Below are 57,671 nucleotides of genomic sequence, written 5' to 3'. Positions count from 1 at the left end.
GCCCGACCAGGCGACCGGTCCCAGCGGTGTGCACCCGAAGAATTGGCTGACCACCGGGGTCTGCACGATGCCGACCAGCACCCCCGCGCTGCCCAGCGCGGTCGCCACGACGAGCGGGCTGTGCTGGCGCGTCAGCAGTGTCTGGGCCAGCTGCGTGGTCACCAGCGCAGTCAAACCCATTGTCGCCGTGCGACGTTCACTTCCCGGAGTCCAGCGCCCAATCGTCCAGGCGGCGGTCGCACCCGCAGCCGTGACGACGCCGCGGGTGACGATCTGGCGCATCAGTGGGGCGTCGAGCGACGGCGTGGGCCCGGTGAGCACCGCGAGTCGGTGTGCGGCGCGGGCCCTTTCGGCCTGTTCTTCGGTTTCGTACTCGGCCTCGTCGGGTTCGACGTACTGCGACGTGACGGCAACCGCGAGGGCGGGGAACATGTCGGTGAGCAGGTTCACCAGTAACAGCTGACGGGTTCCCACCGGTGCGCGGCCCTGGCCGAACGCCGTCCCGATGATGGTGAACAGCACCTCGCCGACGTTGCCACCGACCAGGATCGTGACGGCGTCGCGAACACCGGCCCACATGCTGCGGCCCTCCACCAGCGCGTCGAGCAGCACGGACAGATCGCGATCGGTCAGGACGATGTCGGCGGCGCTACGAGCGGCCGACGAACCGCGGCCGCTCACGCCGATGCCCACGTCGGCCATCCGGATGGCGGCGGCATCGTTGGCGCCGTCGCCGACCATCGCCGTCACCCGACCGCAGCGCTGCAGCGCGGCCACGATCTGCACCTTCTGCTCCGGGCTGACGCGGGCGAACACCTGGACGTTGGAAACGACCTTGGCGGCGGCGTCCTCGTCGAGACCGGCCAACTCGGCGCCGGTGATCACGCGGGCATCCGCCGGCAGTCCCAGTTGACGGGCGATCGCCCGAGCCGTGATCGGGTGGTCTCCGGTGATCAGCACCACCTCGCGACCGGCGGCCTCCAGCGCCTCGATCAGCGGGCGCGACGATGCCCGTGCGGTGTCGGCCAGACCGACGTAGCCCAGCAGCTCGAGCTCCTGCGCGTGGGTGTCGACGGCGTCGACATCGGTGTCCTCGTCGTGAGTGGTCCCGTTGGGCCACGGGCGCCGGGCCACCGCCAGCACCCGCAAGCCCCGCTCTGCGAGGCTGTGTACCACCGATTCCGCGTGCGCGCGGTCGGCTTCCGGGTCGGCGAACCGGCAGCGGGGCAGCACCACCTCGGGAGCGCCCTTGACCATCAGCATCGGCTTGCCGGCGTCGGCGCTCAGGGTGCCGATCGCGGCGGCATAGCCACGACTGGACTCGAATGGCACCTCGGCAAGCAGCTGCCACCCCGAATTGTTCTTGGTGAGAAGGAAACTCGCCGCCGTGATGATGGCCTCGTCGGTGGCGTGCGCGTGGCCCTGACCGTCCTGGGGCTGGGGGGACGCCCAGGCCGCCGCCCGCAGGACCGCGGCCGAGCGCGGATCCTCGGCCTCGGGGAAGGGATCGCCCGGGCGAGCATCGTGCGGCATCGCGCACAGGACGCGCAGCCGGTTCTCGGTGAGCGTGCCGGTCTTGTCGAAACACACGGTGTCGACCCGGCCCAGCGCCTCGATCGTGCGCGGCGAGCGGACCAGCACCCCATGCGACGTCAGCCGCTGAGCGGCGGCGAGCTGGGACAACGTGGCCACCAGCGGCAGCCCCTCCGGTACGGCGGCCACCGCGATCGCGACACCGTCCGCGACGGCCTGGCGCAGCGACGCGCGGCGCAGCAACGCCAGCGCGGTCACCGCGGCACCGCCGGTCAGGGTCAACGGCAGCACCTTGGAAGTGAGCTCGCGCAGCCGGGCCTGGACCCCGGCCGCCGTTTCGACGTCGGCGACCGCCGAAATCGCCCGGTGCGCAGCGGTATTGACGCCGGTGGCCACTACGATCGCGCGAGCGCGGCCCGCGACTATCGTGCTGCCCTCGAACAGCATGCTCGCTCGCTCGGGGTCGTTGACGGCGACGGGATCCACCTGCTTGTCCACCGGCAGCGACTCCCCGGTGAGCAGCGACTCGTCGACCTCGAGGTCCTCGGCCACCAGCAGGCGCGCGTCGGCCGGCACCACCTCCGGGGCGGCCAGGTCGATGACGTCGCCGGGCCGCAGCGACTTGGCGGAGACGGTGACCGTGCGGGTGGCGTTCTGGGCCGCCTCCAGGCGGCGCCGGGTGGTGGCCACGGCGGGGACCGCGACGCGGCGCACCAGCTGGTCCTGCTCGGCGAACAGCTCGGCGGCCGCCGCCTCGGCCCGCAACCGTTGTGCCCCACCGGTTATCGCGTTGGCGGTCATGACACCGCCCACCAGCAGGGCGTCGATGTTGCTGCCGACGATGGCCGATGCGGCGGCTCCCACCGCCAGAATCGGGGTCAGCGGATCGGAGAGCTCGACCCGCGTCGCCGCGGCCAGGCGCGCCAGGTTGTGCAGCGGCGCGCGCAGGCCCGCGAAGGGTGGGCTGTAAGACAGGTCGTCGAGGCGGCGACGCCAGGATGGGGTCAGCGTTTCGACGGCCAACGGCCGCGAGCCGCCGGCCAGCCGCGAGTACACGATCTCCGGGTCCAGCGCGTGCCAGGCGGTGAGCGGTTGCGGGGTCGGGTCGGGCAGGCGCAAAACCCTGCTGGCCGAGAAGGTTCCGGCCACCAGCGCGGTGACCGCGGCGGCGTTGACCGGGTTGAGCCAGCGGCGGAAGCTCGCCGGGTTTTTGGGCCGCTCCTGCTCACTGCCGGTGACCAGCAGCAGCCCGGCCAGCGTGGTACCGCCCTGGGCAAGGTGAATCGCCGACTCGCTGGCCGCGCGGGCCACCGGAATCGCGGACAGGATCCGCACCGCGTCGGCGAGGTCGGTGCCGGTGATGATGTCCGCGGTCCACGGTGTGGCGGCGCGTGGATCATCAAGTGCCACACCAACATCGGCAATCGCCAAGGCGGCCAGCGTGTCGGTCGACGCGAAGTCGCGGTGCACCGCGGTGATCAGCAGCACCGGGCCGCGATCGGCCCGCAGGTCACGCACCACGGTCAGCAGCGGGGTGCCGGGCGGATGCGTCGCGGCGACGCTGGCGGTCAGATCCTCGGTGCCGGCCACGTGCCGCAAGACCACTCGGGCGCCGGTCCGATTCGCGGTCTGTAGCAATGGGATCGCGTACGGGTCGACTTCCCAACCGACCTCGACCCTGCCGACGCATTCGCCGTCCACCATCAGGTCGGCGCTTTCGAGGCCCTGTGCCGGGGTGGCCGACGGGCCTTGCACCGGAACCCATCTCAGATGCGCACCGGTGGCGGGCAACTCGTCGGGATCGGGTTCGGGCGCCTCTTCGCCGTGCAGCAGCGCGTCGGCGACCTCGTAGACTCGGTCGTCGTCCCAGCCGGGTGCCTCTCCGATCGATTTCAGTACGGCACGGTGGTCACCGCGCAGCGCCGCACCGTCGATGACGACCACCTTCACCCGGTCCAAGCGGCGCAGTGCGCCCGGGTCGAGGACCAGTTGTCCGCCGTTGGCGAGTCCGCGACCCAGCGTCGAGGCGAACGCCTGGCGGCCCATGTGCGCGGCCCGGGGCACCCCGGCCTCGATCGCGGCGGCCGCGTCTTCGGTGCCACCGCCGGCCACCAATGCGCTGGCCGCGGCGATCAGCGAGCCGTTGGCCGCCGATTCGACATAGGCCTCCACCGGCCCGGCCATCGAGCCCTTCTCGGTGTCCATCGCGGCGTCGATGGCCCCGCCGACCACGACGTGCGACGCTTCGCCCGCCGCCGCGGCGGCCCAGCTGTGCCGTGGAACGTGCGACTTGGCTCCGGCCGAGGAGATGACCGGAACCACCGGAGCCTGCGGCCGCTCGGGGGAGGCCAGATGCGGCTCCCGCTCTCGCCACACCCGACGGTGCGCCGCCGCCTCGGTGATCTGCAGGGTCCGCTGCGTCATATCGAGCAGCGGGGTGCCGAACGACTGGGTGAGCCCGTGCGCCGCTGCGGTGGTGGCGGCCAGCACGATATCGGTGCCCACCCGCCCGAGCCGCGACTCCAGCACCGCCACCATGCGCGGTTGATGGTTGATCAGGGCGGCGGCCGCCCGGGTGGTTTGCGGTGCCGCGGGCAGCCGGGTCACCCAGCCGGTGACGGCGGCGGTCATCGCGACCATGTCCATGGCCGCCGAGGTGAGCGGCACCAGAATCGCCAGCGGGTTACCCGGGTCGGCGAACGGCGCGGAAATCGGTACGTCCGACTTCGTGGAAGCCAGGTCGGCGGCAATGGCCGCAACCGTCGACCGCACCTCGTCGAGGACCGCGTCGTAGTCTTCGGCGTCCTCGGAGAGTTCGAAAACCAGCCGGCCCAGCGAGCCCTCGACATGGGCTTCGGCCACGCCCGGAATCCGGCGAACCGGTTCCTCGACGACCGCCGAGTACTCGTACCAGCGTGAGAAGGGCAGCAACGGATCCAGGTCCAGGTGCACTCGCCGGCCGCTCTGCCAGCGCACCGGAGGCGTGATGGGGGCAGGAGATCCGTTCGACGAGGGATTGATCCCGAGTGCCCGGCTGGTGGAGTCGGCCATCGACTGCACCACGGGTCCGGCAAGTTCGACTACCGGGCTTGCCAAGAGCTGCACCGCGCCCGCAGCGCCGGCGGCAGTGGACACGCCGGCTTTCACCAGCTGGGCTGCTCCGTCGGTGAGACCAGCGACAACGCTGGTTACACCCGGAATCTTCATTCGGTCATCCTTAAAATGCGTCCGTCGCGCTAATAATCCTGGGGTGCTGGGGGCCTGTCCACATCTGCGCGCGAAGGCAGGCCGTGCGACGACACCAACGGCTCTGGTGGGTGGGTATTCGCTGGGTTAACAGCGGGTGTAATCGCGTCCCTAGGGAAGTTTACCGGCTGGATGGCAAATCAAACGTCGCGAACAACGCCGGGTCGAGGAAAACGGTAATCGCGGCGATTCCACCGGATCCCGGGGTGATGACGTGTATCGAATGGGCCCGCATCACGCCGTCGTCGGCGCGGCGGTACTCGGCCACGGCGGGTTGGGCATTTGCGGCAGTCCGGACCATCACAATGTCGCCGGCCGTTGTAAATGCCCGTGCGGCAAGGAATTCCATCACGGTTTCGCGGCCGGTGAACCACACCGGCATCGGCGGCATTTCGAGTTTGACGTCGGCTTGCAGCAGCTCGGTCAGCGCGGCCATGTCGGCGTTTTCGAACGCCGCACAGTAACGGTCGAGCAATTCGCGGCGATCGGCATCCTCGGGCTCGGCCGCGTCGTCTTCGGTGGGGGAGACCTCGGCGAGGCGGGTCCGCGCCCGCTGCAGCGCGCTGTTGACCGAGGCCGGGGTGGTTTCCAGCAGTTCGGCAACTTCGGCGGCGCTGAACTGCACCACATCACGCAGTATCAGGACGGCCCGCTGCCGCGCGGGGAGTTCCTGCAGCGCCGTCATCACGGCCAGCCGCACACTGTGCCGTGCCGTCACGGTGTCTTCCGGTGTCGCGAACGCACGGGTGTCCGGGATCGGCTCCAGCCACTGATGGGCGCCGGCGCCGGCGTCGAGATCGGCGTCCGGGTCGACCGAGCTGTCGCCCAGACCGGCCGGCAGTACGCGCCGGGCGCGGTTCTCCAGCGCGCGCAGGCATGCGGTGGTGGCGATCCGGTACAGCCAGGTGCGCAGCGCGGCGCGCTCCTCGAACGCTTGATAACCACGCCAGCCGCGCAGGTAGGTCTCCTGGACGAGGTCTTCTGCGTCGTGCACCGAGCCGAGCATCCGGTAACAGTGCGCGATCAACTCGCCGCGATACGGGGCCGCCTGCTCGATGAAATCTTGCTGAGCCGGCACGGTCGCTCTCCTATGTCTCGCCGGGTGGGCCGAAACGCTACTCCTTCTATAGAGACATCGAGGCGCCGAAATTCATCGGTGTTGTGGCGATCAATTCGGTCGATGCGCCGTATCTGAACTAGTGGATGTCAAACCAGGCCGGCGTTGCACCGGCAGAGTTCGGTAGGAAGCGAGTACGGACATGAATCGGTCCAACCACACCCACGCCGGCGAGCTTGCCGGCAGCACCGCGATCGTGACCGGGGCGAGCCGGGGATTCGGTCGCGCCATCGCGACCGCGCTGACCGAAGCCGGCGCCGAGGTGGTCGGCGTCGCACGCACGGCCGCGCTGCTCGACGCGGTTCGCGGGCAGCTCGGCGACGCCTTCATCCCGATGGTCGCCGACGCCGCCGATCCGGCCACGGCGAGTGCGCTCATCGACAAGTACACCCCGCGCACCCTGGTGTTGTGCGCCGGGTCTGCCCCGCAGATGAGACCGTTGCAGGAGCACAGCTGGGAAACCTTCAGCGCCAACTGGAATGTGGATGTCGCACAAGCGTTTCACTGGACCCGTTACGCGCTGCAGCGACCACTGGCGCCGGGCAGCTCGGTCATCCTGATGTCCAGCGGTGCCGCGGTCAACGGGTCGCCACTGTCGGGCGGATACGCGGGCGCGAAGTCGACGGTGAAGTTCATCGGCAGCTATGCGGCCGGGGAGTCGGACCGGGCCGGGCTGGGGATCACCTTCGTCTCGGTGCTGCCGCGCCTGACGGCGGCCACCGAGCTGGGCGCCGCAGCCGCGGCCGCCTATGCCGAGCGGCAAGGCGTCGATCTCGACACCTTCGTCGCATCGCCCGGACCCGCACTGACCGCCGAACTGGTCGGCACGTCGGTGTCGGCGATCGCCGGTGCCGAGCCCGCGCAGCACGGCGCCTATCTGCTCACCGCGTCGGGCCTGTCGTCGCTGTCCTGACACCAAATCGAAAGGCGGGCAACACAATGGACACACCACCGATCGTGTCGGCCCAGGAGTGGGAGGCCGAGCATCAGCGTCTGCTGGTCAAGGAGAAGGAGGTGATGCGGGCCCACGATGCGCTGGCGGCCATGCGGCGGCGCATGCCCTGGCTGGCCGTGGATCAGCAGTACGAATTCGAGGGGCCCGACGGCACGGTGAACTTGCCGGGGCTCTTCGAAGGCCGGCGTCAGCTGATCGTCTATCGCGCCTTCTTCGGACCCGACGTCCACGGTTGGCCCGACCATGCCTGCCGCGGCTGCTCGATGATCGCCGACCATATCGGGAACCTTGCTCATCTCAACGCCCGCGACACCACCCTGGTCTTCGTGTCGCGTGCGCCGCAGCCCGAAATCGAGCGCCTCAAGGCGCGGATGGGCTGGCAGATGCCGTGGTACACGATCACCGACAGCTTCGGTGCTCGTTTCGATGTCGACTTCGGCGTGCACGAGTGGCACGGCACGAACGCATTCATCCATGACGGCGACCGGGTCTTTCGCACCTACTTCATCAACAACCGGGGCGACGAGGTGCTGGGCAACACGTGGAGCTTCTTGGACCTGACGGCGCTCGGGCGCCAGGAGGCCTGGGAGGATTCGCCGTCGGGATACCCGCAGTCGGCACCGTATGAGTGGTGGGATTGGCACGACGCGTACGGCCAGCACGAGCCGTCGCGATGGTTCGGCGAGCCCGACCCCGACGATCCCGACGACCAGCGGCCGCCGCGCGCCGACTAAACGGGTCGCCTAATTGCCCGGAATTAGGTGCGAATAACACGAATGCGCGGTAGCCGTCCAACGGCTACTCGCGCATTATTTTCCGACGCGTGAATTCGTTCTACAAAATTCGGTGGTGCGCCCGGTCGACCTGGTATCCGGCCGGGAAAGACTTCTCGATGACCTGCAGCTGGTGGTCCACCCGGGACTCCAGTTCGAGAACGACGCAGCTATCGCCGAGGGATTTTGATTCGAGAACAATGTACCGCTGGCCACAATCGGTGATCGGGTCGCCCGAGTGCAATTTCTCGACCGCAACCGACTCCGGAGTTGCATCTGCCTCCATCCATGCCACGTTAGGTCAATTCGGCGAATGAGGGAATAGACCACCGCTAGGTGCTGTCGGCGTGGCGCTGCTTGAAAAAGACGCTGACCCGAGAGATCAGGCCGTCGTCGTCTTGCTCGAAGAGGATGCACTCGGGCCACGTCGTCGCAACGTCATCGATCTCGAACGTCTCCGACAGCTCGGCGTACGACACCCGGGAGTCGACGTGCGAGACCCGCTGCACGTGTAACCGATGGCCCTGGAGACTGGTGCATACCTTGCGCAGGTAGGCGACGTAGTGCGCCTTGCCCTCGACGACATCGCAAAACGGACCCTCCCGGGTTAGTCCTTCGTCGGCGATGGTGTCGGCCAGTCCCTCCCAGTCGTGAGCGGCCAGGCATTCCAGGTAGCGCTCGACCACTCGACCTTGCGTGCTCATGTCACCTCCGCTCGCTTCTGGGTCCACGGTAAGCGCGCCGCCGCGGCGGGGCTAGATTCGATCGCCATGAGCTGGTGGACCGTCCACGCCGACCGGACGCTGTCTGAGTTGGTGCCCGCGCCGCCCGACGCGGTGCGCGACTACTACGTGGACCTGAACAACATCAAGCTCGTCCACCCGCTGATCGTTTCGGTGGAAACGGTGTCGCGCAGCGAAACCCAGGACGGCTACCAGCAGACCTACCGAGTGGTCGATCAAATCCCATTGGGGCCGTTGACCTTAAGGACCACCTATCAGGCCCGGTTGCGCGTGCCCGTGCGCGGCGATGTGCTAACCGAGGCCGATCAGTCACCCGGGGTGCGGCTGCGCGCCACGGTGAGCTTCGATCCGGTCGACGGCGGGACCCGCATCACCGAGCGGATAGGGTTCACGGCACCGCGGCTATTGGCCGGGGTGACCGTCCGCGAGGGGGTCAAAGCACACATCAAGATGCTGGCCGGCATTCGGCGTCACTTCGAGGCCGGTTGACCGATCCTCGTCTGCGCCGGCGATCAAGCGTCGGCGAAATCGATCACGCCCCGAATGTTGCGGCCCTCGCGCAGATCCGTCATCGCCTCGTTGACCTCGTCGAGCCGATAGTGGCGGGTGACCAACTCGTCGAGCTTCAACGCGCCCGCCTGATATAGCGACAACAACATCGGCACACTCGTGCGCGGATTCATCCCGCCGTAGAGGGCTCCCTTGAGTTGTTTGGCCGACAGCACCATCTCCTGCAGGACCAGCGGAACCATCCCCTCGGTATACGGGGTGATGCCGGTGACCACGCAGGTCCCACCCTTGCGAAGCAGCCTCATGGCCATGGGGATCAGATCCACATGCAGAATACCGGGGGTCAAGACGACGCGGTCGGCCATCACGCCGGCGGTGATGTCCCCCACCAGGGGTGTCGCCTCCTCGGCGGAGGCGGCGGCATGCGTGGCACCGAAGATCTTGGCCGAATCCCGCTTGTATTCAACCGGATCCACCGCGACGACATATTTCGCGCCGGCGGCGCGCGCTCCTTGCAGGGCGTTCATCCCGACGCCGCCGGTGCCGATGACTACCACCGTGTCACCGGGTTCGGTGCCGGCCGTCACCGTCGCGGAGCCCCAGCCGGTGCTGACGCCGCACGATACGAGCGAGGCGGCATGGAAGGGTACCGTGTCGCCGATCTTGATGACGGACCTTTCCGTCAGGACGGCGTACTCGGCGAATGTGCCGAGTTGACCATAGGCCATGAGGTTTTCGTCGCCGAGATGCCGGCGGCACGTTCCGTCGGTCGGCATCTCTCGGGAGAACAGACTTGCGCCGGCATCGCAGATGTAGCTCTGCCCGTTCACGCAAAACCGGCAATCGCCGCATGCGGGAATGAACGACATCGCCACGCGATCACCCGGTCGCACCGTCGTCACGCCCGGCCCGACTTCTTCGACGACACCAGCGCCCTCGTGACCGCCGATCAGCGGGTACCAGTCCGGCTCAGGGATACCCGTCGCGGCCCGCACCTCGGCAGTCGGCAACACGTCGCCGGTGAACAGATGGTCGTCGGAGTGGCAGATTCCGGCGACGACCATCCGCACCAGGACTTCACCGGCGCGGGGCGGATCAAGCTCAACCTCGCAGACCTCCCAGTCCTGACCGACTCCGCGAATCACAGCGGCACGACACTTCATTGCGACCTCCTTGATTTCTCCTGGCACTCGCGGCGCGGTTCAGTGCGCCAGGCTGGCGCGCAGTTCCCGCTTGAGTACCTTGCCGTAGCTGTTTTTCGGTAGCTCGTCCACGAATTCGTAACGCTTGGGCCGTTTGAAGCGGGCGATGCGCCGCAGCAGATGTGCGTCCAAAGCCGCGGGATCGACGGCGCCCACGATGAACGCGACCACCACCTCGCCCCACTCGGCGTCGGGTGTGCCGACCACGCACGCCTCCGCGACGCCGGGGTGCTCGAGCAGCACCTCCTCCACCTCGCGGGGGTAGATGTTGCTGCCGCCGCTGATGACAACGTCTTTCGACCGATCACGCAGCGTCAGAAAACCGCGCGCGTCGAACGAACCCATGTCGCCGGTGTAGAGCCAGCCGTTTTTGAGCGTCGCGTCGGTCGCGTCGGGATTGCGCCAGTATCCGGACATGACCGCGTCGCCGCGGCATACGATTTCGCCGATCTCGCCGGCGGGCGCCGGGAGGCCGTCGGCACGCAGCACCGCGACCTCCATTCCCGACCGCGCATAACCGACCGAACCCAGAATCGCATCGTCGTTCGATTCGTGATCGACACCGCGCAACCCGGTGATCGTCATCGGGGACTCGCCCTGGCCGTAGATTTGGGCGAAGATCGACCCAAACGCCGTGATCGCCTTGCGTAGGCTTTCGACGTACATGGGCCCGCCGCCGTAGACGATCTTCTCGAGATTGGCCGGACGGCCGCGGCCCGTGTCGACCAGTCGTTGCACCATCGTCGGAGCCAGAAATGCACTGACGGCCGGGTGGTGTTCACAGAGATCGAGGAACTCGTCGGGATCGAACGCACCGGATTCGGGCACCACCTGGCGGGCAGCGCGCAGCACGTACGGCAGGACGTAGAGGCCGGAGCCGTGCGACATCGGCGCCGCGTGCACGAGGCTGCAGTGCTGGTCGACAGCGTCGATGTCGGCGAGGTGGGCGACGGTCATCGCCGTGAGGTTGCGGTGCGACAGCATCGCGCCCTTGGATCGGCCGGTGGTGCCGCTGGTGTAGAACAGCCACGCCAAAGCGGCCGGATCGGTGTGCGGTGGCGGCGCCGACGGGGCGGCACCAAACCGGCGTGAATAGTCCTCGCAATCAATGATTTCCGTGCGTGTGGTGGTGATCGGCGCGAGCTCGGCGCCGATCTTGGTCGAGGCGAACACTTGCGTGGCGCCCGCATCCTCGAGGATCTGCACCATCTCAAGTGGATGCAGCTTGAAGTTGATCGGGACGACGACACATTCGGCGGCCCAGATCGCGAACATCAATTCGATGATCTCGGGGCAGTTGTGGCTCGCGATCGCGATACGCGCCCCCGCACCGTGCTGCTGCCGGACCGACGCCGCCAGCCGTAACGCACGATCGCGCAACTCAATCCACGTGCAAACTTCACGGTGCCCGTGATACACGGCGCCGCGATCGGGGAACCGGCTCGCGGCCTGCTCGAGCAGCGCGAAGAGGTTCATTGCTCGATCCACCGCGATTCCAACGCGAAGTCCGACAGATACTTCGTCGAACTCCATCCGCCGTCCACGACGATCGTTTGGCCGTTGATGAAACTTCCGCCCGGCGAGCACAGGAAGGCCACGGTGCTGGCTATGTCGTCGATGCGGCCCAACCGCTGATGCGGGGTCATCTCGGTGTTGATTTTGCGGAATCGCTCGTCCTCCAAGCGCCTCTCGACCATCGGCGTCACCGTCACCCCGGGTGCGACGGCGTTACAGCGGATGCCGGACGCGCCGTACTGGCAGGCGATGTGGGTGGTCAGGGCGGTCAGCCCGCCCTTGGCGGCGGAGTAGGCGCCGCCGCGCAGACCGCCGACGACGGCGAATGTCGATGTCACGTTGATGATCGCCGACCCGGGGGGCATGTGTGGCAGCACGTCGCGCGCGAGCCGAAAGGGCGCCCGCAACATCAAACCCAAGAAGTAGTCCAGGGTTTCGTCGTCGGTCTCGTGCAGCGGTTTGGGGCTGCCCACTCCGGCATTGTTGATCAGGAAGTCAATGTGACCCCAGCGCCGCACCGCGAGATCCACGATGCGCCGCGGCGCGTCATCGTCGGTCAAGTCGACCGCGAGCGTGGCGACGCGATCCGGATCGTTGATCGCCCTCTCGAGTTCGGCGAGCCGATCTGGGTCGCGGCCCGTCCCCAGGATCGACATGCCCATCTCGGCGAGTCTGGTCGCGCAGCCCAAGCCGATACCGCTGCTGGCTCCCGTGACGATTGCGACCTGCATGTCACCCGTCCCTAGTTCTTGCGTCGATCAAAGACGCTCGGATCTGATGCTTGAGAACCTTGCCCGCGTCGTTTTTCGGCAGGGCATCGGTGATCACGACCTGCTCTGGTGCCTTGAATTTGGCGACGCCCTTGCTCACCAGCAGCCCAAGCAGGCTCGCGACGTCCGGGGTGGCCGTCCCCCTGGGAACGATCACCGCACACGTGCGCTCGCCGGTGCGCTCGTCGGGCAGCCCGACGACGGCAATCTCGGCGATGCCGGGGTGGTCGGCAAGCAGGTCCTCGACCTCCTTGGCCGAGATGTTCTCGCCGCTGCGGATGATGACGTCCTTGGCTCGCCCGGTCACGACGAGGTACCGGTCGTCAACCCAGCGCCCAAGGTCCCCGGTGCGGAAAAAGCCTGCGGCATCGAAGGAGTCGTCTTGCGCGTGGTGGTAACCCACCAGCATCTGCGGGCCGCGCACGCAGATTTCCCCGTCACCGGCGGGTGCGGACTCGTGCGCGACGAGCTTGATCTCCGCGATCCCGGGTCTGCCGTCGGTGTCCGCCGCGCAATCGGCTTCGTCGGACCCCGGAGCGCCGACTGTCGCGACGGGCACTTCCGTGCACCCATACACCCGGGTGACCACGGCACGGGTGAAATACGCTGCGGCACGGCGAATCAGCGTCGGCGATACGGATGCGCCGCCGCAGATGAACACCTTCAAGTCGGGCAGCCGGGTGCCGGCTTGCTCGGCGGCAGACAACAGCTGCTGCAGGAATGGCGTGGCCCCGGCCATGTGGGTACATCCCTCGGCGTCCATCAGCGCGACCGCCTCCGACGGATCCCATCGGTCCATCAGCACCGCGGTCGTCCCCAGCAGGAGCGGGCATTCGAAGGCATATATAGAGCCACCGATATGGGCGATCGGCGACGGGACCAGGAACGTATCGACCGGCTCGATCATCCAGTGGTCGCGAATCTGACAGATCAAGGCATGGATCGAATTATGGGTGTGGAGGACGCCTTTCGGGCGGCTCGTGGTGCCGGAGGTGTAAAGGATCATCCGCACCGAATCGGGATCCAGCTCGGGAAGCACCGCATCCCGTGCCGGCCGCTCCGCCAGCAAGGCCCCGTACGGTGTGTGCGAATCGGCAGCGCCGCGGACCACCACCACTGCCGGTGCCGGGCTCATCGCTGCCGTCACCCGGTCGAGCATCGCCGCGTAGTCATGCCCACCGTATGCGCCAGGGACGAAAATCATTGCGGTATCGGAGTCTTCGAGGATGAAACGCAGATCGTGGTCGCGCAGCGACGGCAGGATCGGGTTCACCACCATTCCGGCCAGCGTCGCGGCCAGATAGATGACGGCGGCCTCGTGCCAATTCGGCAGCATGAACGACACCACGCTGCCTGTCGGCATGCGCGACACCAGAGCGGTTGCCAACGCGCAGGCCTGCGTGTAGAGCGCGACACAATCTAGCCGAATATCCTTGTCCACCAATACTACTCGCTGTGGCGATATTTCGGCGGCGGTGCGCAGCGAATCGGCCAGCGTGGTGTGCACAAAGAGCTTGAGGCGGTATGCCTCGGCTGTGTCCTGCGGGGCCCGGGCGATCACCACGACCTCATCTGGGGGTGGCCTGACCAGTGACGCGACGCATGGTCATCGCGTACCGAAACCTCGACGACAGGTGGGTGTTGATCGTTACCTGAGCCACCTCGCCGTCGGAGGTCGTGTAGGTGCGCCGCATCTGCAGGGCAGCCGTTCCCGCTTCGACGCCCAGGCCGTCGGCCAGGTCCGGCGACAGCAAGACGGCGGCGATCTCCTGATGCAACGCAGCGACGCTGACGCCGAACAGATCCTCGATCAGCGGAAAAATGGGGCCGGCATGCCGTTGCAGCAACCTGCCGACCGCGGCGAAACTGCGGCTGATGTAGTACTCGGTTCGGCACATCGGCACCGACGCGCCGTCGGCCTGCCGGTAGCCGCGTACCGAGAGCCACTGGGTGCCGACCTCGAGTCCGGTCGCAGCGGCCAGCTCCTCGTCGATCGTCACCATCGCGTTGGATTCGATGGTCAGTTGCGCGCCGGCCGCGAACGCGAGGAGGTCGTCGATTGACATCGCATCCTGGGCATAGGAACTCGATGCCGGCCTGGGCACCACCCGGGTGCCCGCCCGCGGTCGAGACGCGACCAGGTTGTCCTCGCGCAGTCGGCGCAGCGCCTCGCGGACGGTATAGCGACTCACCGCGAAGCGCTCGCACAGTTGGTGTTCGGTCGGCAGCTGCGAGCCCACCGGGTAGACGCCGTCGACGATCTCCTTGCGCAGCGTGCGTGCGATCTGTAGGTAGCCTTGGTCACCCGCGATGGTCTGGGGCATCAGCCGCCGTCCTTGCGCAGTGCCAGCACGCTGCCGTCGCCGTCGGCCGAGATGAAGATCGTCCCGTCGGCCGCGGCGGTGATCCCGGCGAACGGGCCCTGCGGTCCGGAAAACGGCGGCATGCCCTGCAGCGGCTTGGGCGTGACGCCGGGCGGCGGACCGACCGGCAGCCCGGACGCGATCGTGCGCCGAGCGCTCCTGGTCAGGTCGAACGCGACCAACTCCTTGGCGCCGGCATCGACGACGTAGAGCACTCCGTCTTGCACCAGAATGCCTTGCGGGCGTTCCAGATTCGCGACAACGGTATCGATCTTCGACCCGTTCACCCTGACCACCCGGCCCGCCCCGGCCTCGGCGACCAGGCAGGCTCCGTCGGGATCGATCGCGACGCCGACCGGCTCACACAGGCCGGTGGCCAGCACCTCGGTGCCGCCGGACTGCAGCGACAACACCCGCCCGGTGCCCAGCTCCGCGAACACCACACCGCCGCGACTCAGCGTGACACCGTAGAGCTGGTCGAAACCGTCTGCCAGCACCTCGGTTTCGTTCGCCTCGGGCCGGTAGCGACTGACCTGACCGCCGGACGTCGTGACGACGAACTCGCCGGGCCCGCCGGCGACTAGGCCGCGCAGGAATCCGGGATAGCCGAAGCTGAACAGCATGCCCGCGGTGTGCAAGGTCCCGTCGGGCAGGGCGACGTAAAAGTAGGTGCCGTCGGCGATGTAGAGCCGTCCGTCGTGGCCCACCGCGAGGTCCAGCGGCCAGTTGAGCCCGCCGGGCAACACGGATCGCGTTGTGCCATCCGGAGATATCTCGGTGATCTCGCCGGTGAAGTTGGAGACGAACAGCTGCTCACCGACGAAGGCGCAGTTGTCCAGGCCCGGATTCAGCTGGGCGAGCAGTTGCCGTTCGCCGCTGCGGGGATCGATGCGCAGCACCTGTCCGCTCGCCACCTGCGTCGAAACGATATGGCCGTGCGCGTCGAACTTGACCGAATCAGGCACGCCGAGATCACTAGCGACGCACTGTGGTTCGCCCCCATCGGGGTCGATACGCCAGATTTCGTTGGCGCCCATCACCGGGAAATAGAGCAGGCCGTCCGGGCCGACCTCCATCGCATTCGGTGAGGGCACGTTCTCCAAGAGCACCCGTGGCGGCCCGCCGGCCAGGTCGAACTCCAGCAACCGTCCGCCCGCACGGCATTCACCGATGAACAGCCGGCCCTGATGAAAGGTGATGCCGTTGGCCGACGGCACGTCGTCACGCAACACCCGCGTCCGGCCGCCGGTGTCGCGCACGCTGACGCGGCCGTCCATCACCTCGGTCGCATACAGGTTGCCGTGATCGTCGAACGCGACGTCGTCGGGCGCCACGATGTCGCCGCCCTTGGGGCTCGCGGTCATGAGTTCCCCGGTGCGGTGATCCAGCGCGCTGATCTGACTGCCGGTGACCTGGGCGATGTAGATGCGACCGTCCGGCCCGGTACGCAACCCGTTGGCACCGAACAGCCGACTGGGCGCCGTGACTCGTTCGAGCTCCCAACCCTCGGCGACGTCGACGGGGTGCGTCGCCGGGTACCGCGAGGGCTGCGTAGAGATCGCCATGACTCGCCGAGGTCCTTCCGTCAGCCGTTTGGGCTGGACGCTATCAAGTCGTGTTAGTCCAGACAATAGCCGGGAAAGCGCGGCGTCACGACCTTGACAGCCAAGTCTATAGATCGGAATAGTGTTCTCCAAGGGACAGAATGCGATATTTTGTCCGGACAAAACGGGTGATAGTTGCGGCGGCGGACGATGACGACAAGCCAAGTCCAAGGCCGGCGAAAGTAGGTCATGGACGAGCGCGCGGATCCTCTACGGCTCGACGGCCGCGTCGTGGTGGTTTCCGGCGCCGGCGGCGGCGGCATCGGCACCACCGTCACGGCCATGACCGCCGGCGCCGGCGCCACGGTGATCGCGGTCAGCCGGTCGAAGGAAAACCTGGACGAGCACATCGATCCGCTGGCCGCCCACGGGCTGGCCGTGGTGCCCGTTGTCGCCGACGCGTCCACCGACGAGGGCATCGCCACGGTGATCGAGCACGCGCGCCGCGCCGAGGGCAACTTGTACGGGCTGGTCAATGTGGCCGGCGGAGCGCAACCGTCGACGTGGATGCCGTCGACCCGGGTGACGCGCAGCGACTGGCGCAAGATCTTCACCGACAATCTCGAAACGGCGTTCTTTATGAGCCAGGCCGTGGCGAGCGAACTCGTCGCGCAGCGACAGCCGGGATCGATCGTGTCGATCTCCTCGATCAGCGGTATGAACACCGCCCCGTTTCACATCGCCTACGGGACGGCCAAGGCCGCGATCGTCGCGATGACCCGCACGATGGCCGTCGAGTTGGCGGAATCGGGAGTCCGGGTGAACGCGGTGGCGCCCGGCGTCACCGAGACGGCGGCGTCGCGCACCTACGTCGACGAGGACCCCGAACGGGACCGACAGGCAATCGCGATGGGCCGGCGCGGGCGGCCCGAGGAGCAGGCCGGCGCGATCCTGTTCCTGCTGTCTGAGATGTCGAGCTACATCACCGGTCAGACCCTGCTTGTCGACGGCGGGCTGGACCTCAAATGGACCCATCTCGGCGCCGACAACACATCGCTCTTCCTCAAGGACGAATCCTTCCGCGCCGAGATTAGGAGGATGTGATGACAGACGTGGCCAAAGGCGTGAATTCCGAAGCGGCCGAAGAACTATCGAGGCCGACGACCATCGGCGTGGAGGCCTACATCTCCGGGGACTATGCCCGCGCCGAGCGTGACAAGCTGTGGCGCCGGGTCTGGCAGCAGGTCGGGCGCGTCGAAGAGTTGCCCGAGGTGGGCAGCTACCTCACCTACGACATCCTCGACGACTCGATCATCGTGGTGCGTACCGGCAGCAACGGATTTCACGCTCACCACAACGTCTGCATGCACCGTGGCCGGCGGCTGATCGACACACCCGAAGGTGCCAAGAATGCTTGTGCCCGAGCGCGTAAGTCGTTCGTCTGCGGCTTCCACGGCTGGACCTATGGTCTCGACGGCGCGTGCACTCACATCCGCGAGCAGCAGGACTGGCAGGAAGCGCTGACGCCGGACAACACCCATCTGCGGCCGGTCCGGGTCGACACCTGGGGCGGGTGGCTGTGGATCAACATGGACCCCGACTGTGAGCCGCTGGCGGACTACCTGTTCCCCGCCGCGAAGATTCTGGATCCGTTCGGCTTAGAGAACATGCGCTACAAATGGCGCAAGTGGCTGTCCTTCGACTGCAACTGGAAAGTCGCGCTGGAGGCGTTCAACGAGACCTACCACGTCTACACCACCCATCCGGAGTTCAATAAATTCGGCGAATTCAAGGGCTGGGCGAAAGTGCAAGGCAAGCACAGCCACATCGGCTATGACGCACCCGAGGACATGGAAGCCACCAAGTCCAAGATCCGCCTCGGCACCGGCGCCGACCCGCGTGTGTCTACCGCCCAGATGCAGGTGTACACGATGGAGGAAACCAACGCCACCACCACGCAGACGCTGGTGAATGCCGCCAAGCGGCTGGTCGACGAGTTGCCGGAGGGGACACCGGCCGACAAGGTTCTCGAGCACTGGCTGGCGTCCGCCCGTCGCGACGACGAGGCGCGCGGGGTGATCTGGCCGACGATTCCCACAGACATCCTGGGGCAGGCCGGCACCGCGTGGCAGATTTTTCCAAACTTCCAGATCGGGCAGGGTCTGACCAGCGCGCTGTGCTACGGCGCGCGGCCGCACCCCAGCTATAACCCCGACAAGTGCATCTTCGAGGTGTCGGTCTTCGAGCTCTACCCCAAAGGCGAAGAACCGCAGACGGAGTGGGAATACACGCCGGTCGGTGACCCGAGGTGGCGGTCGGTACTTCCGCAAGACTTCTCCAATATGGCCGCCGTGCAGCAGGGCATGAAATCGCTGGGCTTTGCGGGCACCAAGCCCAACCCATACCGGGAACGCAGCACGGTCAACTTGCACTACCAATTATCCAGGTACATGGGTGTCGGTGAGCCCCAAGAGCTTTCAGGTAAGGAGTAACCACCGGCATGACTCCCGACCTGGAAAAGCACCAAGACGGTTGCGGGCCGACTCAGACGCCCGACGACTTCGACATCGCCGCGCTGCGCGAGAAATACCGCCAGGAGCGCGAAAAGCGGCTGCGCAAGGAGGGCGGCGCGCAGTACCTCGAACTCGACGGTGACCTGGCCGATCTCTACGAGGTGGACCCGTACACACCGGTGGCCGACCGCGCCCCGATCGACGAGGACATCGAGGTGGCCGTCCTCGGCGGCGGGTTCGCCGGGCTGTTGTCGGGCGCCTACCTGAAAAAGGCCGGCGTGCAGGATGTTCGGGTCATCGACATGGCGGGGGACTTCGGCGGAGTGTGGTACTGGAACCGCTTCCCGGGCATCCAATGCGACAACGATGCCTACTGCTACATCCCGATGCTCGAGGAGCTCGCCTTCCTGCCGAGCAAGAAGTTCGCCGACGGCGCCGAGATCTTCGCGCACTGCCAGGCCATGGGTAAGCACTTTGGCCTCTATGACGGCGCGATCTTCTCAACGCAGGTCGAGACCATGCGCTGGGACGAGACGAGCAAGCGCTGGCGACTGATCACCAACCGCGGCGACGACATCCGCGCGCGGTTCGTGGTGATGGCGCAGGGCTCATACAACAAGCCGAAGCTGCCCGGTATCCCCGGTATCAAGGAGTACCTGGACAGCGGCGGCCACGCGTTCCATTCCGCACGCTGGGACTACGATTACACCGGCGGCGACTCTAACGGCGGCCTGCATAGGCTGGCCGACAAGCGGGTCGCACTCGTCGGCACCGGGGCTACCGGCGTCCAGCTGGTGCCGCATCTCGGCCGGGATGCCAAGCAGCTCTTCGTGTTCCAGCGCACCCCGTCGTCGGTGGACATGCGCGCCAACACGCCCACCGACCCGGCCTGGGCGGCGGCTCTGCAGCCCGGTTGGCAGGAGGAGCGCAAGCGTAACTTCCACAACTGGTCACCGTTTGTCGGGGTGGTCTTCGGCGAACCAGATCTGGTGTGCGACTTCTGGACCGAATTGGGCCGCAACATGACCGCCCGGATTGCGGCCAGCCCGGATCCCGCCTCGCTGGGGATCGAGGAGATCATGGCGATCCGGGAGGAAGAGGACTACAAGATCATGGAGCGGCTGCGCCGCCGCGTGGCCGCGCTGGTCGACGACCCCGACACCGCCGAGGCGCTCAAGCCGTACTACCGCTTCATGTGCAAGCGGCCGTGTTCGAGCGAAACGTACCTCCCGGCGTTCAACCTGCCCAACGTGACGTTGGTGGACGTGTCGGAATCCAAGGGAGTGGAACGCCTGACGGAAAAGGGCATCGTCGCCAACGGCGTCGAGTACGAGGTCGATTGCGTCGTATTCGCCAGCGGGTTCGAGATCTCCACGGAGATCAGTCGGCGCTTTGCGGTCGACGTCATCGAGGGCCGAGACGGGCTGTCGCTGTTCGACTACTGGCACGACAGGTACCAGACGCTGCACGGCATTACCACCCGCGGTTTCCCCAACCAGTTCTTCACCGGCTTCATCCAGGGGGGCGTCTCGGCCAACACCACCGCGATGTTCGAGCAACAGGCCGAGCACATCGCCTACATCATCGCCGAGGCGCATAAACGCGGCGCGACCACCGTCGAACCCAGTCAAGAGGGCCAGGACGGCTGGGTCAAAACGGTCGCCGAACTCGCGATCGACAACTCGGCATTCGAGATGTCCTGCACCCCTGGCTATTACAACAATGAGGGTCAGGGTGGCGCCAAAGACAATGGTGCGTTCCTCGGTGATTTCTACTCGCCGGGCTTCTACGCCTTCGGTGACCTGATCGCCGAGTGGCGCGCCAAGGGTGACCTGGAAGGCCTTGAGCTTTCGTGAGCGAGTTGCGGTTCGACAACCGCGTGGCCGTGGTGACCGGGGCCGGTCGCGGGCTGGGCCGCGCCTACGCGCAACTGCTCGCCTCACGCGGGGCGAAGGTGGTGGTCAACGACGTCGGCGGCAGCCTCGACGGCGCCGGGGCCGACGCAGGTCCGGCCGAGCAGGTGGTCGCCGAGATCACCGCGGCCGGGGGAGCGGCCGTCGCGTGTGGCGCGTCGGTCGCGACCCGAGAGGGCGGCGCGGCGATCATCGCGGCCGCTCTCGAAACCTTCGGCCGCATAGACATTCTGGTGCACAACGCCGGCAACGTCCGGCGCGGCTCGCTGAAGGACATGAGTTACGAGGACTTCGACGCCGTGCTCGACGTGCATCTGCGCGGCGCGTTCCACGTGGTGCGGCCGGCGTTTCCGCTCATGTGCGCGGCAGGCTACGGCCGCATCGTGCTGACGTCGTCGATCGGCGGCCTGTACGGAAACCACAACGTGGCCAACTATGCCGCCGCCAAAGCCGGTGTGATCGGGCTGTCTAACGTCGCCGCGCTCGAGGGCGCCGCCGAGGGTGTGCGGTGCAACGTGATCGTGCCGGCCGCGGTGACACGGATGGCCGAAGGCATCGATACCTCGGCCTATCCGCCGATGGGTGCGGAACTCGTTGCACCCGTGGTGGGTTGGCTCGCGCACGAGTCGTGCACGGTGACCGGTGAACTGTTCATCGCGCTGGCGGGTCGGGTGGCGCGCGCCGTGGTCGCGGAGAGCCCGGGCGTGTGCCGGTCATCGTGGACGATCGAGGACGTCGGCAGCCACCTGGATGCGATCCGCTACGTCGAAGCGCCGCTGATCTTTCCGGTCGCCCCGGATGGCCATGACGAGCACATCCGCTACAGCTTCGACCTGGCTCAGAGGTCTAACGAACTACATGGCTCAAACGACCAAGGAGCGCTCCATGGCTAGCCCGACGGGCCCGATGACCGGGGTGCGCGTGGTCGACCTCACCGCAATGGTGATGGGACCGTACTGCACGCAGATCTTGGCCGACATGGGTGCCGACGTCATCAAAGTCGAACCGCCCCAAGGGGATAACACTCGCTACATCTCGGTGGGTCCGGCGCCTGGCATGAGCGGGGTATTCGTCAATGTCAACCGGGGCAAGCGCAGCGTCGTGCTGGACCTGCAAACCGAGGCGGGAACCGCTGCGCTGCGCGCTCTCGTCGAGACCGCCGACGTATTCATCCACTCGATGCGCGCCAAGGCAATCGCGAAGCTCGGCTTCGGCTATGACGATGTCGCCGCCATCAATCCCGCAATCGTCTACACCAATTGCTACGGGTATGGGCGACGCGGACCCGATCACGACCGTCCCGCCTACGACGACACGATTCAGGCCGAATGCGGCCTGCCCGCGGTGCAGCAGCAATTGACCGGTGAGGCCGATTACGTCGGCACCATCATGGCCGACAAGATCGCCGGGCTGACGGCGCTGTACGCGACGACGATGGCGTTGTTTCACCGCGAGCGCACCGGTGAGGGGCAAGAGGTCGAGGTCGCCATGTTCGAAACCATGGCGTCGTTCATGCTCGTCGAACACGCCAACGGTGCCATGTTCGACCCTCCCCTGGGGCCGGCGGTGTATCCGCGCACCGTGGCGCCCAACCGCCGCCCGTATCGCACCAGCGATGGCTACATCGCGGCGTTGATCTACAACGACAAACACTGGAACGCCTTCATGGAAGCCGTGCAGCCGCCGTGGGCCAGCGAGCTGTATTCGACGCTGGAACAGCGCGCTCGCGAGATCGACACCGTCTACGGGCTGGTCGCCGAGACGATGAAGGAGCGTTCCACCGCCCAGTGGCTAACGCTGTTGCGCCAACTCGAGATACCGGTCGCGCCGCTGAACACCCCCGGCGCGCTCTTCGACGATCCGCATCTGGCCGCCGTCGGCATGTTCGAGACGGTGGACACCCCGCACGGGCCGGTGCGCTTCCCCGGCGTGCCCACCTGGTTCTCGCAGACGCCGGGCCGCGTCGCGGGGCCGGCACCAGAGCTCGGCGCCGACACCGCGGCCGTCCTCGACGAACTCGGCCTGGCTTTCGACCCGAAGCCGGGATAGCGCTTGATCAACGAAATCTATTGTCAGTAGAGGAGTTTCTCACAATGACCGTGCCCGTTTACAAACGCATCCTCGACCTGTTCGAGGCTGAGGGCGTGAATACACTGTTCGGCATCCCGGACCCGAACTTCGTGCACATGTTCGCCGAGGCCGATGCGCGCGGGTGGTCGGTGGTCGCACCGCATCACGAACTGAGCGCGGGATTCATGGCCGAAGCGGCGTCGCGGATGACGGGCAACCCCGGACTGTGCATCGGCACCCTGGGCCCGGGCATGGCCAACATCGCCGGAGCGATCCAGTGCGCGCTGGTGGAGAACTCGCCGGTGATCTTCCTCGGCGGGCAGCGGGCCCGCGTCACCGAGCGCCGGGTGCGCCGCGGCCGCATCCAATTCGTACAACAGGAGCCCCTTTTCGCCGCGTCGGTGAAGTACAGCAGCTCGATCGAATACGCCGACCAGACCGACGAGATCATTCATGAAGCCATCCGCAAGGCGATGTCCGGCACCCCGGGTCCGTGCTACGTCGAATTCCCGTCGCACGTCATCCTCGAGGAACTCGATGTCGCCGAAGCGCCACCGCCCCGTACCTACCGGCTGGTCAACCAGGGCGCCGGCACCCGCGAGGTCGCCGAGGCCGTCAAGCTGATCCGCGAGGCCAAGAGTCCGGTCCTGCTGGTCGGCCACGGCGTGCACACCACCCGTACCCAACAACAGGTCAGGGAGCTGGCCGAGCTGATGGCCTGCCCGGTGATCCAGACCTCCGGCGGCACCTCGTTCATCCCGGGACTGCAGGAGCGGACATTCCCCTACTTGTTCTCCCCGGCGGCCAACGACGCGGTCGAGGAATCCGACCTGTGCGTCGCGCTGGGTACCGAACTCGGTGAGCCGATGCACTACGGCCGGACCCAGCATTGGGCGGGCAACAATGCGAACCGCAAATGGGTTCTGGTCGAGCAGGATCCGACCGCCATCGGCGTCAACCGCCCGGTCGACGTGGCGCTGGTCGGCGATCTGCGCGGTGTCGTGCCACAGCTGGTCGCCGCGCTCAAGGATTCTGCACGCAAACCCACGCCCGCGCTGGCAACCCTGGTTGAAAAGGATGCGAAAGAGCTTGCGGACGTGGCGGAATCGGCACCGTCTGGACGCTCGCCGATCCACCCGGCGCGCTACGTGGTCGAGGCCACCAAGGCGTTCAACGAACTCGAGGATGGCATCATGGTGCGCGACGGCGGCGCGACCGTGATCTTCGGTTGGACCTACTCGCAGTCCAAGCCGCGCGACGTCATCTGGAACCAGAACTTCGGCCACCTCGGCACCGGACTGCCCTACGCGGTCGGAGCGTCCGTCGCCGAGGGCGGCAACCGCCCGGTGATGCTGCTGACCAGCGACTCCGCCTTCCTCTTCCATATTGCCGAGTTGGAAACCGCTGCGCGGCAAAACCTTCCGCTGGTATGCGTGGTGGGCGTCGACCACCAGTGGGGCCTGGAAGTCGGCGTGTACAAGCGCACCTTCTCCCAGCCGTCGCCGCAGCCCGGTGTGCACTGGAGCAAGGACGTCCGGATGGACAAGGTTGCCGAGGGCTTCGGCTGCCACGGTGAATACGTCGAGAAGGAAGAGGAGATCGGCCCGGCGATCGCTCGCGCCTACGCCAGTGGCAAAGTCGGTGTAGTGCACGTGTGCATCGACCCCAAGGCCAACTCCGAGGAGATGCCCAAGTACGACCGATTCCGGACCTGGTATGCCGAAGGCACTCAGTAGGCAAAAGGATTGCGAGAAGGAGGAGCCATGCGCGAATACCTGAACTTCTACATCGACGGCAAGTGGGTTGAGCCGTTGCAGCCCAATACTTTCGACGTGGAGAATCCGGCAACCGAGGAGGTGTCCGGCAAGATCTCGCTGGGCTCGGCGGCCGACGTCGACGTGGCGGTCAAGGCCGCTCGGCGCGCCTTCGCCAGCTGGTCGCAAAGCAGCCGCGAACAGCGGCTGGACCTGTTGCAGGCCATCCTTGCCGAATACCAGAAGCGCTCGGGCGACCTCGCCGAGGCGGTCACCGAGGAAATCGGCGCGCCGGCGTCGCTGGCCGCGGGGCCGCAGGTCTTCCTCGGGATCGGTCACCTGAGCACGGCCATCGAGGCCTTGAAGAACTTCGCGTTCGAGGAACACAAAGGGGCGAGCCTGATCACCAAGGAGCCGATCGGCGTCTGCGGACTGATCACGCCGTGGAACTGGCCGATCAACCAGGTCGCCGTTAAGGTATACCCGGCGTTGGCGACCGGCTGCACCGTGATTCTGAAACCCTCTGAGGTAGCACCGTATTCGCCGTATATCTTCGCCGAAATCCTTGATGCCGCGGGTGTGCCGCCGGGAGTGTTCAACCTGGTCAACGGCGACGGCGCGGGCGTGGGCGTCGCCCTGGTCAGCCATCCCGACGTCGACATGGTGTCGTTCACCGGATCCACCCGCGCCGGTATCGAGGTGGCCAAGCTGGCCGCGCCGACCGTCAAGCGAGTGACCCAAGAGCTCGGCGGCAAGAGCCCCAACATCGTGCTCGACGACAGCGGCTTCGCCGACGGTGTCCGCGCCGGTGTGTCCAACATGATGCCGAACTCCGGGCAGAGCTGTAACGCACCCACGCGCATGCTGGTGCCGAACTCGCGTATGGCCGAGGCGATCTCCATCGCGCGGGAGGCCGCCGAGCAGGTCACGGTGGGCCACCCCGACGCAGGGACGACGATCGGGCCGGTGGCGTCGAAGACGCAGTTCGACAAGGTGCAACGGCTGATCCAGCACGGCGTCGATGAGGGCGCGACCGTGGTGGTGGGAGGCCCGGGCAGGCCGGACGGGCTGGACACGGGCTACTACGTCAAGCCGACGGTCTTCGCGCACGTCACCAACGACATGACGATCGCGCGCGAGGAGATCTTCGGGCCGGTACTGTGCATCCTCGGCTACGACGACCTCGACCAGGCCGTCGAGATCGCCAACGACACCGAATACGGTCTGGCCGGGTTCGTCTCGGGGGCCGACCTCGACAAGGCACGTGAGGTCGCTCGCAAGATTCGCGCCGGCTGGGTGACGATCAACCATGCCTTCGACATGAACGCGCCCTTCGGCGGCTACAAGCGCAGCGGCAACGGTCGTGAGTGGAGCGAGTTCGGTTTCCACGAGTATCTGGAAGTCAAGAGCACCCTGGGCTACGCCCCGGACAAGGCCTGACACTCTAGGCCAAAACCGAACACGCCACAGCCGAAAACCGGCGCGTGTCTGCGCCGTATCCGACGCCGTCGCCCCTAAGCTAGCTCAGATCAAGAGGAGGGGCGACGACGTATCGGCAGCAACTACCGCGCCGGGCACCACAGTGGTCAGGGCGCGCTTAAAGCGGGCACTGAGCCGGACGGGACAGACTCCGCGCCGGCGGGTTGTGCTCGGCAGAATCGTTGGGTAGACCCGGTACGTCGTGTCGGCCGGCTGGCGATCTGGGATAAACCCGAGCAGCGCAGCGGCATTCCCGCACTCGATGGACTGCGCGCGGTAGCGGTTGCCCTGGTGCTCGCCGACCACGGCGGCATCCCCGGTGTGAGCGGCGGGTTTCTGGGCGTCGACATCTTCTTCGTGCTCAGCGGATTCCTGATCACCTCGCTGTTGCTCGACGAGCTCGGGCGTACCGGTCGCATCGACCTCACCGGCTTCTGGATTCGCCGGGCCCGCCGGCTGCTTCCGGCGCTGGTGTTGATGGTGCTGGCCGTCGGCGCCGCCCGCGAACTGCTTCCCGCTCAAGCTCTTACCGGGTTGCGCGACGACGCGATCGCGGCGTTCTTATGGGTGGCGAACTGGCGTTTCGTCGCGCAGAAGACCGACTACTTCACGCAGGGTGCACCGCCGTCGCCACTGCAGCACGCCTGGTCGCTCGGCGTCGAGGAGCAGTACTACTTCGTCTGGCCCGTGCTGCTGATCGTGGTCACCCTGCTGCTGGCCGCGCGGGCCAAGCGCTACTTCATGAGAGCCACGGTCGGCGATGTGCGCTTCGCCGTCTTCGTGATCGCCACCCTGGGTGCGCTGGCTTCCGCGGCGGCCGCGATCGTGTTCGTCGCCGGCAGCACGCGTGATCGCATCTACTTCGGCACCGACACTCGCGCGCAAGCCTTGCTGGTCGGTTCCGCGGCGGCGGCTCTGCTGGTTCGGGATTGGCCGTCGCTCAACCGCGGCTGGTGCATGATCCGTAGTCGCTGGGGACGGCGGGTGGCCCGCTTGCTGCCGATGATCGGGGTAGCGGGGCTGGCGGCGGCGGCGCACTTCGCGACGGGCGATGTCGGCGATTTCCGGCACGGCTTGCTGATCGGTGTCGCGATCGCGGCGGTCTTCGTGGTCGCCCCGGTGGCGATGGAGCAGCGCGGCGTGGTCGCCCGCATTCTCGCCGCGCCACCGCTCGTCTGGCTGGGCACCATCTCCTACGGCATCTACCTGTGGCACTGGCCAATCTTTCTGGCGCTCAACGGCGAACGCACCGGATGGTCGGGACTACCGCTGTTCGCCGCCCGGTGCGGGCTCACGCTGGCGGCGGCCGCCGCGTCGTATTGGCTGATCGAACAACCCCTCCGCCGCTGGCGGCCGGCCCGGGTGGCGCTGCTGCCGCTGGCCGCCGCCACCGTGGCCAGCGCCGCTGCGATCACGCTGCTGCTGATTCCGGTCGGCACCGGAACCGGCCTGCGCGAGACCGGCCTGCCCCCGGACGTTTCGGCGGTCGCCGCGGTGTCGAACACCTCGCCGGGTGGAAGCCGCCCCGTCGGGCCGCGAAACCCCAACCGGCCGTTCACCGTTTCGGTCTTCGGCGATTCGATCGGGTGGACCTGGATGCACTTCCTCCCGCCGACGCCCGGATTCGCGTTCCTCGACCACACGGTCATCGGGTGCAGCCTGGTTCGCGGCACCCCCTACCGGTACCTCGGCCAGACCTTGGATCAGCGAGCCGAATGCGACACGTGGCCGGGCAGATGGGCAACGCAGATCAGTCAGGACCAGCCGGACGTCGCGCTGCTGATCATCGGCCGCTGGGAGACGGTGGACCGGGTCAACGAGGGGCAGTGGACCCATATCGGTGACCCGACGTTCGACGCGTACCTCAACGCCGAGCTGGAGCGAGCACTGAATATCGCGAGCGCCAGTGGGGTCCGGGTAATGGTTGCCACGGTGCCGTACAGCCGGGGCGGCGAGAAGCCGGATGGCCGCTTGTATCCGGAGGACCAGCCGGACCGGGTCAATCAATGGAATGCCATGCTGCGCAAGACTGTTGCGCAGCACCCGAATGTTCAGATCCTGGATCTGAACAAAAAGCTCTGCCCCGACGGCGTCTACACTGCCAAGGTCGACGGCATCAAGGTTCGCAGTGACGGCGTCCACCTCACCCCGGAAGGGGTCAAGTGGCTGACGCCGTGGCTCGAAGAGTCGTTGCGGTAAGCGCTCAGTCGTTGGTGCGGCAGCTGACTTCCATGCTGTCGCTTTCCCGGACCAGGAAATTGAAGCTGGTGTAGCCGTTGGCGGGATCGCGCACCCGATCTAGATACGGCGCCATGTCGGGCGCGCTGGCGTTGTCGGCGACCACCAATGCGCCTGTGGTAAGCCGGGGTTCGAGCAATTTGATCACCGGAAGATAGAGATCCTTCCACCCGTCCAGCAAGACGAATTCGACCGGCCCGGCCTGGCCCTCCAACGTGGTCAGCGCATCGCCTTCGAGAATCGTGATCACGTCGTCCAAGCCGGTCTCGGCGAACGTCCTCCTCGCGGCGGCAATCTTGCTCGCGCTGAGCTCCGTGGTCACCACGCGCCCCGCGCCGTTGTCGCGGACGGCCGCCGCGAGATGAATGGCCGAGATACCGAACGACATTCCGAACTCGACTACCGTCGTCGGACGGGTCGCCCGAACCAGTGCGTACAGCAGCCGGCCGGCGTCCGGCGTCACCGGGATGTAGAACTCGCTCATCGCCTCGGTGCGTTCTGCGGTGGTCATCGGGCGCTCGAGCTGACCATGGCGCTCACGCAGCAGTGACATCTGGTCCTTCGTCTCTGTGTACATCCGGTCGAGCACGCTCTCGACGCGAGGGTCTTGCAAGGTTGTGGCCATGCCGTAGAGGGTATGCCTCGGCGACTTTCACCGGGCGGTGACCGCAGGCTCCGAGGTGTGACCCAGAACACGGAGGATCGCAATTGTGACAAAAGGAGTTTGACGAGCAGCGGGTGGCAGTGCCAGCATGGTTGGGCAAGCACCTCGGTAGGTGAGGCGTCTGCACGGACACAGGCCACTGACCCCGAACGTCGAGAGACGCCCCGGGTCAGGACAGCTCTTCCCGGACACAAGGGTTGAGCCCAAGTGGCTTCTGGACGAGGAGCGATCGCAAGCGCGGCGAAGCCGGGCGCAGCGGGTCGCGACCATCGGTCGATCCAGATACGCCGTGCAGTGCCGAAGCTCCGACGAGAGGGGTGCGGCCGGCGGGCTGATGGCCCGGCATTCGTACCTCTCCCGCGTGTGAAACGTGGACACCCGCGCGTGTCATGGCCGTGAGGAGGTGAGGGCGAGATGAGTCCCGGCGATAGTTGCTATCCGAAATCCATCTTGAACCGATCCGGTTCCGGCATTTCTTTCTGCTGACCCAGCTCAATTTGGCTGTCCTGCAACCGTATTGACGGCGGCGAAGGCCAGGTTGTATTTGGCGTGCCGACGAACTGATCGGGCTTCCGACAGGGGGAAACCCATGACTTTTGTTGTTGCCCAACGTATTCGCGGCCTTGGAAGGTTGCACGGACGGTCGATGCTGCGTGCGGGTCGGCTGCTGACAAACAGGTTGTGCGCCATGCACATCCCGACGCCCGAAGAGCGGGCGAACCTGTATGTGTCGCTGACGCCCGTCGCCGTGCTCTCGTCCGCGCCGGGCGGACAGTCACCGGGCGGTGGGGGAAACCACCGGTGATTCGGTCCGCCAGCGGTCCCCAGCGGCGGGCGGGGGGTTGGTAGCCCGCCGCTGGGGCGCGTTGAACACCCGACTTGTGTAGCCCGACTCCGAGATAGCGAGAACGACATGACGTTGACTTCCACCCATTCGCCGGCCGCGCAGGCCGCGTTGGATTCCGCGCACACCGGCGACATCGTCGGAGCCTTCGGCCGTATCAAGCGCGACGACGCCGGCGCGCTGGGCGGCCGGTGGCGGCGGTTACGTACCCTGCTGGTGATCACCGGGCCCGGATTGATCGTCATGGTGGGCGACAACGACGCCGGTGGCGTCGCGACGTACGCGCAAGCCGGCCAGGACTACGGGATGAGTCTGTTGTGGACGCTGGCCTTGCTCATTCCGGTGCTGTACGTGAACCAGGAGATGGTGCTGCGCTTGGGTGCGGTCGCCCGAGTCGGTCACGCACGCCTGATCTTCGAGCGGTTCGGAAAGTTCTGGGGCGCATTCAGCGTCGGTGATCTGCTCGTCCTGAACACTCTGACGATCGTCACCGAATTCATCGGTGTCGCACTGGCGTTGGGATTCTTGGGCTGTCCGAAGATCGTCGCGATCCCTGCCGCCGCGGTCCTGTTGTTCGCCGTGGTCGCCGGCGGCTCGTTTCGGCGCTGGGAAGGGCTGATGTTCCTGCTCATCGCGGTGAACGTGGTGATGATCCCGATGGTGCTAATGGTGCATCCGAGTCTGAAAGTGGCTGTCGGCGGTCTGGTTCCACAGTTTCCGGGTGGACTGAACTCGGGAGTCCTGCTGTTGATCATCGCGATCGTGGGGACCACGGTGGCGCCATGGCAGCTGTTCTTCCAGCAGTCCAACGTGGTGGACAAGCGCATCACGGCACGCTGGATTCCTTATGCCCGAGCCGACTTGATCATCGGCATCGTCGTGGTCATTGTCGGGGCTACGGCGCTGATGGCGGTCACCGCCTTCGGTCTGGCCGGCGCCGGCGGCTTCACCGATGCCGGCGCGGTCGCGAAGGCCCTGCGCCACCCCGTTGGCGTGCTGTTCGCGATTATCCTGCTCGACGGTTCGCTGATCGGGGCCAATGCAATCGGGCTGGCCACCACCTATGCGATCGGTGACGCGATGGGCCAGCGGCACTCCCTGCACTGGAAAATCAGCGAGGCGCCATGGTTTTACGGCGGATACGCCCTGCTGCTCGGGGCGTCGGCCGCGGTGGCGTTCAGCCCGGATCACATCCTCGGGTTGGTCACCCAGGGTGTGCAGGCGCTGGCCGGCATCCTGCTGCCCTCGGCGACCGTATTCCTGGTTCTGCTCTGCAATGACCGGGCGATCCTGGGGCCGTGGGTAAACACGTTGTGGCAGAACGTCGTTGCGTGGGCGATCGTGTGGGCACTGGTACTGCTGTCGCTGGCACTGACGGCGGCGACGTTCTTCCCGAACCTGTCCACGGCCGCCCTCGAGGCATCGTTGGCGGCCGGTGCGGCGGTGGGCGTCCTTTGTGGCGCCGTGGCGATCATCGGCGACCAGGGGTACAGCGACACTCGCGCGGCCAAACTCGCCTCGCCACTCGGCCGTGCCGAAAGCCGAGCCCTGCGCCGGCAGGAACAGCAGACCTGGCAGACTCCAGACCTGAGGTCGCTTGCCCGCCCGGCTCTTTCGCCGATTCGCCGGACGGGGCTGTTGATCCTGCGCGGTTACCTGGTGCTGGCAGTCGTATTCGTGATCGTCAAGATCGTGGAGGTCGGTGTCGGCTGACGACTACGGCGAACCATTGGGCAGCAGAACAATTTTGCCATGCGTGTGCCGGCGCTCGAGTTCCTCGAAGGCGTCAGCCACCCGATCCATCGGGAACGTCGCGGCCACGTCGAAATCGACGGCGCCGGTGGCGATGAGGTCGGCCACCTCGGCGAGCACTTCCGGGGTGGACGCGTCGGTGCTGCCTTCGGTCTTGGCGCCGACTTCGCCTGCCTTCTGGAAGGAGATGATCGTGTCGATGCGTTCCGGTGTCACCCCCAGATCCACGGCGAGCTGGACGTAGTCCGGGCCGAACAAGTCGATGAACGCGTCGATTCCGTTCGGGGCCGCCTCGCGCAACCGCTCGGCCAACCCTTGAAGATCACCGCCGTAGCCGATCGGAATGACACCGTGCGCCCGCAGCCATTCGGCGTTGCCCGCGCCGGCGATGCCGAGCACTCGCGCCTCGCGCAGGACCAACAGCTGGACGACGAGACTGCCGACACCTCCGGCCGCCGCCGACACGGCGACGGTCTCGCCCGGCCGCGGTGCGACCGCGCGCACAGCAGCGTATGCGGTCGCGGCGACGACATAGAGCGAACCCGCTGCCTCCCAACTCAATTGCGCAGGCTTGGGGATCAACTGATCCACCGGGACGGCGGTGTGGGTGGCATGGCTCGATCGCCGTAAGCTGAACCCCAGCACCTCGTCGCCGACCGCGAACTCGGTGACCCCCGGACCGGTTGCCGTCACGACACCGGCGAGGTCGCTGCCTTGCCCGGAAGGAAACGTGGTGGGGAACATCTCGTCCAGTGCTCCCGATCGGATCGCGGCCTCACCGGGATTGATGCCGGCGGCGCGAACCTCGACAACTACCTCACCCTGGCCGGGTGCCGGCATGTCGATATCTGCCACGTACAGCACGTCACGGCCCCCGTAGCGGTCGAACCGTACCGCGCGCGCCACTTCAGCCGTCATCTCGATCTCCTAACCACTTGAATCGAAACTTGCGCCCGGCCCCTGGCCAGGATAGGCGCGAACCGGCGCCTGTCGACCGGGCGTATGTTCATATGCGCTGGCCCTGTCCTCGACCGAAAGGAAGCCCATGCGACGCGCGCGTAGGACTGTCACCGGTTGGGTGGCCGCCACCATGGCGGTCGGCATCGCGATCACCGGCTGCGCCAACGGCGGCAAGACGTCGGCCCCGCAGTCCAGGAGCGGTGCTACTGCTGCCCCCAGCACCCCGGCGGGACCTCCGCCGGATTACAGCGCGCTGCTGATCCAGCCCGGTGATATCGGCGGGGATTTCACGGCGCCGCAACCACCGGTGCTGAACTCCAACAACACGACCGGCGTTGCGCAGCTGTTCGTCAATGCGGACAACAGCCGGCGTATCGGCGACACCATCCTGGTCGTCGCCGATCCCTCGATCGCTGCTGCCGCCCTGGAGAACACCAAGACGAACTACGCGAAGAAGGTCGCCGGCACGTGGCAGCCCGTCGACGTCGGCACCAACGGGGCGATGATTTCGGGTGCTTCGCCCGATAATTCGCAGGCGATCGCGGTGTTGTTGTTCACCGAGGGCAGGGCGCTGGTCAACCTGGAATTCGACAGCGCACCCAACGACCCGATCGACCCGGCCGTCGCCACCGATGTCGGCCGCAAGCAAGCCGCGGCGGTCAAGAACGGTTTGCATGGTTAGCTTTTCGGGCTAGACCAGCCCGACCAGCCGCAGATCCGCGACGTACTTCTCGATCAGCCGCTCCGACAAGTGCGGAATGTCTTTGTCCGCACCAATTTTCGCCGCCTGCACCGCACCGCGGAACACGTCCGTCGGCGCCGGCGCCCCACGCAATGGTGCCTCGGGCTTCCGGTAGACATCGAGCAACGGAAGCACCGAATGCTGACGCTGTTTGTCCGGCAGCGCCCGCAGCGCCGTCTCGAAACGCCCGAACCACTCGTCGTGGTCGTCGATGCGCCGGATGTCGTTGCCGCCGGCGATCAGCCAATCGACGAACACATCCAGCGAGATGCCGTCGTCGTGCGGGTTCATCACGTCGAAGGACCGGTACGTTCCGGCCGTCGCCGTCTGCTCGCCCAGCGTGGTCACCGACTCCGCCACGAAGTCGGCGGGCAGACCGTCGTAGTGCGCCACCGCCCGGTTTCCTTGTGGGTCGGTTTGGTAGAACGACGACGGTGCGATACCGGTCACCAGCAAGCTGAAGATCAACCGGGTGAACGCATCCGGGATATTGAGCTGTCCCGCGTACTGGCTGTGCGCGAGGATCATGTCGGACCGGAACACCGCGGCCGGCAACCCGCACAGGTCGTGCGCCTCTCGCAGCAGCACCTCGCCGCCCCACTTGCTGTTCGCGTACCCGTTCGCATAGCTGTCGTCGACGCGACGTACCGCGCTGACGGTGCGGATGTCACCGTCCTCGGCGAACGCGTGGGGATCCACCGACATGGCCACCGCAACGGTCGACATGTACGTGACCGGCTTGATGCGCGTCGTGATCGCCAGGCGGATCAACTCGGCGGTACCCACGACGTTCGGGCCGAACAGCTGGTCGTACGGCAGCACGTGGTTGACCAGTGCCGCGGGGTGCACGATCATCTCGACGTCTTGGGCGAGGCGCTCCCAAGTCGCTTGGCCCAAGCCAAGATTCGGCTCAGCAATGTCGCCGACAATGATCTCGAGATGATCGGCGGCCAGGGTGCGGTACCGCTGCAGGAGTTGTGGGTCACCGCTGTCGAAAACACCTTCCAGGCGCTGGGCGGCGGCTTCGGTATCGGTGCCGCGGATGATGGTGATGAGCTTTCCGCCTCTTTCGGCCAGCCGTTCAAGCCATTCCAGGGTAAGGAAGCGACCCAGATAGCCGTTGGCACCGGTGAGCAGCACCGTGTGCGGCGTGCCGGTGGCGTGCGGCAACTGCGGGGCTGCGGCCAGGGTGGCGGCGTCGATGAACTTGTCGAGGGTGAGTTCGGATGCGCGGACTTCGGTGGCGTCGCGGCCGTGCACGGTCGAGAACGTGGGGCGCTTGGCGCCGGATTCACGTTCGGATTCCACATATTCCGCGAGTTGACGCAAGTCGGACGCCGGGCTGATGATCTGGCCCACCGGCACTTGCACATCGAAGATGTCCTGCAGCAGGTTAGAGAAGGTCAGCGCGGACAGCGAGTCGCCGCCCAGATCCAGGAACTGCGTATCGGGCTGCGGCGGACCGCCGGGCAGGCCCAGTAACGCTTCGGCGGCGCGCGTCAGGGTGTCGAGGACCGGCCGGTCAGCCGCGCCTTCGCGCAGCGCGCGCAGCTCGGCGGTGCGGGTGGCGGCGAGCTCGGCGTAGAGGTCTTCCAGCCGGGCGCCGTAGTGCTCCTTCAGCTTGGGGCGCAGCAGCTTTCCGACCCCCGACAGCAGGCCGTTGTCCTCGCTGAACGGCTCGGAGTCGACCAGGAAGTCGGCGGGCACTTCGTAGGATTGCAGCTCGGCGAGTTTGGCAGTGCGACGAAGGGATTCGCTCAGCGCTGCCTTGAGGCTCTCCGGATCACCGGCGAAACGTTGCTCGGCTTCCAGGGTCGGGACCACGACCGCCAATAGGTAAGGCCGCTCGCTGTTGCCGTACACGAAGATCTGCCGCACCAGCGCGGCGCTGCTGAAGACGGCTTCCAGGCGTGCCACCGCGACGAATTCGCCTTGCGCCAACTTCAATACGTTGTTGCGCCGGTCGACATAGACCAGTCGATCCGGTCCGACTTCGGCCATCACGTCGCCGGTGCGATAGTAGCCGTCGGGGTCGAACGCATTCGCCGTCACATCGGGGCGTTTGAAATACCCGCCGAATGCGGTCTGCGACTTCACCAGCAGCTCGCCTCGCGGGTGTGGCTTGTCGGTGTGGAAATAACCCAATTCGGGCACGTCGATCAGTTTGTAGTCGAGGATCGGTGGCCGGCTCACCACACCGTCCTTGAACACCATCCCGACCTCGGTCAAGCCGTAGCCGTCCAGCACATGCACGTCCAAGCATGACTCGATAAAGATCTTCATCTCGGCGGCCAGCGGCGCGGTGGTGGAGAAGCTGGTGATTACACGACCGCCCAGAAGTTGTTCGCGCAGTTCAGCTTTCGCCGTTGCGTCAGCGTCCTGGGGTTCGGCGCCTTGACCGATCAGGCGGTCCACCGCGCTTTGGTAACGCTGGTAGAGCATCTCGACCACCCGCGGCACCATGCCCATTTCGGTGGGGCGCACCAGATTCCAGTCGTCGAACAACGTGGACAGGTCACTCTCCGGCACGAAATAGCTGGTGCCACCGGCTTGGAACGACGACGACAGCGGTATCCGTCCGCCCACGTGGTTGAGTGGCATGAAGTTGACGTTGAACACCGGTATATCAGCGAATTCGGGGTAGAGCTCGTTGGTCCACAGCTTCAAGATCATGCGCTCGGTGTACATCGCACCCTTGGGCAGGCCGGTGCTACCCGAGGTGTACATGATCATGGCCAGCCGCTCGTCGGTTTCGCCGGTGTAGATCGGCTCCTGCGGCAATGCGCGGCCGCGCTCGACCAATTCGGCGAAGGTCTCGATGGTGACCGCCATGTCGGCGTCGGCCAATCTCGCCCGCGCGCGCTCGAGGTTCTCCCGCTGATCGTCGATCTCCGGCTGGTAGTCGAAGACCACCAGACGCCGCAACGATGTGCTGCCCAGCGCGGCCTCGACGGCGAGGTCGAGATACTCCGCCCCGGTGGCGAGCACCTGGGGTTCGATTTCGGCAACGATCGGCTGTAGCCGCGACGCCGTTGCGTTGTGCTGCAGCGGGACCGCCACCAGGCCCAGGTAGCCGGTCACCAGGTCAAGCGTCAAGTACTCGGGGCTAGCGAAACCGAGAGTCGCGACCACGTCCCCCGGCGTCACCGCAACGGCCTCGCCGCGCCGCCACGCCGTGGCGACGGCGCGGACGTTGGCCCACAGATCGCGGTAGCTGATCGTGTCGAATCGGGGGAGCAGCCTGGAGGTGGTGCGGCCGGTCGCGGGATCGGTGGTCAACTCGCGAGCGCGCCACCCTAATGCGGGGCGGTCACCGTAGCCTTCCACGAACATCTCCAGGATCTGCGGAAGGCGAAGACCGGGCCGGCGCGCCGCGGCCTGCAGCGCGAGATCCGGCTTGGCGTTTCGATATTGCTCGTCGGTCGCCTCCACCCGGCTGATGCGCTCGGCCACTCGTTCTCGTGGGGTGGCCGTCGCACTCGCGCTGGTGCCGTTGTCGCGCGTCACATCGGTAGTCATGCCAGCCCCCAGGCTCTAGTTCGGACGACTCCTTAGCGCCAACCATTGGCCCGCTAGGAGTCTTCCACCCGATCACTGTGACCGTCGCCACACCCAGCGTGGGCGGCCCGGGACTGCTACGCGACGACCTGAATGGGGTCGCCGACGTTGACGTTGTTGAAATACCACGCGGCGTTGTCCGGGCTCAGGTTGATGCAACCGTGGCTGACGTTGGCGTGGCCCTGCGAGTCGACGGACCAGGGTGCCGAGTGCACGTACACCCCGCTCCAGGTGACGCGGACCGCGTATTGAGCGGTGATCTTGTATCCCTCGGGCGAACTCAGCGGGATACCGATAGTCCGCGAGTCCATGACGACGCTGCGTTGCTTCTCGAGCGCGGTGAAGTTACCGACCGGCGTCGGGCGGCTGGGCTTACCCATCGAGGCGGGCATCGTGCGCAGAATCTCGCCGTCCCTACTGACCGTGAAGGTGTGCCCGGAGAGGCTGGCCACACCCAGAAACGCATCGCCGGTGTCGAAACCCGTTGTCAGTTCCTGCACACCCACGGAGACGTGGCTGTGGGCAGGCCAATACTGGTTCGGAACCCATTGCACGACGTTGTTTTCGGGCCACTCGAAGTGGCCGGTGATGTTGTTCGGGGAGGCGACGTGGATGGAGCGTTCGACGGCGGATCGGTCGCTCACCGGCGCGGTGAATTTCACGACGACCGGGTGCGCGATTCCCACCACCGCGCCGTCGGCCGGCAAAATCGAGGCAATTGCGGGGGTTGGCGCCGGTACCGGGACCGAGGCGACCGCGTGGGAACCGGACCCCAGCACGCCGAAACCCGTGATCGCGACCATAACAAATAGATAACGAACCCCACGACGCATGGCGTCAACCCTCCGAGATGGTGCGATCAACACCACGATATTCTACTGGCTGTCTGACCATTACGGTTTTTAGCAAACAATGACACTCCCGGCCGGTCTCCACGATAACGATCGGATCACCGGTTGAGTTCGATCGCCACCGACGGGTTAACCTCGGCGGAATCGGTGCCGCCAGACCGAGGAGGTGCGAGTGCTCTTTCGTCAGCTGGAGTACTTCGTCGCGGTCGCCCAGGAGCGCCACTTCGCTCGGGCCGCCGAGAAGTGTTATGTATCGCAGCCCGCGCTGTCCGCCGCGATCGCCAAGCTGGAACGTGAACTCAACGTCACGCTGATCAACCGCGGGCACAGCTTCGAAGGCCTCACCCCCGAAGGTGAGCGACTGGTCGTGTGGGCCAAGCGGATTCTGGCCGAGCATGACGCATTCAAGGCCGAGGTAGACGCGGTGCGATCGGGAATCACCGGAACGCTTCGGCTGGGCGCTGTGCCCACCGCATCGACAACGGCGTCGCTGGTGCTGTCGGCCTTCTGCTCGGCGCATCCATTGGTCAAGGTGCACATCAATTCCCGGTTGGCGGCCACCGAACTGTACCGGCGCTTGCGGGAATTCGAGCTCGACGCCGCGATCGTGCACGCATCGCACGATGACGCGCACGACGTGGACCTGGTGCCGCTTTATGCGGAGCGCTACGTGCTGCTGTCGCCGGCGGATATGTTGCCGTCCGGCGCAACGACGTTGCGCTGGCCGGATGCCGCGCAGTTGCCGCTGGCCTTGCTCACCGCCGACATGCGGGACCGCCAAATCATCGACGAGGCCTTCGCCGGCCACGGCATCACCGTCAGCCCGCAAGTCGAAACCGACTCGGTGGCTTCATTACTCGCACAGGTCGCCTCCGGCAACTGGGCGTGCATCGTCCCGCATACCTGGCTGTGGACCTCGTCGCTGGGCGGCGAGATCCGGGCGGTCGAAATGGTCGATCCGGTCGTCAAGGCCGAAATCACTTTGGCCACCAACTCCTCGGGGCCCGGGTCGCCGGTTGCCCGGGCGCTCGTCGCCTCCGCGCAAGAACTCTCGCTGGACGAGTTCTTCAACGCTGCGCTGGTTGGGGTTACCCGTCGGCGCTGACCTTCCGGTTGGCTGCGCTGGTCGGGTTGAGGCTCGCCAGGTGTCCGCTCTCCACCCCGGCCGCCGGGTCGAGTTCACAGTCGATCAGTGACGGCCCGTTCGATGCGAGCGCCTCGGTGAGCGCCGACTGCAGCTCGGCCGGGGTGGTGACGTGATATCCCTTGCCGCCGAACGCCTCTGCAAGTAGCTCGTGCCGGGCTCCGGCGTTGAGCACCGTGGGGGCGGGGCTGTCTCCGGTGGGCTCTTCGTCGCCGCGGTACACGCCGCCGTTGTTGAGGATGATGACCGTCACCGGCAGGCGGTAGCGGCAAATGGTCTCGATCTCCATGCCGCTGAACCCGAATGCGCTGTCGCCTTCGATCGCGACGACGGGCCGGCCCGTCTCGACCGCGGCGGCGATCGCGTAGCCCATGCCGATGCCCATCACACCCCAGGTCCCGGTGTCGAGGCGGTGCCGTGGCAACTCCATCTCGATCACGTTGCGGGCCAGGTCCAGTGCATTGGCGCCCTCATTGACGACGTAGACATCCGGATTCGCTTGCAGCACTGAACGAATCGCACCGAGTGCGTTGTAAAACCGCATCGGGTGCGGATTTTCGGCGAGCCGCTCGCGCATCTTGGCGTCGTTACGGGCTCGGCGATCGGCCAGCTCGTCGGTCCATTCCGTCGGCACCGTGATCGGCCGGGTGGCCAAGCCGTCGCGCAACGCGAACATCACCGATCCGATGTCGCCGGCCAGCGGCGCCACGATCGGCTGGTTGCTGTCGAACTCCGACGCCGCGATGTCGATCTGCACGAACTTGGCGTCGGCGGCCCACTGCGGCGATTCACCATGGCCGAGAAGCCAATTCAGCCGCGCACCGACCAGCAACACCGCGTCGGCGCGGGCGATGGCCAGCGAGCGTGCGGCCGCCGCGGACTGGCGGTGCGAATCCGGCAGTAGGCCCTTGGCCATCGACATCGGCAGGAACGGAATTCCGCTGGATTCGACGAAGTCCCGGATCACGCCATCGGCCTGCGCGTACGCGGCGCCCTTGCCGAGCACGATCAGCGGCCGCCGCGCCCGCGCGAGCACGTCCAACGCGCGATCGACCGCCTCCGGGGCGGGCAGCTGGCGCGGCGCGGGATCGATGACCCGCCAAACGCTTTCGGCCCCCTCGGCGGCGTCCATGGCCTGCCCCAGCACCGCGCCCGGGATGTCGAGGTAGACACCGCCCGGCCGCCCGGAGACCGCGGTGCGGATCGCGCGTGCGATGGCGAGCCCGATGTCCTCGACCCGCTCGACCCGGTAGGCCGCCTTGACGAAGGGCCGCGCGGCGTTGAGCTGATCCAGGTCCTGATAGTCGCCGCGCTGCAAGTCGACCAGCGCTCGATTGCTCGAACCCGAGATCTGGATCATCGGGAAGCAGTTCGTGGTGGCGTTGGCCAGCGCGGGCAGACCGTTGAGAAACCCGGGCCCGGAGGTCGTCAAGCACACTCCCGGGCGGCCGGTGAGAAACCCGGCGGCCGCGGCGGCATTTCCGGCGGAAGTCTCCTGCCGGAAACCGATGTACCGCATGCCGCAGGCCTGCGCGACCCGGGCGAGGTCGGTGATCGGGATGCCGACGATGCCGTAGATCGTGTCGATGTCGTTGGCCTGGAGCGCCTCGACGACGAGGTGGAAGCCGTCGGTCAGCGCAGTGTCCTGCGACTCGTCCGGCGCAGCGGTAGATGATGCCGAAAGTGTGGTCATTGCCCGACTCCTCGCGTGTCCATGCCTGTCATCCACCACTGTGGTCCGGGTCCGCGCCGCTGTCCAAGACCAAGCCACTATGCACCGATTCACGGGGGTTATCGACCGCTTCTCAGCCGATCGATAGCCACGCATTATCGATCGTGAGCTGAACAGTATTGGACGAACAGGGAGGTTTCTCTGCATCGTGCAATCAGGTGCTGTTACACATGCGATAAAGCGGAAGGACTACGGCGATGTCTGATGTGATCACCCCGGCGGCGGAGCTGACCGGCGAATCCCCGAGCATCGCCGATCTGGTCGCGGCGGCGGCAATTCGCGAGCCGGAGGCGACGGCGCTCGTCGTTACTGCGGATCGCACGCCGGTCAGCTACGGCGAGCTGGTCCGACTGGTCGACGACCTGGCCGGGCAGCTCAAGGAGGGTGGCTTGCGGCCGGGAGACCGGATCGCGCTGCGGTCGGGCAGCAACGCCGAATTCGTCGTCGGCTTGTTGGCGGCGTCGCGCGCGGGGCTGATCGCGGTACCACTGGACCCGGCCTTGCCCGTCGGCGACCAGCGTGCCCGCGGTGCGGTGGCCGGTGCGGGTGTGGTGCTGGCCGACGGCGAGGGTCCCGGTGACAAGGAGGAGCCGGGATTGGTGTGGTGGACGTTCGCGGTGACCGTCGGCGGTGACGGTGCCCCGTCGTCGGTCGACCTGGACGCGCCCGCGGCGCCGAATCCGGACGTGGCAACGCCCGAGGGTCTGCGCGACGACGACGCGATGATCATGTTCACCGGCGGCACCACCGGGATGCCGAAGATGGTTCCGTGGACACACACGAACATCGCCAGCTCGGTGCGGGCGGTCATCGCCGCCTACCAGCTGGGCCCGGCGGACGCGACGGTCGCGGTGATGCCGCTCTACCACGGCCACGGTCTGATCGCCGCGCTGCTGTCGACGCTGGCATCCGGCGGGACCGTGCTGTTGCCCGCGCGCGGGAAGTTCTCGGCGCACACCTTCTGGGACGACATCAACGCCGTCGGGGCCACCTGGTACACCGCGGTTCCGACCATTCACCAGATCCTGTTGGAGCGCGCCAAGACTGAGCAGCCGGGTGGCGGACGGGTGTCGCTGCACTTCATCCGCAGCTGCAGCGCTCCGCTCACCACGGAAACGGCTCAGGCCCTGCAAGACACCTTCGGGGCCACCGTGGTGTGCGCGTTCGGGATGACCGAAGGCACCCATCAGGTCGCGACCACCAGCATCGAGCAAGACGAAAACCCTTCCGAGACAGCGGGTCTCGTCGGCAAATCGACCAGCCCGGAGATCCGGATCGCCGCGCCCGGAGGTCAACCGCTTCCGCCCGAAGCCGTCGGCGAGGTCTGGCTGCGTGGCCCGACCGTGGTGCGTGGCTACCTCGGCGACCCGGCGATCACCGCCGCCAACTTCACCGACGGCTGGCTGCGCACCGGCGACCTCGGGTCGCTGTCCCCGGCGGGTGACTTGAGCATTCGCGGGCGGATCAAGGAACTCATCAACCGTGGCGGCGAGAAGATTTCGCCGGAACGCGTCGAGGGCGTGCTGGCCGGCCATCCGGGCGTTCTGGAGGTGGCCGTGCTCGGGCTGCCGGACAAGATGTACGGCGAGACGGTCGCCGCGGTGATCGTCGCGCGGGGTTCGACTCCGCCCAGCCCCGAGGAGCTGACGGAGTTCTGCCGTGACCGGCTGGCGCCGTACGAGGTGCCGGCCACCTTCCTGCACACCAGCGAACTGCCGCACACCGCTAAGGGTTCGCTGGATCGGCGGGCCGTAGCCCAACAGTTCGGCGGAGCCTGAGAAAGACTGTGCGCCAATCTCACTGGCCCGACGTCACGTTCCCCCACGCCGCGCGCGCACCCGAATCACCGACCCGATAGGTCTGCACGAGCGTGGCCACCGCCGCGATGACCACCAGCGCCCCGACCGCGGCGTGCAGGGTGAGCTTCATGTCCACACCGTGCGCCTCACGGACGTGCAGCACGGCCAGCACCGTGACCGTCGCCGCCAGTGCCGCGACGATGTAGATCAGGGTGGAGCCGAGTTGCTCGTGGTTGGTGAGCACCGGCGTCTGAGCACCGACGCGAGCCGACAACCAGACGCCCGCGGTGGTCGTCAGCGGGGTCAAGACAAGCGTGCCCACCGCCAGCAGCAGAACCAGCCAGATCAGCCGTCGCCGCGCCGCGGGCCACACCACGCACAGGATCGCCAGAATCGCCGCCAGCGGAGCTAGGACAACGACGAAATGATTGAGCAGGATGTGGGCAGGCAGCCCGTTAAACGTCGACATACTCGAATCCGGGGCTCCCAATCTGGCTGTTTATCAGGTGCTTTCAAACAGTAGCCTGCAGCCGGGTCGCGGCGGACTCCGGCATCGGTTCGTAGCGGGCAAACGTTCGGGTGAAGGACGCGGCGCCATGTGCCAGTGAACGCAAATCGATCGCGTATCGGGTCAGCTCGACCTGCGGCACCTCGGCGCGCACCAGTGTGCGGTCCTGGCCCGCGGTGTCGGTCCCCAGCACGCGGCCGCGCCGCCCGGACAGGTCTCCCATCACCGCGCCGACGAAATCGTCGGGCACCAGCACCGAGATCTCGTCGATCGGCTCGAGCAGAGCAATTTTCGTCGCGGCGGCGGCCTCCCGCAGCGCCAGGGAACCCGCCATCTGGAACGCGAAGTCCGACGAGTCCACGCTGTGGGCCTTGCCGTCGAGCAGGGTGACCCGGATGTCGACCACCGGGTATCCGGCGTGCACACCCTTTTCCATCTGTGCGCGGACTCCCTTCTCCACGCTCGGGATGAATTGCCGCGGGACCGCGCCGCCGACCACCTTGTCGACGAATTCGAATCCGGAACCTTCCGGCAGCGGTTCGACGTCGATGTCGCACACCGCGTATTGGCCGTGTCCGCCGGACTGCTTGACGTGGCGACCGTGGCCTTTTGCCTTGCCGCCGAACGTCTCCCGCAGCGGGACGCGCAGTTGGACCGTGTCCACGGCGACGCCGTACCGGCTGGCCAGTGCCTCGAGAACCACCCCGGCGTGGGCCTCACCCATGCACCACAGCACGATCTGGTGGGTTTCCTGATTCTGCTCGATTCGCAGGGTCGGGTCCTCGGCGGCCAACCGGCCCAGCCCGACCGACAGCTTGTCCTCGTCGGTCTTGGCATGGGCCGCAATGGCGATCGGCAGCAGCGGTTCGGGCATGGCCCACGGTTTGAGCACCAGGGGCTCGGCCTTGTCGGACAGGGTGTCGCCGGTTTCGGCACGGCTCAGCTTGCCGATCGCGCAGATGTCGCCGGCCACCACCTCGGGTGCGGGTCGTTGCTGTTTGCCCAGCGGGAAGGACAACACCCCGATGCGTTCGTCTTCGTCGTGGTCGGGGTGGGTATTGCCCCGGGAGTCGGAGCCGTTGGTCTGCCCGAAGAAGGACGAAAAATGACCCGACACATGCACCGTCGTGTCGGGCCTGATGGTCCCGGAGAACACCCGGACCAGACTCACCCTACCGACGTACGGGTCAGACGTCGTCTTCACCACCTCTGCCAACAACGGCGCCGCCGCGTCACAGGCCAGCTCCGAATGCGGGGCGCCATGCGGCGTAAACACCTCCGGTAGTGGATGTTCCATCGGGGACGGGAAGCCGCGGGTGGCGATCTCGAGCAGTTCCAGGGTGCCCACACCGGTGCCGCTGCAGACCGGGATCACCGGGAAGAACGACCCACGGGCGACGGCGCGCTCCAGATCGTCGATCAGCACGGCCTCGTCGATCGCCGCACCGCCGAGGTAGCGCTCCATCAGGGACTCGTCCTCGGATTCCTCGATGATGCCCTCGATCAGGGTGCCGCGCGCGTCCTCGATCCGGTCGGCGTCGGCGGGATCCGGCGCCTCGATAGTCCGGGTGCCACCGGAGTATCGGTAGCGCTGCTGCGACAGCAGGCCGATCAGGCCTTCGCAGGCTGGCGAGCCGGTCGGCAGGTAGAGCGGTAAAACCTTGTCGCCGAACGCGTTTTGCGCGGCCTGCAGTGCCTCCATGTAGTTCGCGCGGGCATGGTCGAGCTTGGTGATCACCACGGCGCGGGGCATGCCGACCTGGCTGCATTCCTGCCAGAGCGACTTGGTCGGTTCGTCAATACCGTCGCAGCCCTCGTTCGCCGCGATCACGAACAGTGCGCAATCCGCCGCACGCAATCCGGCGCGCAGCTCGCCGACGAAGTCGGCGTATCCGGGTGTGTCGACCAGGTTGATCTTGATGCCGCCGTGCGACAGCGAGGCCAGCGCGACGCCCACCGAGCGCTGTTGGCGAATCTCGGCGTCGTCGTAGTCGCAGATCGTGCTGCCGTCGGTGACCGATCCCGCCCTGGTCAGCACGCCGCCCGCGACGAGCAGTGCCTCGACCAGCGTCGTCTTGCCGCCGCCCGAGGGGCCGACCAGGACGATGTTGCGGACATCGCCAGGACGGTTGGCGGTGGGAGCTGCTCCCGTGCCCACCGAAGCGTTCGCCTTGTCCGCCATGACCTTCCTCCAGTTCGCTCGGCCGGCCGCGGTGTGTCCTAGCTCACAGAACGTATTAGGCAACCTTTCTCCCAACTGCCGCCCAATACAAGGCCACGGGCCGGCCACAATTTCGCGCGCGACGCGCTAGGTCAGGCGTGCCAGCTCGACCAGCGGCGCACCGTTATCTCGATGACCGGGCCGTTTAGCGAAACCGATTGATACTGAGGATATTTGGCGCGTAGCAGCCGGTAGCCGGTGTGCAGGGCCACGCCGTCGGTATGAATGCAAGCCTCCCCGTCGGCCCGGACCCACCACAACTGCGTCCACTCGTCGGCGTAGTGGTCGACGAGCAGGCTGACCTGCGCGTTGCTCGCGATGTTGGCCAGCCGGCGGAGCCGCTGCGTGCTCTTCGGTTTCGCGTCGATCGCGGTGTACACCGTGTCGGTATCGACCGCGAAAACCACCGGCACCAGGTGCGGTTTTCCGTCGGCCGAGCTGGTCGCCAGCCGCGCCACCGGGGACTGCGTGAACCGGACTTTGGGGTCGAATTCGCCCACTGAACCAGCTTAGAACCAGCTTGCGCCAGCTTAGGGGCGTGCAGCCGATCAGCGTTCCGTGCGCCCTGGACTAGCTACCTGCATTACGGTGAGGTACACAAAAATGTGCGGTCCAGACGTGGAGGCTGGGCCGCTTCTGGTTCGAACCCCGATGCAGGGAGGTACGGGATGAGCAAAGGGCACCCCCGCTCAGTCTGGTGGTCATGGCTGGTCAGTGTGCTGGCTGTGGTGGGACTGGGCCTGGGCCTGACCACGGTGCCGGCAGCTGCATCGCCGTCGACTCTGGCGCTGGACCGCTTCCGCGACGCACCGATGTTCCCGCTGGACATTGCCGGCCAGGTCGGACCTTCGGTCGTCAACATCAGCACCCGGTTCGGCTACAACAACGCGATCGGGGCCGGAACCGGCATCGTCATCGATCCCGCCGGCGTGGTGCTCACCAACAACCACGTGATCTCGGCGGCCACTGACATCTCCGCGTTCGACGTCGGCAACGGTCAGACCTACGGTGTCGACGTGATCGGCTACTCCCGCACCGCCGACATCGCGGTGTTGCAGCTGCGGGGTGCGGGCGGCCTGCCCGCCGCCGCGATCGGTGGTGGCGTCGGGATCGGCGAGCCGGTCACCGCGCTCGGCAATACCCACGGGCAGGGCGGAGCGCCCAGCGTGGTGCCCGGCCGTGTCGTCGCGCTCAACCAGACGGTCTCGGCCACCGACACCCTGACCGGCGCCGACGAGACGCTGGGCGGATTGATCCAGGCCGACACCGCGATCAAGCCCGGCGACTCGGGTGGGCCGCTGGTCAACAACGCCGGGCAGGTGGTCGGCGTGGACACTGCCGCCACCGACAGTTACAAAATGTCCGGCGGGCAGGGCTTCGCGATTCCGATCGGTCACGCGATGGGCGTCGCCAACCAAATCCGCTCCGGCGCAGGGTCCAACACCGTGCACATCGGGCCCACGGCCTTCATCGGCATGGGCGTGGCCGAAAACGGCGGCAACGGAGCCCGGGTCCAACGCCTGGTTGACGGCGGCCCCGCCGCCGGGAGTGGCATCGCGCCCGGTGACATCATCACCGCGGTCGACAATGTGCCGATCAACGGTCCCACCGCGATGACGGACGTCTTGGTTCCGCATCACCCCGGGGACGTGATCACGCTGCACTGGAACTCCGGGGGCGGTCCCCGCAGCGCGCCGGTGACTCTGGGTGACGGGCCTCCCGCCTGATCCGGACGCGGAAATACCTGGCCGGAGGCCAATTCGGTTGCCGGGACGGCAGATTAGCGAGGTGATTCCGATCTGCTCGCCTCGGGTACACGTGGCATCGTGGAATCGATGAACGACGCAAACGACGCCTCGAAAAAGGACTTGGAGCACGATCCCGCGGGAGGCAGTCACGTCGAGGGGGGTGTAGTCGAACACCCCAACGCGGAGGATTTCGAGATCGCGGCCTCGCTGCCGGCCGACCCGACCTGGTTCAAACACGCGGTCTTCTACGAGGTGCTGGTCCGGGCATTCCTGGACGACAACGCGGACGGGTCCGGTGACCTGCGCGGGCTGTTGCAGCGCCTGGACTACCTGCAGTGGCTCGGGATCGACTGCATTTGGCTGCCGCCCTTCTACGACTCGCCGCTGCGCGATGGCGGTTACGACATCCGCGACTTCTACAAGGTGCTGCCCGAGTTCGGCGACGTCGACGACTTCGTGGCGTTGCTCAACGCGGCGCACGAGCGGGGGATCCGGGTCATCACCGATTTGGTGATGAACCACACCTCGGATTCGCACCCATGGTTTCAGGAGTCACGCCACGACCCCGACGGCCCGTACGGCGACTTCTACGTGTGGAGCGATACCAGCGAGAAGTACACCGATGCCCGGATCATCTTCATCGACACCGAGGAGTCGAACTGGACGTTCGACCCGGTCCGCAAGCAGTTCTACTGGCACCGGTTCTTCTCCCATCAGCCGGACCTGAACTACGACAACCCGGCCGTGCAAGAGGCGATGATCGATGTGCTGCGGTTCTGGCTCGATCTCGGCATCGACGGCTTCCGGCTGGATGCGGTGCCGTACCTCTTCGAGCGTGAGGGCACCAACTGCGAGAACCTGCCGGAGACCCACGCATTCCTCAGGCGGGTCCGTAAGGTCATCGACGACGAGTTCCCGGGCCGGGTGTTGCTGGCCGAAGCCAATCAGTGGCCCGCCGACGTCGTGGAGTACTTCGGTGACGCCAGCACCGGCGGTGACGAATGCCACATGGCTTTCCACTTCCCGCTGATGCCGCGCATCTTCATGGCGGTGCGGCGCGAGTCGCGGTTCCCGATCTCGGAGATCCTGGCCCAGACGCCCGAGATCCCGGACATGGCGCAGTGGGGGATCTTCCTGCGTAACCACGACGAGCTGACCCTCGAGATGGTCAGCGACGAAGAGCGCGACTACATGTACTCCGAGTACGCCAAGGACCCGCGGATGAAGGCCAACGTGGGAATCCGCCGCCGGCTGGCGCCGCTGCTGGACAACGACCGCAACCAGATCGAGCTGTTCACCGGGCTGCTGCTGTCGCTACCCGGATCGCCGGTCCTCTACTACGGCGACGAGATCGGCATGGGCGACGTCATCTGGCTCGGTGACCGCGACGGCGTGCGCACCCCGATGCAGTGGACGCCGGACCGCAACGCCGGCTTCTCCAAGGCCAATCCCGGCCGGCTGTATTTGCCGCCGAGTCAGGATTCGGTCTACGGCTATCAGGCCGTCAACGTCGAGGCGCAGCGGGACACCTCGACGTCGCTGCTCAACTTCACCCGCATGATGCTGTCGGTGCGGCGCCGTCACGACGCGTTCGCGATCGGGTCGTTCGAGGAACTCGGCGGGACGAACCCGTCGGTGCTGGCGTTTCTGCGCCAAGCGCCCGACGACGGAGACATCGTGCTGTGCGTCAACAACCTCTCGCGGTTCCCGCAGCCGATCGAGCTGAACCTGCAACATTGGAGCGGCCACACGCCGATCGAACTCACCGGCCAGGTGGAGTTCCCACGCATCGGACATCTGCCCTATTTGCTGACACTGCCGGGACATGGGTTCTACTGGTTCCAGCTGTGCGCATCGGAGGAGAACGCATGAGTCAGTCAGCCAAGCTGCCCTGGACCGAATGGCTGCCGCAGCAACGGTGGTACGCCGGGCGCAATCGTCAGCTGTCCCGCGCCGAGGTCGGGCTGGTCGTTCCGCTGCGCGACAAGCTCGAGCTGGTGCTGGTCGACGCCACCTACGCCAGTGGCCCCGCGGAGCGCTATCAGGTGCTGGTCGGGTGGGACGCCGAGCCGGTCACCGAGTACAACACCGTGGCCACCATCGGCTCGGCCGACGACCACACCGGCTATGACGCGCTGTATGGAACCGACGGCCCGCGGTTCTTGCTGTCGCTGATCGACCAGTCCGCGACGCGCGATTCGGCCGGCACCGAAGTGGTGTTTCGCAAAGAGCCCGATGTCAGGCTTCCGCTGGACGCGTGGCCGCGGGTCGCCGATGCCGAGCAGTCCAACACCAGCGTGATCTTCGATCGGGACGCGATCTTCAAGGTCTTTCGTCGGGTCAGCCGCGGCATCAACCCCGACATCGAGCTGAACCGGGTGCTCGGCCGGGCCGGCAACCCGAACGTGGCCCGACTGCTCGGCACCTACGAGATCGCCGGGGACGACGGCGCCGAGGACACGGCGTGGCCACTGGGCATGGTCACCGAGTTCGAGGCCAACGCCGCCGAAGGCTGGGCCATGGCCACGGCCAGCGTCCGCGACCTGTTCGCCGAGGGCGACCTGTATGCCCACGAGGTCGGCGGCGACTTCGCCGGTGAGTCCTACCGGCTCGGGGAGGCCGTCGCGTCCGTGCATGCCACCCTCGCCGAAACCCTGGGTACCGCGCAGGCCACCTTCCCGGTGGACAACGTGCTGGCCCGGTTGGCGTCGACTGCGGCGCTGGTGCCCGAGCTGCAAGAACACGCGGCGACGGTCGAAGAGCGCTTCGGCAAGCTGGCCGGCGAGACGATCACCGTCCAGCGCGTGCACGGTGACCTGCACCTGGGACAGGTGCTGCGCACCCCGGAGAGCTGGCTGCTGATCGACTTCGAGGGTGAGCCCGGCCAGCCGCTCGATGAGCGACGGGCCCCGGATTCGCCGCTGCGCGACGTGGCCGGCGTGCTGCGATCGTTCGAGTACGCCGCCTACGGGCCGCTGGTGGACCACGAGGGCGACAAGCAGCTGGCGGCGCGTGCCCGTGAGTGGGTCGAGCGCAACCGCACCGCCTTCTGCGACGGCTATGCGGCCGCGTCGCACACCGACCCGCGGGATTCGGCGCGGCTGCTGGCCGCGTACGAACTCGACAAGGCCGTGTACGAGGCCGGCTACGAGGCGCGGCACCGGCCGGGGTGGCTGCCCATCCCGCTGCGGTCCATTGCCCGGCTGACCGCGGCCGAATGAACGGGAAGTCGTCGCCCACAACATAGGAGTTCGGTATGCGCCGCTGTGCGCTGTCCGGGTGCGTCTGTAAGCATAGATCGCGTGGCGGGCGAGACATTCAACAGTGAAGCGCGGTTGTCGTGGGTGTTGGCCGTGCTGGCCGGCGTGGTAGGCGCGATCTCGTTTACCCACTCCGCCGGATACTTCGTGGTTTTCATCACCGGCAACGCCCAACGCGCCGTGCTCGGGTATTTCACCGGCGAAGTATGGCTGGCCGCCAGCGCCGGGCTGCTCATTGTGGCATTCGTTGCCGGCGTGGTGGTTGCGTCACTATGCCGGCGATATTTCTGGGTCGACCATCCGCACGGCCCGACCGTGTTGACGACCTTGAGTTTGTTGGCCGCGTGCGTGGTCGACACCATCGACGAAGGCTGGACAGAGAACCTGCTGGACTTCGCGCCGATTATGCTGCTGGCCTTCGGCACCGGGGCACTGAATACGTCATTCGTCAAGGACGGCGAGGTGTCGGTGCCGTTGAGCTACGTAACCGGTACGACTGTCAAGATGGGCCAGGGCATTGAACGCCACATCGCTGGTGGGGGAAGCGTTTCGGACTGGCTCGGCTACTTCATGCTGCTGGCCAGCTTCATGGTGGGTGCCGCGATCGGCGGCGGGATCAGTGTGGTCGTGAACGGGACCTGGATGTTGGTGATGGCCACGGTCCTGTGCGCGCTGACCACCGCCTACACCTACTTCCACCAGGACCGCCGCGCGCTGCTGAAGGAATCGGAGGAAAGTGAGGATCGGCAGCGGCGCTGACCGGGCGCCACTGCCGATGCTCGATTTCGGGTCGGTCAGCCGGCGGGAGCGGCGGCCGGGGCAGGCGGTGCAGTGGTCGGCGAGTTGAGCACCTGCAGCATGTCGGGCTTCATCGCCATCAGCTGCTGGTTCCAGTAGGGCCACGAGTGCGTTCCGTTGGCCGGGAAGTTGAACACACCGTTGCGTCCACCCGCTGCCACGTAGTTGTTCTGGAACTGCTCGTTGGTGCGCAGCGTCAGGCCCTCGAGGAACTTCGCCGGCATGTTGTCGCCGCCGAGGTCGCTCGGGGTGCCGTTACCGCAGTACACCCAGACGCGGGTGTTGTTGGCGACCAGCCGCGGGATCTGCAGCATCGGGTCGTTGCGCTTCCACGCCGGGTCGGTCGACGGACCCCACATGTTGCTCGCGCTGTAGCCACCCGCGTCGCTCATCGCCAAGCCGATCAGCGTCGGCCACCAACCGTCGGAGGGGTTGAGGAAGCCGGAAAGCGAAGCAGCGTAAGGGAATTGCTGCGGGTAGTAGGCGGCGAGGATCATCGCGGAACCACCCGACATCGACAACCCCACCGCGGCGTTGCCGAACGGCGACACCTCCTTGTTGGCCTGCAACCACACAGGCATCTCCTGGGTCAGGAAGGTCTCCCACTTGTAGGTGTAGTTCTGGCCGTTGCTTGCCGACGGCTGGTACCAGTTGCTGTAGAAGCTGGACTGGCCGCCGACGGGCATGATCACCGAAATGCCGGACTGGTAGAACTCCTCGAACGCCGGAGTGTTGATGTCCCAGCCGTTGAAGTCATCCTGCGCCCGCAGACCGTCGAGCAGGTAGACCGCGTGCGGTCCGCCGCCCTGGAACTGGACCTTGATGTTGCGGCCCATCGACGGTGATGGAATCTGCAGGGTCTCCACTGGAAGACCCGGCTTCGAGAACGCCCCCGCAGTCGACGAGCCGCCGACAACAGCGACCAGACCGGACAACAGGGCAGCGCCTACGACCGCGATCGCCAGTCGACGCGGCAGAAATGTCACAGCGCCACGCAACTTCTCAACGAATGTCATAGCGATTACCCATCCCAACTTTCATCTGCCGCATTGCGCGGTGGAATCTGTTCTCGGGCAGTGAAACACAGCGGGAGGGTCTAATTCGTTTGTCACGGCCGTGCCCGCAGATCGCGGTTGGCTAACGATTCAGAGTCGGCGAGAAATCATCTCGGTCAGGTCACGATCGGCTCTCGGAACCATCCGAACCTCTTGCAATGCGATAGCGCATGCGCTAGCGCCTAGGCGACCAGACGGCGCAAAAGTGTTGAGGCCGTGGCAATTCCAAGCAGCGCCGCCACGATCAGCACGACGAAGTCCAACGGGTTCAGCGGGATGCCGATCAACAGCCCGCGCAGCGCGTCGACCTCGTAACTCAGCGGGTTGACGGTGCTCAGCACACGCAGCCACGACGGCATCACCCCAACCGGGTACAGCGCGTTCGACGCGAAGAACAACGGCATCGTGATGGCTTGCCCGATACCCATCAGGCGATCGCGATTGCGGACCAGCCCGGCCAGCGTCATCGACAGGCAGGCGAAGAACGCCGCGCCGAGCATCACGGTGGCCATGGCCGCCAGAATGCGCAGCGGGTTGACGGTCAGGCCGATGCGCATCAGGTAAGCCAGCGCCAGCACGCCGACGACTTGGGCGACCGAGCGCACACCCGCCGCGAACGCCTTACCGGTGATCAACGCCGACGCCGGTGCCGGCGTCACCATCAGTTTGGACAGCACGCCGGCGTCGCGGTCCCAAATGATCTGGATGCCATAGAAAATCGAGATGAACAGCGCCGACTGCGCGATGATGCCCGGGGCCAGGAAGGCCAGGTAGGACACCGATCCGGTGTTGATGACATGCAGCTTGCTGAATGTCGTTCCGAAGATCAGCAGCCACAGGGCCGGTTGCACCATCCGGGTGATGAGCTCGGTGCGGTCGTGCTGCAGCTTCTGCAGTTCGACGATCGCGAACGCGCCGACGCGGCCGAACGTCGCGCTGACCCGCTGCCATCCGCGCGGTGCGCGCACCAGCGCCTCGGCCGGTATTTCGTAGGTGTGATCAACTGGCACGGCTGGCAACCTTTCTGCTGGAACGGATTTCGCGGAAGTCAGATGTCGACGACTCGGAGTCGCCGTGCAGGTCCGTGGACGCGTAGCGGCGGAAAACGTCCTCGAGCGTCGCGCTGGGCGACACCTTCGACTTCAGCTCGGTGGGTGTGCCCACGGCCCGCAGGACGCCGCGATGCATCAGCGCGACGCGATCGCAGAGGGCGTCGGCTTCCTCCATGTAGTGCGTGGTCAGCAGCACGGTCATGCCGAACTGGGCCTGCATGCTCTGCACCTGATTCCACACGCCGTCACGCGCGATCGGGTCCAGCCCCACGGTCGGCTCGTCGAGCACGAGCAGCGACGGGCGATTGACCAGCGCCTGCGCCACCTCCAGGCGGCGCACCATGCCGCCGGAGTAGGTGCCCGCCAGCCGGTCGGCCACCTCGAGCAGCTCCATCGCGTCCAGCGCCTGCCTGACCCGATCGGCGCGCTCGGCGCGCGGTACGCCGTAGAGCCGGGCGAACCATTCCACGTTCTGCCGGCCCGTCAGCGCGGGTTCGATCGAAAGTTGTTGCGGGACATAGCCGATGTTGCTCCGGATGTCGACCGTCTCGCGCCGGGAGTCCATCCCGAAGATGCGCAACTCGCCGTGCTGCACGGGGGTCAGCGTGGTGAGCATCCGCACCAGCGTCGTCTTACCCGCGCCGTTGGGTCCGAGCAGGCCCATCGTCTCGCCGGGCCGCACCCTGAGTGTCAGGTCGTCGACGGCGGTGAACTGGCCGTAGTGAAAGGTCAGGTGCCGGCAGTCGATCGCCATCGGTAATTTCGTCATCATTTCTCCTGTAATCTGCGGGCCACCATGTCGAGAACCTCTAACCCCTTTGTCAGAGAATCGATTTGGTCGTCATTGAGTTCTTGCAGCGCCTCGGACAGCAGCGCGCGCCGGGCGGCTCGCGATGCGTCGACGATCTGCTGGGTGGGCTCGGCGAGTCGTAGTTGACACGCGCGACGGTCGGTCTCGTCGACGGTCCGGATCAGCGAACCGTTGGCCACCAGCTTGGAGACCATCGTCGACGCGGTGTTGGGGACCAGCCCGAGTTCGGCCGCCGCCGCGCGGACCGAGATCCCCGGGCGGCGGCCGACCAGCCAGAGCAGCTCCGACTGTGACTCGGTGAACCGGGCGGAGTCGAGTCCCCGGCCGGCAGACCTGCGCAGCTGGCGGCGGAATCGGCCGACGACGCCGAACACGTCGGTGACCAGGTCGGTGTGCGATCTCAGTGCTTGCATATATAACTCTGTCTACGAGCTATATATGTGCGCCAGCTGTGTAGGGCCTTTATCTGGGCTACTTCTCGAGCCGGTGCAGCATGACGTCGGTCACTGCGCCGTCATCGATGCTGGTCGTCATGTAGCTGCAGAACGGTTGGCGGCGGCGATCCGTCGGCGACCCCGGGTTGAGCAGGCGTAGTCCGGTGCGGGCCGTCGTATCCCAGGGGATGTGGCTGTGCCCGAACACCAGCACGTCGGTATCGGGATAGAGCCGTGACATCCGGGCCTCGCGGCCGGACGACGGGCCGGTTTCGTGCACCACCGTGAACCGCACGCCCGCCAACGTCACGTCCGCTCGTTCGGGCAGTCGCGCTCGCAACGGGGGCCCGTCGTTGTTGCCCCAGCAGCCGACCAGGCGCGCGGCCCTGGATTCCAGCTCGTCGAGCAATTCGAGCGCAATCCAGTCGCCGGCATGGATGACGACGTCCGACCGCTCGACTTCCTGCCACACCCGGGCGGGCAGATCGCGGGCGCGTTTCGGCACGTGGGTATCGGCAATCAGCAGCAGCCTCACGAGTTCTATGCTTACCCGCGAGCAGAGGAGAAAGCATGCGTACCTTCGAGTCAGTCGCCGACCTCGCCGCCGCCGCGGGGGAGACCATCGGCCAAAGCGACTGGGTGACCATCACTCAGGAAGACGTCAACCTCTTCGCCGACGCGACCGGCGATCACCAATGGATCCACGTCGACCCGGAACGGGCGGCCGCCGGTCCCTTCGGTAAGACCATCGCCCACGGTTACATGACGCTGTCGCTGCTGCCGCGGATGCAACACGACATGTACACCGTCAAGGGCATCAAGCTCGCAATCAACTACGGCCTGAACAAGGTTCGCTTTCCCGCCCCGGTGCCGGTGGGGTCGAAGGTTCGGGCGACCAGTTCGCTGATCTCGGTCGAGGACGTCGGCGGCGGCGCCGTGCAGGCGATCGTGTCCACCACCGTCGAGATCGACGGGTCGCCGAAGCCGGCTTGTGTGGCCGAAAGCATCGTTCGCTACATCTGCTGACTGCTCGGCCAGAAGGTAGCCGTTAGAACTCCGCGATCGAGTGCTCCAGTCGTTCCGCTAGGCGGGCCTCGGCTTCGGCGCGCCGGGTCGGTATGTGAGCCGACGGGAAAGGCGTTGTCACAGGCTGGTATTCACGCAGGGTGCGGCGGGCCACGGTCATCTTGTGCAGCTCGGTAGCGCCGTCGGCGATGCCCAGTGACTCGGCGGCCACCAGCATCTTGACGAACGGCATCTCGTCGGAGACCCCGAGAGCGCCATGCAGGTGCAGGGCGCGCTGGGCGACGTCGTGCAGCACCTGGGGCATCGCGACCTTCACCGCGGCGATGTCGCGGCGCACCTTCTGGTAGTCGTGATGCTTGTCGATCAGCCACGCGGTGCGCAGCACCAGCAGCCGGAACTGCTCGATCTGGATCCAGCTGTCGGCGATCTTCTCCTGGGTCATCTGGAAATCGGAGAGATGGCCATGCCTGGTCTTGCGTGACACAGCGCGCTCGCACATCATGTCAAAAGCCTTGCGTGCCAATGCGATCGTGCGCATCGCGTGGTGGACGCGACCACCGCCGAGGCGGGTCTGTGCGATCATGAACGCCGATCCTTCACCGCCCAGCACGTGATCGGCCGGCACTCGGACGTCGTTATACCGGACGTAGCCATGCGAACCGTGCTTCGATTCGCCGCCCACCCCGACGTTGCGGATGATCTCGATCCCCGGCGTCTCGCCCGGAACGATGAACAGCGACATCTTCTCGTATGTCCGGGCGTCGGGCTTGGTGACGGCCATGACGATGAAGAACGACGCATGCTTGGCGTTGGAGGAGAACCACTTCTCGCCGTTGATGATCCAGTCCCCATTTCCAGCACCGTCCTGGGTCGCCGACGTCACGAACATGCCGGGATCGGAACCGCCCTGCGGTTCGGTCATCGAATAACACGAGGAGATCTCGCCGTCGAGCAGGGGCTGCAGATAGCGCGCTTTCTGTTCGTCGGTGCCGAACAGCGCAAGGATTTCGGCGTTGCCGGAATCCGGCGCCTGGCAGCCGAACACGGACGGTGCCCAGCGCGATCGTCCGAGGATTTCGTTGAGCAGCGCGAGCTTGACCTGGCCGAAGCCCTGGCCGCCGAGTTCGGGGCCCAGATGCGCCGCCCACAGGCCTTGATCCTTCACCTGCTGCTGCAACGGCCGCAGGATGCGCATCATCTCGGCGTTCTTTTTGTCGTACGGATCAAGGGCGACCAGGTCGAGCGGTTCCAGCTCGTCGACCATGAACTTTTCGACCCAGTCCAGCTTCGCCTGGTATTCCGGGTCCGTTTCGAAGTCCCACACCGTGGCCACCCATTCCCCGGTGCACCGTCGCACCGGCATCTTTAGAGAAAACCCAGAAGGGCTACCTCATCGTAGATGCGGTCCGTCGTAGTGGTCGTTGAAGGGAGATCGCGCCGACCAAACTCAGTCGCCGGCGCCGCGGGTTGCGATGACCCGTTCTGCTATGTCGACGAGTTTTGTTTGTTGCTCCTGAGATAACAGCACCAGCATGTCGAACGCGCGTACGTCGTCCACGTCGTAACGTTCCATGATGATGCCCTTGGCCTGGCCAATGCGGTCCCTGGACGACAGTGCCGATTGCAGGTGTTCTCCGTGACGCTCCGCCAAGATCGCCGCCGCAGCATGCGCGGCCAGCACCGATCCAATCGTTTCCGCTTCGGTGTCCCACACCCCCGCCTCGAAACCGAACAAGTTCAGCGCGCCGGCCGTCCGGTCGGCCGTGTACAGCTTGAATGACAGGCCGCTGAGGACACCGAGCCGCACGGCTGCCGGCGCGTATCGAGGCCACCGTGTCTCGCTACGCAGGTCGTCGGCGCGAACGATCGTTTCTTGAAGCGCCGCCTCGGCGCAGGGTCCTTCGCCGAAATCCTGCTGGAGTTTGTCGAGCTGTCCAGCCAAGTCATCGGTGTCGGCGAGGGACTCGAACTCCCCGGCCTTCTTCACCAGCAGCACTCCGGCGACGTCGGCTCCCGGTATCAATTGCACCGCTGTCTCGGTTACGTCGCGCAGAACCCGGTCGAGGCCGCGCGGTGTGGCAATCGCGCGGGCAAGCTCGGCCATGCGGACGGCCAGCTCATGCCTGAAGTTCGGCTGCGAAGGATCCATGAGATCGCATTCTGCACGATCTGGCGCGCGACGTGTACCCGGTGTTGCCGCACGAATCCGGCGGAAAGCGCAATACGTTGCGCCACAGCGTAAACGACGCATGCAGCGAAAGCAGCCTAGTGCAGCTTGGGTAGGACGTAGTCGCGATAGAAGTTGATCGCCGCGATGGGGTCGCCCTGCGGGAAGTGCAGAAACGGGATGGCGCCGCCGTCGAGAACCCACTGCACGGCGGTGACGTGGGTGGCGGGATCGGTGCCGACCGTCCAATTGGCCAGCACTTTCTCGATCGGGTTCGCCTCGGCGGCACGCTGAATCTCGACCGGAT

Annotated in this window: 47 protein-coding genes and 1 riboswitch (2 of these 48 cut by a window edge); of the genes, 21 read left to right on the top strand and 26 right to left on the bottom strand. The window is 66.4% G+C overall.

The window, feature by feature from the left end; genetic code table 11:
- On the bottom strand, positions 1–4,740 hold the 5' portion of the coding sequence (locus SKC41_RS06345) for a cation-translocating P-type ATPase (RefSeq protein ID WP_330976846.1). The gene continues 117 nt to the left of window position 1, outside the view; 4,740 of the gene's 4,857 nt are visible here — the first part of the coding sequence; its start codon is at positions 4,738–4,740; its stop codon lies beyond the left edge, outside the window.
- 160 nt (positions 4,741–4,900) lie between these two features.
- A complete protein-coding gene (locus SKC41_RS06340) occupies positions 4,901–5,929 on the bottom strand; it encodes a sigma-70 family RNA polymerase sigma factor (protein WP_330978772.1) in 1,029 nt (342 codons plus the stop codon).
- 109 nt (positions 5,930–6,038) lie between these two features.
- Here SKC41_RS06340 and SKC41_RS06335 point away from each other — a divergent pair, with 109 nt between their 5' ends.
- Together SKC41_RS06335 and SKC41_RS06330 are read left to right on the top strand one after the other, a co-directional pair.
- Positions 6,039–6,809: an SDR family NAD(P)-dependent oxidoreductase gene (locus SKC41_RS06335; protein ID WP_330976845.1), complete on the top strand. Its 771-nt coding sequence runs from the start codon at positions 6,039–6,041 to the stop codon at positions 6,807–6,809.
- 26 nt (positions 6,810–6,835) lie between these two features.
- Positions 6,836–7,585 carry a DUF899 domain-containing protein gene (locus tag SKC41_RS06330; RefSeq protein ID WP_330976844.1) on the top strand — a complete coding sequence of 250 codons (750 nt, stop codon included), beginning with the start codon at positions 6,836–6,838 and terminating at the stop codon, positions 7,583–7,585.
- A gap of 100 nt (positions 7,586–7,685) precedes the next feature.
- Here SKC41_RS06330 and SKC41_RS06325 read toward each other — a convergent pair whose 3' ends face one another.
- On the bottom strand, positions 7,686–7,910 hold the full coding sequence (locus tag SKC41_RS06325) for a hypothetical protein (protein WP_036465859.1): 225 nt from the start codon (positions 7,908–7,910) through the stop codon (positions 7,686–7,688).
- Positions 7,911–7,956: 46 nt separating this feature from the next.
- A complete protein-coding gene (locus SKC41_RS06320; RefSeq protein ID WP_330976843.1) occupies positions 7,957–8,328 on the bottom strand; it encodes a nuclear transport factor 2 family protein in 372 nt (123 codons plus the stop codon).
- A 66-nt stretch (positions 8,329–8,394) separates the two neighbouring features.
- Between SKC41_RS06320 and SKC41_RS06315 the strand changes: the two genes are divergently transcribed.
- Positions 8,395–8,856: an SRPBCC family protein gene (locus SKC41_RS06315; RefSeq protein ID WP_330976842.1), complete on the top strand. Its 462-nt coding sequence runs from the start codon at positions 8,395–8,397 to the stop codon at positions 8,854–8,856.
- Positions 8,857–8,879: 23 nt separating this feature from the next.
- On the opposite strand, the gene SKC41_RS06310 is transcribed toward SKC41_RS06315, so the two are convergent.
- Genes SKC41_RS06310 through SKC41_RS06285 form a run of 6 tightly spaced genes read right to left on the bottom strand, consistent with a single transcriptional unit; the run spans position 8,880 to position 16,292 of the window.
- Positions 8,880–10,040 (bottom strand): NDMA-dependent alcohol dehydrogenase, encoded by a 1,161-nt coding sequence (locus tag SKC41_RS06310; RefSeq protein WP_330976841.1) that lies wholly within the window; start codon positions 10,038–10,040, stop codon positions 8,880–8,882.
- 39 nt (positions 10,041–10,079) lie between these two features.
- A complete protein-coding gene (locus SKC41_RS06305; protein ID WP_330976840.1) occupies positions 10,080–11,555 on the bottom strand; it encodes an AMP-binding protein in 1,476 nt (491 codons plus the stop codon).
- Positions 11,552–12,325, bottom strand: coding sequence for an SDR family NAD(P)-dependent oxidoreductase (locus SKC41_RS06300; protein WP_330976839.1), 774 nt, complete (start codon positions 12,323–12,325; stop codon positions 11,552–11,554). The genes SKC41_RS06305 and SKC41_RS06300 overlap by 4 nt, the downstream gene beginning before the upstream one ends.
- A gap of 1 nt (position 12,326) precedes the next feature.
- On the bottom strand, positions 12,327–13,925 hold the full coding sequence (locus tag SKC41_RS06295) for an AMP-binding protein (RefSeq protein WP_330976838.1): 1,599 nt from the start codon (positions 13,923–13,925) through the stop codon (positions 12,327–12,329).
- A gap of 7 nt (positions 13,926–13,932) precedes the next feature.
- A complete protein-coding gene (locus SKC41_RS06290; RefSeq protein WP_330976837.1) occupies positions 13,933–14,688 on the bottom strand; it encodes a GntR family transcriptional regulator in 756 nt (251 codons plus the stop codon).
- Positions 14,688–16,292, bottom strand: a complete 1,605-nt coding sequence (locus tag SKC41_RS06285; RefSeq protein ID WP_330976836.1) for an SMP-30/gluconolactonase/LRE family protein — start codon at positions 16,290–16,292, stop codon at positions 14,688–14,690. The genes SKC41_RS06290 and SKC41_RS06285 overlap by 1 nt, the downstream gene beginning before the upstream one ends.
- A 228-nt stretch (positions 16,293–16,520) precedes the next feature.
- On the opposite strand from SKC41_RS06285, the gene SKC41_RS06280 reads away from it, so the two are divergent.
- The 8 genes from SKC41_RS06280 (at position 16,521) to SKC41_RS06245 (ending at position 28,199) form a co-directional block, all read left to right on the top strand.
- Positions 16,521–17,375, top strand: a complete 855-nt coding sequence (locus tag SKC41_RS06280) for an SDR family NAD(P)-dependent oxidoreductase (RefSeq protein ID WP_330976835.1) — start codon at positions 16,521–16,523, stop codon at positions 17,373–17,375.
- On the top strand, positions 17,375–18,763 hold the full coding sequence (locus SKC41_RS06275; protein ID WP_330976834.1) for an aromatic ring-hydroxylating oxygenase subunit alpha: 1,389 nt from the start codon (positions 17,375–17,377) through the stop codon (positions 18,761–18,763). Before SKC41_RS06280 ends, SKC41_RS06275 begins: the two co-directional genes overlap by 1 nt.
- 8 nt (positions 18,764–18,771) lie before the next feature.
- The gene (locus tag SKC41_RS06270) at positions 18,772–20,640 is read left to right on the top strand and encodes a flavin-containing monooxygenase (protein ID WP_330976833.1); all 1,869 of its coding nucleotides are present in this window, start codon (positions 18,772–18,774) and stop codon (positions 20,638–20,640) included.
- 23 nt (positions 20,641–20,663) lie between these two features.
- Positions 20,664–21,590, top strand: coding sequence for an SDR family NAD(P)-dependent oxidoreductase (locus SKC41_RS06265; RefSeq protein WP_330978771.1), 927 nt, complete (start codon positions 20,664–20,666; stop codon positions 21,588–21,590).
- A 13-nt stretch (positions 21,591–21,603) separates the two neighbouring features.
- On the top strand, positions 21,604–22,746 hold the full coding sequence (locus SKC41_RS06260) for a CaiB/BaiF CoA transferase family protein (protein WP_330978770.1): 1,143 nt from the start codon (positions 21,604–21,606) through the stop codon (positions 22,744–22,746).
- A 44-nt stretch (positions 22,747–22,790) separates the two neighbouring features.
- Positions 22,791–24,503 carry a thiamine pyrophosphate-binding protein gene (locus SKC41_RS06255; protein WP_330976832.1) on the top strand — a complete coding sequence of 571 codons (1,713 nt, stop codon included), beginning with the start codon at positions 22,791–22,793 and terminating at the stop codon, positions 24,501–24,503.
- A 27-nt stretch (positions 24,504–24,530) separates the two neighbouring features.
- Entirely contained in the window at positions 24,531–25,961 is a 1,431-nt protein-coding gene (locus SKC41_RS06250; protein ID WP_330976831.1) for an aldehyde dehydrogenase family protein, read from the top strand.
- 252 nt (positions 25,962–26,213) lie between these two features.
- Positions 26,214–28,199, top strand: a complete 1,986-nt coding sequence (locus tag SKC41_RS06245; RefSeq protein WP_330978769.1) for an acyltransferase family protein — start codon at positions 26,214–26,216, stop codon at positions 28,197–28,199.
- Positions 28,200–28,203: 4 nt separating this feature from the next.
- On the opposite strand, the gene SKC41_RS06240 is transcribed toward SKC41_RS06245, so the two are convergent.
- A complete protein-coding gene (locus tag SKC41_RS06240; protein WP_330976830.1) occupies positions 28,204–28,863 on the bottom strand; it encodes an O-methyltransferase in 660 nt (219 codons plus the stop codon).
- A gap of 136 nt (positions 28,864–28,999) precedes the next feature.
- Positions 29,000–29,226, top strand: a riboswitch (M-box (ykoK) riboswitch).
- Between the two features lie 265 nt (positions 29,227–29,491).
- Here SKC41_RS06240 and SKC41_RS06235 point away from each other — a divergent pair.
- Both SKC41_RS06235 and SKC41_RS06230 read left to right on the top strand, forming a co-directional pair.
- Positions 29,492–29,707, top strand: a complete 216-nt coding sequence (locus SKC41_RS06235) for a hypothetical protein (protein WP_330976829.1) — start codon at positions 29,492–29,494, stop codon at positions 29,705–29,707.
- 108 nt (positions 29,708–29,815) lie between these two features.
- Complete coding sequence (locus tag SKC41_RS06230) at positions 29,816–31,459, top strand: NRAMP family divalent metal transporter (protein WP_330976828.1); 1,644 nt, start codon at positions 29,816–29,818, stop codon at positions 31,457–31,459.
- A 3-nt stretch (positions 31,460–31,462) separates the two neighbouring features.
- Here SKC41_RS06230 and SKC41_RS06225 read toward each other — a convergent pair whose 3' ends face one another.
- On the bottom strand, positions 31,463–32,416 hold the full coding sequence (locus tag SKC41_RS06225; protein ID WP_330976827.1) for an NADP-dependent oxidoreductase: 954 nt from the start codon (positions 32,414–32,416) through the stop codon (positions 31,463–31,465).
- A gap of 127 nt (positions 32,417–32,543) precedes the next feature.
- On the opposite strand from SKC41_RS06225, the gene SKC41_RS06220 reads away from it, so the two are divergent.
- Positions 32,544–33,140 carry a hypothetical protein gene (locus SKC41_RS06220; RefSeq protein ID WP_330976826.1) on the top strand — a complete coding sequence of 199 codons (597 nt, stop codon included), beginning with the start codon at positions 32,544–32,546 and terminating at the stop codon, positions 33,138–33,140.
- Positions 33,141–33,149: 9 nt separating this feature from the next.
- On the opposite strand, the gene car is transcribed toward SKC41_RS06220, so the two are convergent.
- A complete protein-coding gene (car, locus tag SKC41_RS06215; protein WP_330976825.1) occupies positions 33,150–36,719 on the bottom strand; it encodes a carboxylic acid reductase in 3,570 nt (1,189 codons plus the stop codon).
- A 116-nt stretch (positions 36,720–36,835) separates the two neighbouring features.
- Entirely contained in the window at positions 36,836–37,591 is a 756-nt protein-coding gene (locus tag SKC41_RS06210) for a L,D-transpeptidase (protein WP_330976824.1), read from the bottom strand.
- A gap of 190 nt (positions 37,592–37,781) precedes the next feature.
- Here SKC41_RS06210 and SKC41_RS06205 point away from each other — a divergent pair, with 190 nt between their 5' ends.
- Entirely contained in the window at positions 37,782–38,714 is a 933-nt protein-coding gene (locus SKC41_RS06205; RefSeq protein WP_330976823.1) for a LysR family transcriptional regulator, read from the top strand.
- On the opposite strand, the gene oxc is transcribed toward SKC41_RS06205, so the two are convergent.
- Entirely contained in the window at positions 38,698–40,446 is a 1,749-nt protein-coding gene (gene oxc, locus SKC41_RS06200; protein WP_330976822.1) for an oxalyl-CoA decarboxylase, read from the bottom strand. The two genes, SKC41_RS06205 and oxc, sit on opposite strands and share 17 nt — an antisense overlap.
- 236 nt (positions 40,447–40,682) lie before the next feature.
- Here oxc and SKC41_RS06195 point away from each other — a divergent pair, with 236 nt between their 5' ends.
- The gene (locus SKC41_RS06195) at positions 40,683–42,263 is read left to right on the top strand and encodes a FadD7 family fatty acid--CoA ligase (RefSeq protein WP_330976821.1); all 1,581 of its coding nucleotides are present in this window, start codon (positions 40,683–40,685) and stop codon (positions 42,261–42,263) included.
- A gap of 19 nt (positions 42,264–42,282) precedes the next feature.
- Here the strand turns inward: SKC41_RS06195 and SKC41_RS06190 are convergent, their stop codons facing one another.
- From SKC41_RS06190 to SKC41_RS06180, 3 genes are all read right to left on the bottom strand, one after another.
- On the bottom strand, positions 42,283–42,753 hold the full coding sequence (locus SKC41_RS06190) for a DUF2231 domain-containing protein (RefSeq protein WP_330976820.1): 471 nt from the start codon (positions 42,751–42,753) through the stop codon (positions 42,283–42,285).
- A 43-nt stretch (positions 42,754–42,796) separates the two neighbouring features.
- The gene (locus tag SKC41_RS06185) at positions 42,797–44,974 is read right to left on the bottom strand and encodes an elongation factor G-like protein EF-G2 (protein WP_330976819.1); all 2,178 of its coding nucleotides are present in this window, start codon (positions 44,972–44,974) and stop codon (positions 42,797–42,799) included.
- A 131-nt stretch (positions 44,975–45,105) separates the two neighbouring features.
- The gene (locus SKC41_RS06180) at positions 45,106–45,513 is read right to left on the bottom strand and encodes a TIGR03668 family PPOX class F420-dependent oxidoreductase (RefSeq protein WP_330976818.1); all 408 of its coding nucleotides are present in this window, start codon (positions 45,511–45,513) and stop codon (positions 45,106–45,108) included.
- 168 nt (positions 45,514–45,681) lie between these two features.
- On the opposite strand from SKC41_RS06180, the gene SKC41_RS06175 reads away from it, so the two are divergent.
- The 4 genes from SKC41_RS06175 (at position 45,682) to SKC41_RS06160 (ending at position 50,780) form a co-directional block, all read left to right on the top strand.
- Positions 45,682–46,740, top strand: coding sequence for a S1C family serine protease (locus SKC41_RS06175; RefSeq protein ID WP_330976817.1), 1,059 nt, complete (start codon positions 45,682–45,684; stop codon positions 46,738–46,740).
- A 108-nt stretch (positions 46,741–46,848) separates the two neighbouring features.
- Positions 46,849–48,633: a maltose alpha-D-glucosyltransferase gene (gene treS, locus SKC41_RS06170; RefSeq protein WP_330976816.1), complete on the top strand. Its 1,785-nt coding sequence runs from the start codon at positions 46,849–46,851 to the stop codon at positions 48,631–48,633.
- Positions 48,630–49,982 (top strand): maltokinase N-terminal cap-like domain-containing protein, encoded by a 1,353-nt coding sequence (locus SKC41_RS06165; protein ID WP_330976815.1) that lies wholly within the window; start codon positions 48,630–48,632, stop codon positions 49,980–49,982. The genes treS and SKC41_RS06165 overlap by 4 nt, the downstream gene beginning before the upstream one ends.
- Positions 49,983–50,063: 81 nt before the next feature.
- Complete coding sequence (locus tag SKC41_RS06160) at positions 50,064–50,780, top strand: YoaK family protein (protein WP_330976814.1); 717 nt, start codon at positions 50,064–50,066, stop codon at positions 50,778–50,780.
- A gap of 35 nt (positions 50,781–50,815) precedes the next feature.
- On the opposite strand, the gene ag85C is transcribed toward SKC41_RS06160, so the two are convergent.
- The 5 genes from ag85C to SKC41_RS06135 all read right to left on the bottom strand — a co-directional run bounded on the left by ag85C (position 50,816) and on the right by SKC41_RS06135 (position 54,706).
- Complete coding sequence (gene ag85C, locus SKC41_RS06155; protein ID WP_330976813.1) at positions 50,816–51,835, bottom strand: diacylglycerol acyltransferase/mycolyltransferase Ag85C; 1,020 nt, start codon at positions 51,833–51,835, stop codon at positions 50,816–50,818.
- Between the two features lie 221 nt (positions 51,836–52,056).
- Positions 52,057–52,884, bottom strand: coding sequence for an ABC transporter permease (locus SKC41_RS06150; protein WP_330976812.1), 828 nt, complete (start codon positions 52,882–52,884; stop codon positions 52,057–52,059).
- A complete protein-coding gene (locus SKC41_RS06145; protein ID WP_330976811.1) occupies positions 52,874–53,698 on the bottom strand; it encodes an ATP-binding cassette domain-containing protein in 825 nt (274 codons plus the stop codon). Before SKC41_RS06145 ends, SKC41_RS06150 begins: the two co-directional genes overlap by 11 nt.
- Positions 53,695–54,150 (bottom strand): MarR family winged helix-turn-helix transcriptional regulator, encoded by a 456-nt coding sequence (locus SKC41_RS06140; RefSeq protein ID WP_330976810.1) that lies wholly within the window; start codon positions 54,148–54,150, stop codon positions 53,695–53,697. Before SKC41_RS06140 ends, SKC41_RS06145 begins: the two co-directional genes overlap by 4 nt.
- 58 nt (positions 54,151–54,208) lie before the next feature.
- Entirely contained in the window at positions 54,209–54,706 is a 498-nt protein-coding gene (locus SKC41_RS06135) for a metallophosphoesterase family protein (protein ID WP_330976809.1), read from the bottom strand.
- 35 nt (positions 54,707–54,741) lie between these two features.
- Between SKC41_RS06135 and SKC41_RS06130 the strand changes: the two genes are divergently transcribed.
- Entirely contained in the window at positions 54,742–55,197 is a 456-nt protein-coding gene (locus tag SKC41_RS06130; protein WP_330976808.1) for a MaoC family dehydratase, read from the top strand.
- Between the two features lie 22 nt (positions 55,198–55,219).
- Here the strand turns inward: SKC41_RS06130 and SKC41_RS06125 are convergent, their stop codons facing one another.
- The 3 genes from SKC41_RS06125 to SKC41_RS06115 all read right to left on the bottom strand — a co-directional run.
- A complete protein-coding gene (locus SKC41_RS06125; RefSeq protein ID WP_330978768.1) occupies positions 55,220–56,521 on the bottom strand; it encodes an acyl-CoA dehydrogenase family protein in 1,302 nt (433 codons plus the stop codon).
- Positions 56,522–56,644: 123 nt separating this feature from the next.
- Entirely contained in the window at positions 56,645–57,346 is a 702-nt protein-coding gene (locus tag SKC41_RS06120; RefSeq protein ID WP_330976807.1) for a GAF and ANTAR domain-containing protein, read from the bottom strand.
- A 116-nt stretch (positions 57,347–57,462) separates the two neighbouring features.
- Positions 57,463–57,671, bottom strand: the 3' end of a protein-coding gene (locus tag SKC41_RS06115; RefSeq protein WP_330976806.1) for a F420-dependent hydroxymycolic acid dehydrogenase. It continues 880 nt past the right edge of the window; 209 of the gene's 1,089 nt are visible here — the last part of the coding sequence; its start codon lies off the right edge, out of view; its stop codon occupies positions 57,463–57,465.

This window comes from Mycobacterium sp. 050128 (assembly GCF_036409155.1).
In the GTDB taxonomy this organism is placed as follows: domain Bacteria; phylum Actinomycetota; class Actinomycetes; order Mycobacteriales; family Mycobacteriaceae; genus Mycobacterium.
This window is presented reverse-complemented; position numbering and strand designations above follow the sequence as displayed.

Coding starts and splice junctions, on each gene's coding strand:
- SKC41_RS06335 (WP_330976845.1), top strand. CDS start 6,039: ATGAATCGGTCCAACCACACCCACGCCGGCGAGCTTGCCGGCAGCACC.
- SKC41_RS06330 (WP_330976844.1), top strand. CDS start 6,836: ATGGACACACCACCGATCGTGTCGGCCCAGGAGTGGGAGGCCGAGCAT.
- SKC41_RS06325 (WP_036465859.1), bottom strand. CDS start 7,910: ATGGAGGCAGATGCAACTCCGGAGTCGGTTGCGGTCGAGAAATTGCAC.
- SKC41_RS06320 (WP_330976843.1), bottom strand. CDS start 8,328: ATGAGCACGCAAGGTCGAGTGGTCGAGCGCTACCTGGAATGCCTGGCC.
- SKC41_RS06315 (WP_330976842.1), top strand. CDS start 8,395: ATGAGCTGGTGGACCGTCCACGCCGACCGGACGCTGTCTGAGTTGGTG.
- SKC41_RS06310 (WP_330976841.1), bottom strand. CDS start 10,040: ATGAAGTGTCGTGCCGCTGTGATTCGCGGAGTCGGTCAGGACTGGGAG.
- SKC41_RS06305 (WP_330976840.1), bottom strand. CDS start 11,555: ATGAACCTCTTCGCGCTGCTCGAGCAGGCCGCGAGCCGGTTCCCCGAT.
- SKC41_RS06300 (WP_330976839.1), bottom strand. CDS start 12,325: ATGCAGGTCGCAATCGTCACGGGAGCCAGCAGCGGTATCGGCTTGGGC.
- SKC41_RS06290 (WP_330976837.1), bottom strand. CDS start 14,688: ATGCCCCAGACCATCGCGGGTGACCAAGGCTACCTACAGATCGCACGC.
- SKC41_RS06285 (WP_330976836.1), bottom strand. CDS start 16,292: ATGGCGATCTCTACGCAGCCCTCGCGGTACCCGGCGACGCACCCCGTC.
- SKC41_RS06280 (WP_330976835.1), top strand. CDS start 16,521: ATGGACGAGCGCGCGGATCCTCTACGGCTCGACGGCCGCGTCGTGGTG.
- SKC41_RS06275 (WP_330976834.1), top strand. CDS start 17,375: ATGACAGACGTGGCCAAAGGCGTGAATTCCGAAGCGGCCGAAGAACTA.
- SKC41_RS06270 (WP_330976833.1), top strand. CDS start 18,772: ATGACTCCCGACCTGGAAAAGCACCAAGACGGTTGCGGGCCGACTCAG.
- SKC41_RS06260 (WP_330978770.1), top strand. CDS start 21,604: ATGACCGGGGTGCGCGTGGTCGACCTCACCGCAATGGTGATGGGACCG.
- SKC41_RS06255 (WP_330976832.1), top strand. CDS start 22,791: ATGACCGTGCCCGTTTACAAACGCATCCTCGACCTGTTCGAGGCTGAG.
- SKC41_RS06250 (WP_330976831.1), top strand. CDS start 24,531: ATGCGCGAATACCTGAACTTCTACATCGACGGCAAGTGGGTTGAGCCG.
- SKC41_RS06240 (WP_330976830.1), bottom strand. CDS start 28,863: ATGGCCACAACCTTGCAAGACCCTCGCGTCGAGAGCGTGCTCGACCGG.
- SKC41_RS06235 (WP_330976829.1), top strand. CDS start 29,492: ATGACTTTTGTTGTTGCCCAACGTATTCGCGGCCTTGGAAGGTTGCAC.
- SKC41_RS06230 (WP_330976828.1), top strand. CDS start 29,816: ATGACGTTGACTTCCACCCATTCGCCGGCCGCGCAGGCCGCGTTGGAT.
- SKC41_RS06225 (WP_330976827.1), bottom strand. CDS start 32,416: ATGACGGCTGAAGTGGCGCGCGCGGTACGGTTCGACCGCTACGGGGGC.
- SKC41_RS06220 (WP_330976826.1), top strand. CDS start 32,544: ATGCGACGCGCGCGTAGGACTGTCACCGGTTGGGTGGCCGCCACCATG.
- car (WP_330976825.1), bottom strand. CDS start 36,719: ATGACTACCGATGTGACGCGCGACAACGGCACCAGCGCGAGTGCGACG.
- SKC41_RS06210 (WP_330976824.1), bottom strand. CDS start 37,591: ATGCGTCGTGGGGTTCGTTATCTATTTGTTATGGTCGCGATCACGGGT.
- oxc (WP_330976822.1), bottom strand. CDS start 40,446: ATGACCACACTTTCGGCATCATCTACCGCTGCGCCGGACGAGTCGCAG.
- SKC41_RS06195 (WP_330976821.1), top strand. CDS start 40,683: ATGTCTGATGTGATCACCCCGGCGGCGGAGCTGACCGGCGAATCCCCG.
- SKC41_RS06190 (WP_330976820.1), bottom strand. CDS start 42,753: ATGTCGACGTTTAACGGGCTGCCTGCCCACATCCTGCTCAATCATTTC.
- SKC41_RS06185 (WP_330976819.1), bottom strand. CDS start 44,974: ATGGCGGACAAGGCGAACGCTTCGGTGGGCACGGGAGCAGCTCCCACC.
- SKC41_RS06175 (WP_330976817.1), top strand. CDS start 45,682: ATGAGCAAAGGGCACCCCCGCTCAGTCTGGTGGTCATGGCTGGTCAGT.
- treS (WP_330976816.1), top strand. CDS start 46,849: ATGAACGACGCAAACGACGCCTCGAAAAAGGACTTGGAGCACGATCCC.
- SKC41_RS06165 (WP_330976815.1), top strand. CDS start 48,630: ATGAGTCAGTCAGCCAAGCTGCCCTGGACCGAATGGCTGCCGCAGCAA.
- ag85C (WP_330976813.1), bottom strand. CDS start 51,835: ATGACATTCGTTGAGAAGTTGCGTGGCGCTGTGACATTTCTGCCGCGT.
- SKC41_RS06145 (WP_330976811.1), bottom strand. CDS start 53,698: ATGATGACGAAATTACCGATGGCGATCGACTGCCGGCACCTGACCTTT.
- SKC41_RS06140 (WP_330976810.1), bottom strand. CDS start 54,150: ATGCAAGCACTGAGATCGCACACCGACCTGGTCACCGACGTGTTCGGC.
- SKC41_RS06130 (WP_330976808.1), top strand. CDS start 54,742: ATGCGTACCTTCGAGTCAGTCGCCGACCTCGCCGCCGCCGCGGGGGAG.
- SKC41_RS06120 (WP_330976807.1), bottom strand. CDS start 57,346: ATGGATCCTTCGCAGCCGAACTTCAGGCATGAGCTGGCCGTCCGCATG.